This is a genomic window from Pedobacter sp. KACC 23697 (genome assembly GCF_045348445.1).
GTDB lineage: Bacteria > Bacteroidota > Bacteroidia > Sphingobacteriales > Sphingobacteriaceae > Pedobacter.
Window position 1 is genome coordinate 5305628 of sequence record NZ_CP157485.1, and the last position, 57671, is coordinate 5363298.

Here is a 57671-nt window from a genome sequence, read left to right on the forward strand (position 1 = left end):
ACATCAATTCTTTAGCACTTATTGATTTTCCGTTTACCACAGCAACGTTTTGTGCAAACGAAATGCTGTAAATAAAGCTGAAAATGAATAGGGAGTAAGCTTTCTTCACGCAGAGCACTCTATAAATTTTAAGGGATAAAAGTAACAATTAGCGGCGCTATTATAAGATATTTAACTAATTTTAACACAAATTATTATCCGACAAAAATACGAATGGAAAACCAGGTTACCAACAATGAGAATGCTTTACGTTTATTTTTTACTGATGAGGTTTTCCTGGTGAAGGATGAAAGCGTAGAAATTCTGCCTGTACGTAATGCTGAGCCCGTTTTTATGGCCGAAAGTGTTTCTGTTAAAGTAATGGAAGAGCCTGTTTTAAAGCCAGAAATAGCGCCAATTCCCGGAGTTAATCCTACAAATTCTCCTAAAGTTTATCCGCAAGGTACTGAAATTCCGCATTTAGTGGCCGAATCTGCACCTGAAAAAACGTTTAAATTTTTAGGTGGAAACAAAAAATCAGTACTTATCTTAGTTAATGATAGTGAGCATGATGTAAGTACCGAACAGGGCAGGGAACTGTTGCGGAAAATTGTTAAAGCTGTAGATTTGGGTACGCCCGATTTCGCCCTGCTCAATTATTCAAATTATAAAGGGACAGATTTCCTAGCGTTGCACCGATTTTTCAAACCTGCCATTATGTTATCTTTCGGAGTAGCGTTTTCCGATTTGAGATTGAACCTTACCTGGCAGAATGAAATCATCGTTCACGAAACCACCAGAATTATCTTTGCTCCAAACCTCCATCATCTCGATAGTGATTTAACCGCTAAAAAGATACTTTGGGGGCATTTGCAGAAAATTAAATAGCCTTGTCGAGTATAAAGTAGTTGGTATCAAGTATTAAGATTTGATAGCACAGAATTTATATAGAAACCCTAATTTTTCAACATTCCAACTTTTTTATCTTTCAACTTTTTCCAATGAGAAAACTTGTATTTGCCACCAATAACCAACATAAAACTGAAGAAATACGTGCAGCACTTGAAGGTAAATATGAAGTGTTAAACCTGGAAGACATCGGTTGTTTGGTTGATATCCCTGAAACTGCCGATACTTTTGAAGGCAATGCAACATTAAAGAGCAGTTATGTGGTTAAACATTTTCATTTGGATTGTTTTGCCGATGATAGCGGTTTAGAAGTAGAAGCCTTAAATAATGAACCTGGCATTTATTCTGCCCGTTATGCTGGCAGCAGGGATAGCTTAGAAAATATTCAAATGGTTTTAGCCAGGCTTGAGGGGAATCCCAACAGAAAAGCAAGGTTTAAAACGGTAATCTCCTTAATGTTGAATAGTCAAAACCATATTTTTGAGGGGATAATAGAAGGAACCATCAGAACGGCTTTGTCAGGTTCGAAAGGGTTTGGTTATGATCCTATATTCCAGCCAGCTGGTTATGAGATTACATTCGCTGAAATGGATATGGCAGAGAAAAATAAAATCAGCCACAGGGCTATTGCATTAAAAAAGATGTTGGAGTTTTTGAAGGGGATTTGAGGCATCGTCATGCTGAATTTATTTCAGCATCTTACGGGCCACGTAGACCTGAAATAAATTCAGGGTGACGACTATAGGAATAAAAGTACATTTTACTAACCGTCTTTTTTATCTGAAGTGAATCTTTTTTTGGCAGAATAGGTTTGATGCCAAAGTTTGTAGTGTCTGCCGGTTTAGTTTGAGGCGATTTCTGATCAACTTTTAAGCTGTCTTTCCCCAGGGTAATTTTGGGTTTAACAGCTGGTGCCGTTGTTGAAGGTTTGCTAGTTGAGGTTGTTGCTGTTTTTCTAACCGTTCCAGTTTTAGCCACAACTGTTTTGGCCTTTGCTTTGGTCCTGGGTTTTCCTGATGAGCCTATCGCATCTTTCTTTGATTTCGGACGTTCGGTAGGTTTCCATGAAAATCCTTTTAACACATGGTCTTTTGCAATGGTGTTTTCAGGGTTCAGCGCCCCCTCTATTCCTTTGATATACACAATCTCCTCAATGGCATTTTCCTTATCCTTAAAGATGAACTTTATCCTGCTGCTTAGGGTTTGGTTCATTTCTTTATAAACTTTTGTGCTATCATCCTGGGTATAATAAATGCTTTCGGCATTGCCATCCACATATAAGGTTTTGAACTTTCCGTTGGTAAAGAACCCCGTCATCAATCTTCCTTTTATTTGATTGAACCTTAACGAATCTTTTGGCGTATTTACTAAAAATGCATTTCTAAATGCCTGTAAGTTATTCAGTTTCTTATTCTTGAACTGGACAAATATGGTATCGCCAACCTGTTGAGAACCTTCTGACCAGATGATCGGGTTGCTGTAACAACGTAAGGTAGAATCGGCACTGGTGTAAAACAGGCTATCTGTTTTAGCCTGTATATTCGTTTTAAAAATCTTAACACCATGGTAAGCCTTAATAATACGCGTTTGCACGGTATCAGCGGGGTTAAATTTTGTTGTATCCGTTTTTAATGCGCCCGCTTTTAAATTTCCGAGGACTTTTGTTAAATTATCCTTACTTCCAGGTTTTGTGATGTTCTTTTGCACGCTATCAACATTGGTTTTGGAAATATCCTTTATCAATGGGGAAGCTTTGTCGGTAATCTTTTTTTGTAAACTATCGGTTTTGGTTTTCGATACGTTTTTTGCAATCGAATTGGTTTTATCAGCCAGTTTTTTCAGGCTATCTGTTTTGAGTTTAGGTAGATTTTTTATGATTGAATCGGCTTTTGCCTTTAAAATATTATTTTTTTGTAAACTGTCTAAATGAACCTTAGGGAGTCCTTTGCCAAGTGAATCTACTTTTGATTTTAAACTATCAATGCTTTTATCTTTCAGGTTAAGCTTATCTTCTGTTTCAGCATCACCTTGGTTTTTTTTCTTTTTGTCAGCCTTGCTATTTTTAGTATTACGCTTATTCCTATCTTCTTTTTGGCTCAATTCGGCTTCAGGTTTATATTTTGGTTCACTTTTTTCCTTTTTACCACCATCTTCATCATCTTCCCCAACCTGGTTGTCGGCTTTGATGGAGATTTTAGGGACTAATTTTAATGTTTTTTGCAACACCATCTGCGTTTCCAGTGTATCTGCACCCATCCATAAACTATCAGGCCTTTTTTTATTCTTCACCATGACTGAATCTTCAGTACCTAGTCCCAGGTAAGCATTCCGGGTAACCAGGGTTCGTTGATCTATTTTGTAGTAATAGCCTAAATCGCCAAACATTTTCATTTTATCTTTCGTATCAGAAAAGACAATGTTTTTAACCGCTTTACCAACTCCCTGTTTACCATAATAATATAAACTATCTCCTTTTAAAGATCGTGTACCCTGTGTATATAGATTTTTCTTTCCAAAAAAAGCATCTTCCGTTAAAGTATTGTATTGGCCATTTTCGGTATACAGGTTGTCATCTTTACCCTTAATGTTGGTTGGGCCGTAAAAATAGGTCCATTTATCCTGGGTATTATAACTCATGGTATCGGATTTGATGGTAGATTGTGGCGTAACCACCACCACATCATACTTAAAATACGCTACATTTCTCTGACTAAAATAATAACCATTTTTACTGGTGAGCGTTACGTCTTTGTTTACAATTTTGCCACCACTGGTATAAGTTCCGATTTTAGTGAGTGTATTGTAATCGAGTATATTAGTGGTTAAAACCGAAGTAGGATCAACCATTCTTACGTTTCCGGTTAAATGCGCCTGTTTTTTATTTCCATCATATTCGAGCTGATCGGAATAGATATCGGTAGTAAGCTGGTTGATATGTACATTTTTAAAGGCTTCGAAATAGTTGCGCTCGCTATAAAATACAGCACTATCGCAAGTTAATGTGGCGTTGTCCTGCTGGAAGACAGGGTTACGCAGGTAACTGATTTTTTTCTTGGTATCTCCGGTTATTTTGGAAAATGAAACGATCTTAATCTTCGAAGCGGGCTGCTGACCGAATAAAAATACGGGACTGATTAAAAGAAATAAAAAGACAAATAATTTTTGCACACTACAAAGTTAGTTTTTTGTTCCGAACGTTCGGAATACCAGTTAAAATTAAATATTTTTGATGGATGTTACCCCTAAGCCAATTTCAGGATTTTATTGAAAAGCAAAAATTATTTGTTCAGGATAATCGTATTCTTTTGGCTGTAAGTGGGGGGAAGGATTCAGTATTAATGCTGTATTTGTTTAAAGCAATAGGCGTTGATGTTGGTGTGGCACATTGTAATTTCAATTTACGGGGTAATGAAGCGCAACGCGATGAAAGTTTTGTTGCATTATTGGCCAAAAAATTTGGATTACCTTTTTATGTAACGCATTTTGACACCAAAAAATATGCGGCCGAAAATAAAATTTCTACCCAGATGGCAGCACGCGATCTGCGTTATAACTGGTTTGAAGAAATCAGGCGCACAGCAGGATACGATTACGTGGCACTGGCACAACACCAGAACGATGCGGTAGAAACCGTGCTCATTAACCTTACACGTGGAACAGGCATAAGCGGATTACATGGCATTTTACCCAAACGTAATTTGTTGATCAGGCCTTTACTTTTTCTAAACCGTAAACAGATTGATGAAATTGTAAGGGATAATAATATCGATTTTGTAGAAGATAGTTCGAATGTAAGTACAACCTATACCAGGAATAAAATCAGGTTGCAGGTAATACCACATTTGCAGGAAATCAACCCTAATCTCGAAAAAACATTTGCTGAAAATATCGCGCGCTTTGCCGAATTAGAGACTTTGTTAAATATTCAGGTTCAGCAACTTGCTGCTGAAATTCTAAATAAAAGAAATGATGGCATTTATATTTCCCTTGATGAGATTTCTAAATTAAAGCCCCAAAAGCTATTGCTTTACGAGTTGCTTAAACCGTTTAATTATGGTGAAAATGTTGTACAGGAAATTTTAGACAGCTTAAAGGCCATGAGTGGTACACATTTTTTTAGCACTACACACCAGGCGATTATCAACAGAAACGACCTGGTTATTGTTGAAAAGAGTGCATCTGTTACCGCTAATCAGTTTATTCATCCAGCAACAACAAACATTGTTTTTGGCAACGCAGAAATTTCATTGGTGTTTACAGCGGAGGTGAAATTTGAAGTGAATCTGAACAAAGCTTTTGTAAATGCAGATAAATTAATTTTTCCGTTAGTACTCCGGAACTGGCAAAATGGAGATAAATTTATTCCATTGGGTATGCGCAACCCTAAAAAGGTAAGTGATTATTTTATCGATGCGAAAGTTCCCCTACACTTGAAAAGCGTCACCCCAATTCTGGTTAACGGTAACGGTGAAATTATCTGGATTGCTGGTATGCGGCAGGATAACCGATATAAATTAACTGCAGCAACAAAAAAAGTTGCTATATTCGAACTCAAAATTAAATAAGTGGAAAGCAAATACGCCTATATCGAAAAACAATACATCGGCCGTGATTATGTTCGCATTTTCATCAGGCTCATTATGGCTGCTTTCTGTTTTGGTGCTTATGTTTACGAACGCGATCGTGACAATACGCAAGATCTTTTCCTGGTCGTAGGCTTCGGAATCATAGGTGTTTCTATGCTTTTGCTTTTTCTGATCCAGTACAAAATCGTGGTAGATAATGGTAGTATGATCTTAGATGGCCTTTGGACGACCAAACGTGTGAAGATTGACCTGAAAAGTATTGTTGATGTGCGTAAAGCTACTTATAGCCGTTATTTTTTCAATAATCCGGTTTACAACCTCCACACCAAAGGTACCATCCGCTTTTACTCATCAGGTAAGGATGCGGTGGTATTAACCGATCGGGATGGCTTGGAGTATTTTATTGGTACCCAAAGGCCTAATGAACTTTTTCTGGTGATAAAAGAAGAAATGCGCAACCTTAAATAATCCCATTTTTTTATTGCCTGTTTCTTCAATTTCCTGGCATTGTTTTGTTAGTTAGCCCTGATCCGATAGCTATCTGTATTTGATGGAGTGGCAGCCCCTGAGGTACAAAAGGCTGTAGCATAAAGCAGGAACCAGCTTTAAAAAGAGCAAATGACCTTGCGCGCCCAAAATAAAAAATGTTTCAAGTTTGAATTGGCCAATACCTGACAATTATCCTTATTGTTATTCTTTATTCTTTGCGAGATGAAAAGTGATCACAGCATGTTATTACTTTTATTGCAATAAACCGACATGCATTATAGATTAAAATCGGCTACATTTGCGTTAACAACAATACATTTACGATGAAGATAGGAATTGTTTGCTACCCCACTTTTGGCGGTAGTGGAGTGGTTGCAACAGAACTAGGTAAAGCCTTGGCTAATGAGGGACACCAGGTTCACTTTATTACTTACAGTCAGCCCGCCAGGCTCGATTTCTTTTCTTCCAATCTCTTTTATCATGAGGTGTCGGTAAGGGATTATCCGCTTTTCGATTACGCTCCATACGAATCGGCGCTGGCCAGCAAATTGGTAGATGTTGTTCGATTTGAACAATTGGATGTGTTACACGTTCACTATGCCATTCCGCATGCATCTGCTGCTTTTATGGCGAAACAGATTTTGGCAAGTTATGGTCTTCATATCCCAGTGGTTACTACTTTGCACGGTACTGATATTACTTTAGTGGGTAAAGATCCAACATATAAACCTGTGGTTACTTTTTCTATTAACCAAAGCGATGGTGTAACCACCGTATCGGAAGATTTGAAAGAAGATACCTATAACCATTTCGAGATTACAAAAGAAATTAAGGTAATACCAAATTTTATAGATTTTTCGCGATTCAGTTTACAGGCAAAAGGGCACTTTAAAAAAGCGATCGCACCAAATAATGAACGCATTTTAATCCACACCAGTAATTTCAGAAAAGTGAAACGTACGGCTGATGTGATCAGGATTTTCGAAAAAGTACAGGCCGTTATTCCATCGAAACTATTAATGGTAGGGGATGGACCTGAACGCGCTTATGATGAGCAGCTTTGCAGATCGTTGAATATTTGTGAAAATGTAAGGTTTTTGGGTAAACAAGATGCCGTAGAAGAAATTTTATCAGTTTCCGATCTTTTTTTAATGCCTTCAGAATCTGAAAGTTTTGGCTTGGCCGCTTTAGAGGCAATGGCTTGTAAAGTACCGGCAATTACCACCAATGCTGGCGGTTTACCCGAGCTTAATGTGAATGGCTTTTGCGGTTATATGAGCAATGTTGGTGATGTAGAATCAATGGCGGCTCATGCCATTGAAATTTTAAAAGATGATGAAACGCTTAACCGTTTTAAAGAAAATGCATTTAAAAGGGCACAGGATTTTGATCTGAAAAAGATCCTGCCGGTTTATGTCAGCTATTATAAAGAAGTAATTGAAAACTCTTTGCAAGCTAAATATTAACGGATTAAGTTTTCCCCATATTTCATCACAGCCCAAAAAGATGTATACGTTTGATGAGTCTGTATTTATCTGTACATATCTGTTGTTAAAAATTTAATTATAGTATAGGAGATCCCTCGGCTGATTAGTCGTGTCGGCAATATTTAACAAATTAAACTTTCTCAAAATCAAATGATTATAAATTGTATCTTTGCAGCCGGAAACGGTTTGGAGGGTAAAGATTCCTAAGTCATTTCGAGAAAATTAAAAAGAGGTTATCCCAAATGAAGAAAATAGTTGATTACAGAAAGCTTTTGAACGTAGATAAAAATGCTGAATTAAAAGAGCTTAAATCTGTGTACCGTACATTGATGAAAGATTGTCACCCTGATAAATTTCAGCAGGAAGAAGAGAAGTTGGATGCAGAAGCGAGAAGTAAAGAAATTATCGAGGCTTATCATTTCCTGGTTAGTATTGCGCCCGAAACACGCGAACAGAACATCGAAACATACACGCAAACGACTACTTTGTCGAATATTCAGGATTTTGAATACAAACAGCAGGTTTTGAATATCCAGTTTTTTGATGGAAGTGTTTACGAATATTTCGATGTGCCAAAGGCAATCTATGTGAAATTGGTTAATGCTGATTCTCCAGGCCGTTTTGCCCGCAGACATATTTTTAATGAATTCCCTTATCGTAATGTGGCCAGGGTTGCAGAAACGGCATAATAAACGATATTTATAATATTTAAGTGGTCCCAATGAAAATCGGGGCCATTTTTTATTTCATTACGGTAGTGTGGAGTACTTCGTTACTTTATAGGCCCTGGAAAGAGTTCAGGGTGACGATCGCTCGTGAATTCCGTCATACTGAACTTGTTTCAGTATCTATTATGCTATTAGGATCCTGAGATGAACTCAGGATGACGATCGTGTGGAATGTGCGTCATCTTGCTTTATTCGAGGGTTTTAAACAAATCGTTCCAATTTGGGTTATTTTGATTAATCAGATTTATCTTCCAATCTCTCTTCCAGTTTTTGAGTTGTTTTTCTTTCGCAATGGCTTCCTCGATAGAATCGAACTGCTCATAATAAACGAGTTTACGACAATTGTATTTTGCTGTAAATGAATCTGGGTATTTCTTCTCTTTATGTTCGATAATCCTAAAATACAATTCCGAAGTAACACCGATGTATAAGACGGTGTGGGTATGATTAGATAAAATGTAAACACAGCCACCTCGTTCCATAATTTTGTTATAATAATTTTTCTAAAATAGACCCTGAAATAAATTCAGGGTGACGATCATGTCAGAGTTTTGTCTAAGAACTTATTCTTACAGTCCGTCATACTGAACTTGTTTCAGTATCTATCATGCAATTTAACTAGTTCATAACCAAAAAAACACTGCTTTCTAATTATTCAACATAGGGTTAAAGCGGTTATCTTTATTTCTTAAGTCTAATCCGCCTTCATAAACCGATTTTAGATTAACCAGGTAAAAACTCCAGCCGTTGTGACAACCCAGCCGGATGTTCCGCTTTGAATAATCATCTTCAGGGATATTCTTTTGGGTCAATTCTACAACGGTGTATTCAAATTCTCCATGGAGTTTGATCTCAACCAGGCTATCTCCTGCAAAAGTAAACTGAAAATAATCTTTGCCATTTGCTTCAGTTACCATTCCGTTTTCGATATCATCGTACAGGTGCCAGATCCATTTATACCGATCGCCTTTAAGTGCGTTCTGCGTTTTATCGAGCATTACCTCATTTTCATCCGTGAATAAGACATCACTTAAAAACCATTTTTCAATTTCGCTGGCCTTTGTCCAGGCATTGTAGATGTCTTCAGGTTTTGCTTTAATGGCGATCCTGATGGTGAACTTGGTCCAATCGAAATTTTCCATGAATAAGTTTATTTAAAAACCAGGCAAACCGGAGCGCCAACATCAATTCTTTTGCCGCTATCAGTTAGTTTTCCAGTGGTTTTACTCCGGTTAAAAATAACGATGTTATTGGTGTACTGATGCCCGATCAAAAGAAACTTTCCAGTCGGGTCGATGGTGAAATTTCGCGGCCCTTTGCCCAGTGTACTTATGGTTTCAACAAATTTTAATTTTCCGGTCGGCAGGATTGAAAAGGTGGTAATGCTATTGGCGTCTCCACGATTAGTTTCGTAAAGGAATTTGCCGTCAGCAGAAATATGGATATCTGCACCATCAATTTTTCCGGTAAAATCTTTTGGCGTAGTGCCAATTTCCTGGATTTTGGTGAGCGTTCCGTTTGCGTAAGCAAAAGCAGTAATGCTGCCATTAAATTCGTGGGCTAAATAGGCAAACTTACCATTCGGACTAAAAGTAATATGCCTCGGGCCAGTGCCTGCATTGGTTTTTAGCACTGATTTTATGGTGAGTATTTTTTCTTTTGCAGTTGGGTTATAGTTGTAAATATAAGTTTGGTCTTCGCCCAGATCATTAACAATTAAATATTGATGATCGGGTGTAAATTTAACCATATGTACGTGTGCGCTTTCCTGTCTGCCTTTTGGATCAATGCTTTTCCCGGTATGTTTAATGATCTGTAAAGCTTCCGTTAAAGACCCATCCGCTTTTCGTGAAAATACCGCTAAACTGCCGCCGCTATAATTAGCCACAATTACATTTTTGGCATCAACGGTAATGTAACATGGATCGGCACCATGGCTATCAACCTTATTCAGAAAAATTAAGTTTCCGCTTGCTGCATCATATTTAAACGCGCTAACCGTGCTTGCTGCTCCGGTTTCGTTAACCGCATAAATAAATTGATTATCTGGTGAAAGGGCCACATAGCTTGGGTTTGCTGTGTTTTTTGTAATGCTTTTTATGGATGTGGCTGCTGTTGTTGCGTTAAAATTATAGATATAAATCCCTTCACTTTTTCCTGGCGCGGTGTAAGTACCCACAATCAGGTTGTAATCACTTTTTTGGGCAAATGTTAGGGTAGATAATATGGTGAGTGTAAGCAATGAACTAATTTTTTTCATGAAACGATGATGTTGATTTGAACAAATATGGCGAAAATTTTAATTTAAAAGGAATATCGTCATTCTGAACGCGGTGAAGAACCTTTTAGGAATTAGCACATCCTGACAGGATAATTTTTTTTGCCTGGCATCTTCGATGCAAGCGAGTGGTGGCAATAGTTTGGCCACCGAGGCGCAGATTAACACGCAGATTGTATCGAAGAAGGATTTGCGATCTGACGATCCATTTGTCTTTCTCCTGCATCTTCGTTACAAACGATGACGATAGTTTAAACAACAAAAAAAAAGGCAGCCGACTGGCTGCCTTTTTGCTATCTAATTAAATGTTTAATCTGGATCAATTCATGTTCTTCAAGGTAGCGCCATCTGCCGCGAGGTAGATCTTTCTTGGTTAAATTACCATAAACCACGCGGTCTAATTTTTCTACATTATACCCTAAGTGTTCAAAAATACGACGAACAATCCTGTTTTTACCACTGTGAATCTGGATGCCGATTTCTTTTTTGGTTCCACCTGCAACATAAGAAATGTTATCAGGTTTAATCAGGCCATCTTCCAGCTCTAAACCAAAAGCAATTTTGTTTAAATCGCCTTGTGATAAAGATTTATCCAGTTCAACATTGTAAATTTTGGTGATACCGTTTTTAGGGTGTGATAATTTATCGGCTAAATCACCATCATTTGTCATTAATAACAAACCTGTTGTATTGCGGTCTAAACGGCCAACCGGGTAAATACGCTCACGGCTCGCTTTATCAACCAGTTGCATTACGGTACGACGTTCCTGAGGATCGTCGGTAGTAGTGATGTAATCCTTTGGTTTGTTCAATAAAACGTAAACTTTTTTCTCACGTTTTAATAATTCCCCGTTGTAACGAACCAAATCCTTTGCAGGGTCTACTTTATGCCCCAGTTCGGTAACCGCTTCGCCATTTACGGTAATAATGCCGGCAATAATTAACTCATCTGCTTTACGACGAGAGCAAATGCCTGCATTTGAAATATATCTGTTTAGGCGGATTAGGCCTTTATCTTCGTTTGTTTTACGGCCCTGGGTAATTACAGTGCGCTCCGGGCGGTTAAATTCTGTATCTCTCGGCTGTGCCTCCTCGCGTTTTCTAAACGGACGGGTATCACCTTCCCTTGGTTCTCTTGGCTTTACATCTCTCGAGCTTCCCGCACTTGGCTTGAAGTCATCAGATTTGCCTCTTGATTTGTAATCTTTATAGCCGCCCTCTCTTGGTTTATAATCTCTCGATCCACCATCTCTCGATTTAAAGTCGCGGTCGCCAGTTCTCGGTTTAAAATCTCTCGAATCTCCATCCTTAGATTTGAAGTCACGCTCTCCTGTTCTTGGCTTATAATCTCTTGTACCACCTTCTCTTGATTTAAAATCCCTGTCTCCTGTTCTTGGTTTGTAGTCTCTCGATCCGCCATCTTTAAATTTGAAGTCACGGTCGCCCGTTCTTGGCTTGTAATCTCTTGATTTAGCGCCACGATCTTCTGAACTTGAATCTTTAGATTTAAACTCACGATCGCCAAATCTGAAACTTTGCGGTTCTGCATCTTTTGATTTAAAATCACGTCCGCCTGATCTTGGTTTGAAATCTTTTTTGTCTCCGAAAGATTTTGATTTGAAATCTTTACTGTCTGCGCTTCTGGGTCTGAAGCCATCTTTCGAATCGGATGATTTTTTGAATTTGCTATCTTTGTCGTCTGACCTTCTTCTGTCAGATCCGGCCGAACTGCTTCTGCCTTCTGTTTTCCGACTGCCTGATTTGGACTTGTCATCCCGACTGTTCCTGTTGTTTTTATTTATCATGATACGCTTTTAACGCATTAAAAATGCGGGCTACAAATTTATGTAAAAATGGTGAATATAACAATTATCTGGAGGGAAAAAGCAGATAAAAAAATAGCCTCTAAAATAGGTAAAATTGCTTTAAAAACAAAATTAAAAATCGGTGTTTAAAGTGCTTTAAAGGCTGTTTTTTGCGCTTATTTCTGTAACTATTTGATAGTGTGGCTATTATTTTTTACCTTTGCCAGCGTTTTTATATAAGTTTCACCAAAAAAAGGAGGAGAATGTTAAAGAAACACATCGTACCATTTTCAGTAGTGGCAACACTATTTATCTTGGCAAAAGTGTTCACTTACCAAATGCCCTTAGCAAAAAAAAGTCTTTTTAAGGAAGAAAAATTAAGCTCTACAATAACCAAAACTGATAGCCTAAAAGTGGAAGATGTTGTGAAACCTCTTTCTTTAATGGCCCAGTTAAATTTCGCGGATGAAACCCTGCCTTTGGGCGATAAAAGGGTGGAAAGAAAAATGAAAAAAATTCTAGCCGCGCACAGTTACAAGAACACGCACACTAATCTTTTGCACCAGAAAGCAGCAAAATGGTTTCCGATTATCGAGCCGATACTTGCCGCGTACGGTATCCCGAATGATTTTAAGTATTTGGCTTTGGTCGAATCTGGAATGACTGAAGGAACTTCGCCTAAAGGTGCAGCCGGAATCTGGCAGTTTATGCCGGGTACTGCCCGTAACTATGGATTAAGAGTGAACGGGAATGTTGATGAGCGCTATAACCTGCGCAAATCTACTATTGCAGCCTGCAAATACATTAAGGAAATGTATAAGGGTTTAGAAAGCTGGACATTAGTGGCTGCGGCCTACAATGTTGGCGACGGGCGCTTGCGAAAGCAGATCAATAATCAAAATCAGGATAATTACTACAAAATGAGGCTTAACCGCGAAACCGGTGGCTATGTTTATAAAGTAATTTCTATGAAACAGATTATGGAACACCCGAAACGTTACGGTTACAAAAAACCGAGGGTATTATTGGCCTATAACGGCGGATAATATAATTAAGATAAAGACAAGCATTTGGTAAGGCGTCCCGGTTTCAGAATCGGGACGCTTTTTTTTGGAAGGTGATTACAGGGACTATGGGATTACACAGATTCGTTTTGCATCATGCTAACCAATGAGCTTTTTTGCCATGGGAGCACGGATTAACACAGAAAATCTTACTCCGTTACGTCATCCTGAATTTATTTCAGGATCCTTAACGAGAGGGAAATCAATATCTAAATATAGGAAATAACATATGTTGGATAGACCCTAAGGCAAGTTTAGGACGACGTTCGCGTGTGGCGGAGAATTAGATAGTATTCGATTGACTATTTTAAGTGGCTAATCAATTAACCAACAAATGATCATTGAATTTACGCCAACCGCTTTTCGCTTTACGTTCAAAACGCTTTCTTTGCGTTATGTTCAAACTGCGGATCAATAAAATCATCAATCAACCCGGCGATAATATTACTTTTCAATTTGAAGAGGTAGATGAATACCCGGCATATTTAGCGGGACAGTTTTTGTCGTTGGTTTTTCAGGGGAAACATGGAGAGGTGAGGAGATCATATTCTTTTAACAGTTCGCCTGATGTGGATGAGCCTTTGGCGATTACAGTTAAACGGGTAGAGAATGGAGAGATTTCCAGGTTTTTGCATCATAAAACTTCTGTAGATGATATTCTTTTGGCACAAGAACCACAAGGCCTGTTCAGTTACATTCCGGATGAAAATCTGGAACGCGATTTATTTCTTTTTGCTGCAGGAGTCGGCATTACGCCTTTATTCTCGATTATGAAAACGGCATTGGTGCGCGAAAAAAAATCGTTGATCACACTAGTGTACAGTAACAGATCGAAAGAAGAAACTTTATTTTATGATGAACTGGTCGAATGGCAGCAGAAATACCCCGATAGGTTAAAAATTGTCTGGATTTTTAGCAATAGCAAAAACTTAATGACAGCCAGGCTGAACAAGTTCTACATCGAGAAATTAATTAAAGAACATGTACATTTCGATCGGGATCAAGCGCTGTTTTACAGTTGCGGACCTGTAATCTATATGGATTTATGCAGGATTACCTTATTGGGTATGGGCTTCGATATTGAACAGATCAAAAGAGAGACTTTTGTGCTGCCTGAAGATGAGGTTGATGAGGACGATAGTTCTGAAAAAATCGTTGACAAAAATACCTATTCAGTTGTATTAAATTTTAATGGTGAAACTTATCACCTCGATATTCCCTGGCCGAAAAGGATTTTAGATGTAGCCCTCGAAAATAAAATTAAATTACCGTACAGTTGCCGTGGGGGGGTATGCAGCACCTGTGTAGCCAATTGTACCAGGGGCGGGGTAAGGATGGATTACAACGAAGTGCTTACCGATGATGAATTGGAAAGAGGAAGGGTGCTGGTTTGTACGGGCCATCCGACGGAGAACGGAACAACGATAGCGTGGTAGGTTAGTTCAATCGTTAATTGGTCATTTGTCATTGGTTTAATCGTTCACAGGTTCATTGGTTAGCGTGGTGTTCATAGTAGCATCGTCATCTCGAGCGGAGAGTAACGGAGCCGAGAGATCTTTTAAATATGCTTATGGTAACAACCAAAACCGCCATCCGTTCCAGTATCGGTTGTAATGGTCATCAAAAGTTTGGTATGGAGATTCCTGATCTAGATTTTTTGAAGTTAAAAAGTATTTAAAGGATGTTGCCTGATCAAAAAGCTGAATAGCGTTTGATTTAAGGTCATAAACAAAATAATTTTGATTTAGGTCTATATTGTATTTATCCAATTTACCGTAAACATAATCATCAGTGATGATGAATTCATTTATATATATGACGCCTTTATTCTTTGGTTCGATATGTGACATGATATCGGTTTGACCAATTTCCCTGTGATGACCAATTGGGATCCTGGCGCTATCTCCCAGTCCATGGTCTCCGTAGTACGAAAACATGAAAAAAAGTAATCCTAAAAAGATAATTCCCCAGCCCGATACCCATGTTAACGTTTTTTCTTTCCTGAAAAAATACAAAAAGCTGGCCGGTTTTGGTTTTACGATGCCTGTTATGCTAAAAAATATGATGGAAGAATAGATCGCACTTAGTATTAATATCTTAAATAATTCGAATATAAAATGTATCAATGCCATTTTTTGAGGTTGAGTGCGTTAGAAATAGAATAAATATGCAGTTTTTGATCAAATGCCCTTCAATTCGGGTTTAGTTTTTATAAATTTTATCGAAAAATAAATCATGTTTAGCAATATGCCCATCAGTAAGGTCATTCCCCAGGTTCGTGGATGGCTGAAAGGGTTGATAAAGCGGTCTATAATATCGCCAGCTAATCCGAGCGGGTTTTGGATAATGTCCCAGCTGTTCCATCGCAGGTAGCGACCAAGGTAAATACCAAAACCGGCCAAAAACAGAAATGAAACAGTTATTGCATTAATCCATTTTTGGTTTAAATAGTTTGATAGTAATTTTTCGATATCCATCAGGCTGGTTAAGCCGTACACCAATCCTGTCCAGGCGAATGATAGGATCAGAACAAGATCAAACCATACCGGTGCCGATCCATTAAGGCGGAGGTGGAAAAGATCAGTGAGGATATATGGCGAGTTCGGGAAAAACAAAATCCACGATATAATCAATAAAACCAATGGCAGTTTTTTGTTTAGGTTATAGATTAACATTAAAGAACTGATCATCCAGGGGATAAGTGCCAAAAATAAATTCCAGTTCAGGAACAGGAATACTTTGGTATCGGTAATTATACATCTGGTTACCGATATTGCAAAGCAGAATAAAGTCATTGCAATTAAAAGAATGGTAATATTTAACCTTCCCAGTGTTTTGAGTTTGTTTATCATTTGATTAGCGATCGTTATTTTCTATAAAAATACAAAACCGTCGCCTCATTAACAGCGTTTATGAGGTATGATAAAAACTTTTTTTACGCTTATTATCTGCCTCATCTGTTTGCAATCCTTTGCTCAAGATTCAATAGCGGTAAAAAGAGAGTTTGCGAATAAAGAATATATTCATCTATACAAAGAAAATGCTGATTTAGCTTATACGGCACCTGGTGGAGAATTGGGCGCGCCTTCAAAATATGTAATCAACGGTCGGCTTACCACTACATATATGCTTTTGGGTAGTTATCAATCGCCAATTGCCTTTGCCATTATTCCTGATTTTACAGTACGGGTGCGGAACGAATTTTCAGCGGCTGTGCGGACGCCGAGTTACCGTTTGGGCGGAGCGCTTTATGCGAGGTTAAATCCTGATCCCGAACATTATAAATATGCTGAACTGGCTTTTACACACCATTCAAATGGTCAGGATCAGAGTGCATTTAATCCGGATGGCACAATTAATACGCGCACAGGGAATTTTAACGCGAATTATTTAACGCTTTCTTACCGCTTTGGAGATTTTACACCAATTAAAGCTAATGAAAGTTATTATTCCTTCAATCATCGGCTTGGTTTGCAATGGTACAAGTTTTTTAGGTACGAGCCTGCGCTTAATGAAGGTTTCGGATTTACTAGGTTGCTGTATGGTTTCTCCTGGCGGAAGTATGATGAAATTGAAAAAAACTCAAGGAATAAACAAAAAGTAAAAACCGAAAAAGAAACCTGGCGTTTAAATACAGAGCTATCTTATGCCATAAATAAAATTCCATCGAAAAATTTCGCCAATATTCAGAAAAGGCTTAATGCTGAAATCAATTTCAATTATAGCTTCCCGTTTATGAACAATGTATTTTTGATGGCGGCGGTAGGCTATTATGGCGAAGATAATTACAATATCTATTTTCAGGATCATTACAGTTATGTGCGCTTTGGCTTATCCTCTGGTTTCCTTAGAAATAGAAGCCGGCATTATGACAATTAACAGGTAATACAGATTGGTTTTGACTTTCTTTTTGATAAAATTTTTAGCATTTTTGCGGATTGAAATCCGGTCTTTTTTAAGACCCGGTTTTGCCCCAACTTTAAATAAAATATGAGCAATAAATCTATCGACCTCGGTGAGCAAAAAGATGTAGAAGTATATGGTGCGAGGGTACATAATTTAAAAAATATAGATGTTAGTTTTCCACGCAACCAGCTGGTTGTAATCACTGGTTTAAGTGGCAGCGGTAAATCTTCGTTGGCTTTTGATACCATTTATGCTGAAGGACAGCGCCGCTACATGGAAACATTCAGCGCCTACAGCCGCCAGTTTATGGGGGGGATGGAGCGCCCTGATGTAGATAAGGTTTCGGGATTGAGTCCGGTTATTGCCATTGAACAAAAAACCACCAGCAAAAATCCGCGCTCTACCGTGGGTACCATTACCGAAATTTACGATTTTATGCGTTTGCTTTATGCACGTGTGGCTGATGCCTATTCGTACAATACCGGTGAGAAAATGGAGCGCATGAGCGAAGACCAGATTTTGCAGAATATCTTTAATAAATTTGATGGTTTGGCCGTAAATATCCTTGCTCCGGTGGTTAAAGGTAGAAAGGGTCATTACCGTGAGCTTTTTGAACAGATCCGTAAACAGGGTTACGTAAAAGTGAGGGTAGATGGGGAAATAAAGGATATCACTGCTAAAATGCAGGTAGACCGCTATAAAATCCACGATATTGAAGTGGTGATCGATCGACTCATTATTGATGTAAAAGATAAAAAACGCCTGCTCGATTCCTTGCAAACTGCGATGAAAATGGGTAAGGGGGTAATCAAAATCAGCGATAAAGATAATAACGTTGCACATTTTAGTAAATTTTTGATGTGCCCAACCACGGGTATCTCTTATGACGAACCTCAACCCAATAGTTTCTCGTTCAACTCACCTTATGGTGCCTGCGAGCGTTGCGATGGTTTAGGTTATATTTTTGTAGTCGATAAAGATTCGGTTATCCCGAATCCAAAGTTGAGTATTTTAAATGGTGGTTTGGCCCCATTAGGCGAATACCGCGATATCTGGATGTTCCAGGTGTTAAAGGCTTTGTCCAAAAAATACAGTTTCTCACTTTCTACGCCCATTGAAAAATTGAGCGATGAAGTCATCAATATTATTTTAAACGGTTCGCCCGACCTGATCAAGGTTGAGGTAGAATACAATAAATGGAACGTTCAGAATTATAATATCACATTTGACGGGATAATTAAAATGCTCGAAGAGCAGAACGAAAAGAGGAGCGAATCAGCATCCGACGATATGGACGAGTTCAGGAAACTGAAAACCTGTCCGGAGTGCCATGGTGCCCGTTTGAAAAAAGAAAGCCTGCATTTTAAAGTTGATGGCAAAAACATTTTCGAACTTTCATCGATGGATATCAATAATCTTCATCAATGGTTCGAAAAAGTTGATGAACGTTTATCCGATCGTCAGAATATCATTGCCAAAGAAATTTTAAAAGAGATTAAAGCCAGGATTGGTTTTTTAACTGATGTGGGTTTAACTTATTTAACTTTAGACCGGACGGCCCGTACACTTTCGGGTGGTGAGGCACAACGCATCCGCCTGGCTACGCAGATCGGTTCGCAGCTGATGAACGTCATGTACATCCTCGATGAGCCAAGCATTGGTTTGCACCAGCGAGATAATGAACGGTTGATCAATGCGCTTAAAAATCTTCGCGATCTTGGAAATACCGTTTTGGTGGTAGAACATGATAAGGATATGATTCTGGAAGCCGACTGGGTAATCGATGTGGGCCCTGGTGCCGGTATTCATGGCGGAACAGTGGTTGCGGAAGGAACAGCCGCACAGATCCTTAAATCAGATACTTTAACTGCTGATTACCTGAACGGTAAAAGGAGCATTCAAACACCAAAAGTCCGCAGAAAAGGCAATGGGCATAAATTGTCACTAATCAAAGCAACGGGCCATAATTTAAAAGAGGTTTCTGTAGATTTTCCTTTGGGTAAATTTATTGCCGTAACTGGTGTTTCAGGAAGTGGTAAATCGAGTTTAATTACCGAAACTTTATATCCGATTTTAAACCACCATTTCTTTAGGGCCAAAAAAACACCTTTACCTTACGAGAAAATCAATGGCTTAAAAGAAATTGATAAGGTGATCGAGATTGATCAGGCGCCGATTGGCAGAACGCCACGCTCCAATCCTTCAACCTACACCGGGGTTTTCTCTGATATCAGGAATTTATTTGTGCAGTTGCCTGAAGCAAAAATCCGTGGTTACAAACCCGGCCGTTTTTCTTTCAATGTTAAAGGTGGCCGTTGCGAAACCTGTCAGGGAGCGGGTTTAAAAGTAATCGAAATGAACTTTTTGCCAGATGTGCAGGTGCCGTGCGAAGAATGTGGCGGAAGGAGATACAACAGGGAAACTTTGGAGGTCCGTTTCAGAGGAAAATCGATCAGTGATGTATTGGATATGAGTATTGAAGATGCCTGTACTTTCTTCGAAAATATTCCGATCATTTATAGAAAGATCAAAACCTTAAAAGATGTAGGCTTAGGTTATATCACTTTGGGACAATCGTCTGTTACTTTATCGGGAGGGGAAGCACAGCGCGTTAAACTGGCCACCGAACTCTTGAAAAAAGATACCGGGAAAACGTTCTATATTTTAGACGAGCCTACAACCGGACTTCACTTTGAAGATATAAATGTGCTTTTAGGGGTATTGCAGGAGCTGGTTGATAAAGGAAATACCATTTTGGTGATCGAACATAATTTAGATGTAGTTAAAGTTGCCGATTGGGTAATTGATTTAGGCGAAGAAGGAGGTGCTGGCGGTGGAAGAATTTTGTTTGAAGGTACACCTGAAGGTTTGATTCAGAATCCGATCAGTTTAACCGGAAAATTTTTGAAAAAGGAGATGGAATATAGTCCGGAGACGGAAAAGTCCGAAGTCAGAAGTCCGGAGTCCAAAGTCAAAGCGCCGAAGAAAAGCAAGGCTGGAAATAAAAAGTAGTCCGAAGTCGGAGGTCGGAGGTCGGAAAGACCGAAGTTGTAGAAAATTGATTTGTCATCCTGAGCTTGTCGAAGGACCTGTTTCAAATTTACCGTAAAGTGTTTCGACAGGCTCAATATGACATCTCGAACTGAAATTGACTTCTAAAATACATTTAATAAACTCCTAACCCATCATCCATTTTACATTACCCATTTTACATTATAAAACATGATCTTCACCGATACCCATACCCATTTATATTACGAGCAGGATGCCGAGAAACAAGTGCAGCTAATGGAGCGTTGTTTTGAAAGCGATGTGAACCGTTTGTTTTTGCCCAATGTCGACGTGAAATCGATCGCGATGATTGATGACCTGGTGGCGAAATATCCGGCAAATTGTTTTGCGATGGCCGGTTTGCACCCCTGTGATGTAAAGGAAGATTATCAGGTGCTATTGGATGAAATATATACAAGTATTGCCGGGCGGAAGATTTATGCTATTGGTGAAATCGGGATTGATTTGTATTGGGATAAAACCACTTTAGAGATTCAGCAAGATGCTTTCCGTAAACAGATTGGCTGGGCAAAAGAGTTAGGGCTGCCGATTGTGATTCACTGCAGAGAAGCTTTTGATGAAGTGTTTGAAGTATTGGAAAGTGAAAGAGATGAAAAATTACGGGGTATATTTCATTGTTTCACCGGGAATTTGGCCCAGGCAAAACAGGCTATTGACCTTAATTTTTATTTAGGCATTGGTGGAGTGGTCACTTATAAAAAAGCAGGTTTGGATCTGGTATTGGCAGATATCCCATTAACTGACCTGGTTTTAGAGACTGATTCTCCTTATTTAGCCCCTGTTCCGTTCCGCGGTAAACCCAATGAAAGCAGTTATCTGGTTTACATCGCACAAAAACTGGCAGATATTTATGGCGTTTCTATTGAAAAAATAGCGGACGTAACTACAGAAAATTCGAAAAAGATTTTTGGAGTGTAATTAGCTCATCATTGCGAGAAGGCTTTTTCAGCCGGCGAAGCAATCTATTCAGTGGTTTTAAACATAACAGTTTCGAATGTAGTGCAATGCAGTCGGGAACCCGAAGGTTCTGCGAAGCAAAAGATATGGAGGCAGATTCCTCTTTCAACCTAAAGTCGGTCATCATTTCAATAGCTATCGGATGGAGCCTAGCGTAACGGAGAAATCTGCTGGGGTATCTTTAATTCAGGATAATCATATTATTGATTTCTTATATTGTAAAATATAGACTATAATTTTATTGTTTTGTTAAAATATTAACTGTTTTTAGCTTTTTTATTGCTAATTTAAAAATATCAACCGATCATTTGTAAATTTTTAGTTTCTTTGCGCTGAGCAACCTTCACTAAACCAAATGACCAAAATACTTATAATTTATACCGGTGGTACCATTGGTATGGTTAACGACCCTACAAACGGAATGCTGGTTCCGTTTGATTTCGAGCAGATCAAAGAAAACGTTCCTGAATTAAGTCGTTTAGATTATCACTTAGATGTACACTCTTTCAATCCGGTTTTGGATTCATCAAATATGGATCCTGAAATATGGAAAACTTTAGCAGAACTTGTTTTTAACAAATATGATCAGTACGATGGCTTTGTGATTCTGCACGGATCAGATACCATGGCTTTTACCGCTTCGGCATTAAGTTTTATGCTCGAAAACCTGGATAAACCTGTTGTTTTAACCGGATCGCAATTGCCTATCGGCGAAATCAGAACTGATGCAAAAGAGAATTTAATTACTGCGTTAGAAATAGCTGCAACCAAAGAAGACGGTAAAGCACTTTTTCCTGAAGTTTGTATTTATTTTGATGCACAATTATTCAGGGGCAACCGCTCTATTAAATACAATAGCGAGAAGTTTGAAGCTTTCCGTTCGCCAAATTACCCCGTACTTGCAGAAGCAGGTGTACATTTACAGTTTCACAGAAATTACATTTTAAAAGCAACCGGCGGTGAATTAAAATTGCATACCAATTTTAATTCGAATATTGGTGTGCTTAAATTATATCCCGGAATTACACCACAAGCCGTTCAGGCCATTACCGATTCTAAAGTAGACGCTATTATTTTAGAAACTTTTGGTTCAGGTAATACCTCTACTGCGCAATGGTTTTTAGATAGTTTGCGCCAGGCCATATTGAACGGAAAAATCATTATCGATATTTCACAATGTAAAAAAGGCTCGGTGCAGCTTGGTCGCTACGAAACCAGTAGGGAATTGCTAAAAATGGGCATTGTAAGTGGCTACGATTTAACTTTCGAAGCTACGGTAACCAAACTGATGTTCGTAATGGGCTTGGGTTTATCTGTTGAAGAAAGCCGTAAACTGATGGATGAATCGTTGCGGGGAGAGCTAACAAAGGATTAATGTTTCCAGCGTGTATAATATTTTTTTAAGGAAATGAGCAGTTCCGCTCTTTTGGAGGTTTTCGGTCCCGCTCACGCTTCTGCCGATGAAGAATCGGCATCCCGCTTCGATCGGGTTTAGAGACAAAGGATAAGTACAGTTGGCTAAATCCAGCAAAGTGCAGTATTTGGCATGCCGTAAGGAACAGGCCTTTCGGTTATAAACAGTAGCGGCAGCTCCCGATTTTGTTATCAGGACTAAAGTGAATGGCAGGGCTTCATTGGCCAAGATCGACAAAAACGTTCGTTTTCAAATAAAAAGGATTAAGATTTAGCATTACTAAATTTAATATCTAGAGAAGCTGTTCCATGCATTACAATAAGTAAAACTTCTGCAATTATGACCGACATCATTTCGGTTATCAGTATTTAGCCCTATTTTTGCTATGATAAATCGTCATGCTGAACTTGTTTCAGCATCTTTCTTTAAGACCCTGAAATGAATTCAGGGTGACGTTACAAAGAAACATGAAAATAGAACAGATATATACAGGTTGCCTGGCAGAAGCCGCTTATTACATAGAGAGTGATGGCGAAGCTGCTATAATAGATCCTTTAAGAGAAGTTGCGACCTATTTAAAGAAGGCAGAAAAAGCTGGAGCTTCCATTAAATATATTTTCGAAACGCATTTTCATGCTGATTTTGTTTCTGGTCACGTAGATTTAGCCGAAAAATCGGGTGCCGAAATTATCTACGGACCTACGGCCAAAACCGAATTTAAATCACATGTAGCCAAAGATGGTGAGCAATTTAAAATCGGTAAGCTGACTATAACAGCATTACATACACCCGGACATACTTTAGAATCGACCACCTATTTGTTGACAGACGAAAATGGTAAAGACCATTGTATTTTTAGTGGTGATACTTTGTTTATTGGAGATGTAGGCCGTCCGGATTTAGCGCAGAAGGGTAATTTAACAATGGATGATTTGGCCGGCATGCTTTACGACTCGTTAAATGAAAAGATAAAACCTTTGGCCGATGATGTAATTGTTTACCCGGCTCACGGCGCTGGTTCGGCCTGTGGCAAAAGCATGAGTAAAGAAACTTTTGATACCTTAGGACATCAGAAACAGGTTAATTATGCTTTAAAGGCGGAAACGAAAGAACAGTTTATTGCCGAAGTAACGGATGGCATTATGCCTCCGCCACAATATTTTGCTAAAAATGCAGCCATTAATAAAGGCGGGGTAGAAAGTATTGATGACGTTTACGAAAAAGGGCTAAATGCTTTAACACCGCAACAATTCGAGGATTTGGCCAACCAAACAGGTGCCATTATGCTCGATACCCGCGATCCGCAGGTTTTTGCAAAAGGTTTTATCCCTAATTCGATCAATATTGGTTTAAACGGACAGTTTGCACCATGGGTTGGTGCTTTGATTAACGATTTACAGCAACCGATTTTATTGATTACCGAACAGGGGAAAGAAGAAGAAACCATTACCCGTTTAACCCGTGTGGGTTATGATAATACCATTGGTTATTTGGATGGCGGTTTCGAAAACTGGACCGCAACAGGCAAAGAAATCGACACCATTGAGTCTATATCGGCAGAGGCTTTTGAGCAGTTGGCATCAAATGGTGAAATTACGGCACTTGATGTGCGTAAACCAGGCGAGTACGAATCGGAACATTTGGAATTTACATTGAGCCGTCCGTTGGATTTTATTAACGACTGGACTGGAGAGCTCAATCTGAAAGCTCCTTATTACATTCACTGTGCAGGTGGTTACCGCTCTATGATTGCAGCCTCTATTTTAAAATCGCGTGGGGTAGAAAATGTAATTGATGTAGCTGGTGGTTATGGTGCCATAAAAAATACCGGTTTAAAAAGAACTGATTTCGCCTGCCCAAGTAAAGCAATGAAAGTATAAAATTAAAAGAGATCGTCATTTCGAGCGGAACGCCGTGCAGCCGAGAAATCTATTTAAACGGATCTCTCCATTCTGCGATGCTCGATCCGGTAGCTATCGGTTCGGGATGATGCCCACTCTTAAAAGCGAATTAAAAAATTTGGATGTCTGAAAATCAAAATCATTACGATATATTAATTATAGGTGCCGGCCCGATAGGCATGGCCTGTGCAATTGAAGCCCAAAAAGCAAACCTAAGCTATGTCATTATAGAAAAAGGTGCTTTGGTGAACAGTTTGTTCAACTACCCGGTATTTATGACGTTCTTTTCTACTTCGCAAAAGTTAGAAATAGGGGGCGTGCCTTTTGTAACCATCAGCCCCAAGCCAAATCGTAACGAAGCCGTAGAGTATTATCGCCGTGTTGCCGAAAAATTTGATTTAAAGATCAATCTTTTTGAACGGGTGCAACAGGTGGTTAAAAACGAATCTGATGTTTTTGAAATCAAGACTTCTAAAAGAGGTTATACTGCAAAGAATGTAATTGTTGCCACAGGTTTTTACGACGTGCCTTTATTGATGAATGTTCCTGGAGAAAATTTGCCAAAAGTAACACATTATTATAAAGATCCGCATTTATATGCCTTCCAGAATGTAGTGGTGGTCGGGGCCAATAACTCTGGGGTTGATGCTGCCTTAGAAACCTACCGCAAAGGTGCCAATGTAACTATGGTGGTGAGGAGTGGTGAACTTGGTCCGCATGTTAAATATTGGGTTCGCCCCGATATACAAAACAGGATTAAAGAGCGAGAAATCACTGCTCATTTCCATTCAGAACTGGTTGAAATAAGGGAAGGTGAAGTGGATATTAAAACGCCTGATGGAGTAAAAACCATTCCGAATGATTTTGTAATTGCGATGACGGGCTACCAGCCAGATTTTTCGATGTTAAGAAAATTCGGAATCGACCTGCCCGAAAGCCTTTGCCCGGCCTACAACGAAGAAACCATGGAAACCAACGTAAAGGGTTTATACCTGGCCGGTGTAGTTTGCGGAGGTTTAGATACGCACAAACTGTTTATCGAAAATTCAAGGGTGCATGCCGAAATGATTGTAAAGAATATTTTGGGCTAGTGTCTTGCGAAGTTTAAACAGGGTATTATCGATCGAATACTTGCATAGTAGGTAACCTATGTTCCTGTCGCAATCGTCATGCTGAACTTGTTTCAGCATCTATTTGGAAGTAAATATTTGATCTAAGTCTGCTGTTACTCGATTACTGTTCTAAATATTTTTGCAACTCATATTTGTTTCCAGCATATACCTCCATCAATTTTTGAACATTTTGAAATATTTTTTTTACTGGTTCTTCATGATCATGGATTAATCTGAATACATTTCCCCTTTTGTTAACGGCAATATAATTTCCATCCTCCATATCTATAATAGTATAATAATATTTTTCTTCCAACTCAATCTCAATAGTATTTTCAGTTTCTAATAAGTTTTTTTGTTCATCACTAATATTAGAAAGGATTGTTTTTAGTTTTATTTCATCAGTATTTTTAAGGAAGAAATTCTCTTTATGTAAGTTGTTAATCCTCAGATGTGATAATTCATAATCACGTCTTAATGTTTTGTTAAGTGGCAGGGAAATATTTTGAATGAGATTATTTGAAACTGTTAATTTTATTGGGGTATAAATTCCTGTATGTTTGTCTAACACTTCAACCCCGGTTAAAAAGAAATGCTGTTTGTGTTTTATTCTATTTCGCTCATAGGACAAATTATCTGTGCTTTGATGTAAAATATATATTGTTTTATCTGCTAGCTGCCCTGCTGTACTGAAAATCCAATGCAGATAATTTTCTGCCATCTCAGGAAAATCATTTGCTAATAATAAAACAATATTCTCTTCCAGTTTTTGTATATCTTTCTTTAAGCGACTTGTATTTATGAAGTTAAATATCATTTTATTTTTTGTTAAAATTATTAATTAACTCTTCGATTTGCCCCATTTATAAGCTACGGATAACATCATGATCACGGTTGCGATCTGCAATATAAGCACAGCTTTAGATACGATTGTCAAAATGATAAAGTTTTGTTTTATCTGTTCTAGTTCGGGCCGTAAAGACAATGGTGGATAAACCTTCCAACCGTTATGTTGATATGGGTTAAAGAAAGGTAATAGCTGTACAACCAACGATGCAAACAGGATTAAAATAAAGCCTAAAAAGAAAATAAATGAGCGTTGAATTTTTCTGGAAAATGAATACTTAAACTCTTTAAAATAGTAAACGAAAAAAGAAATAATGATAAAAAAGGATATCAATAAGTGCTGTTTTTTAATCACGAAGTAGGTGTCGTGAAGATTAACATCCACTGAATTAATAAAAAGCGTTTTTCCAAATATGCTTAGGGCCGTAATTACGCTAATTGCAACGCATCCTGTAAACCATAGCGTTTCTTGCAATATTGGTTTGATTTTCATGATGAGTTTAATTTAGATTAATATTTAGTAGTCATTGCAGCGTATCGTCATTTTGAGCGGAGTGCAACGCTGTAGAGAACCCGAAGGCTCTGCGAAGCAAAATCTGTTTGGATCGATCTATCTTCCTACTTAACGTCGGGACTGAGTTTCAGTCGAGATGACAACCGCTCTCATTAAACTGTAATTAGTTTGTTTTTCATAACGGATTTATTAGCTTAAAACAGCTAAAGTCTTCACCCTTTTTCGGTTTTCAAGACTTCTAAATTTAATTAACAGCATTCGCGAAGCCTTCTTTTACGGTCAATCTAATAATCCAAATTAAAGATTTATTCGGATTAAATTCTATTTTATCTAATATTCCTCCACAACGTACAAACGAGCCGGCAAATTCTGTGGGACTTACTGGATGTTTAAAAACGATTTTTTCAAAACATAAAATGTTAATGCCTCGTTTATTTGTGGCTGTGATAAAAGCACTTGTTGCCAGTTTCGGTCCTGAAAATTGAACACAGTTTAAAGAACCTTCTTTTTCTGTGATTGGATGAGAGGAGAAAATGATTTTCTGTCCCTTATATTTTATTAGGTTTTTCTCTATTTCTTTGTAGGACATAGAATTTTCGGTTACCATGCCTGCCGCAGATAAAATGTTAGCATATAATATAATTGCTCTAAAATTTGAAGTATCCTTTTTTGAAGAAGCTAACAATTTTTCAGATTGATTGTAAGCGTTTTTCCAATCCTCTTTTTCTAGCAAAGGAATTAATTTTTTAAAGTCTTCATAGCTTAAGTTCTGAGCCATAGCGCCTAAAAAAGACAGAATTAAGATAATACTTGAGAGACATTTTTTCATGTTAGATTAATTTATTTTTGACTTATTTGATGGGTTCAAATGATACTTTTAAAACATTTTCAATATATTTATTAATAGCTGCCTCCACACCCGGCAAATCTTTTGAAGTAATATATGAACCCATTACATGATTCCCTGCATTGGGTATAGCTACTTTTCTTTTTAAGTGATTTGGCGTACCCAGTTCATCGAACATTTTCAGCATGGCATCAACCCTTACTACAGGATCCTGTTCCAGTTCGTTTTTATAATAATAAAGGAGTAAAACAGGTTGCTTTACCTTTTGGAACGTTCTTTTTACCATACTGCTCTCGATAAATTCTTCCAGTTCTACCAGCGATTCTAGCCGGTAATTGGTGTACCAGTATTTTTTATATTCGTCGGTGCGGTCGTCTACTTTACGTTCATCGCCACCCACTACTTTTCTGGCAATTTGTAAACCCCAGGGGTTATTTAAAAGCCAGGCATTTTTATCATTAATGGCCACGTTTGGCGACATCAAAATCAAACTGTTGATTTCCGGGTAGGTTGCCGCTAATTTTAAAGCTACCGTTCCGCCGGTAGAAGTGCCGACTAAAATTACTTTTTTGCCCAGTTTTTTACCAATGGCATAAGCCTGTTTGCTGGATTCCCAAAGACGGTCGGCCGTAAAATATTGCATGGGTGCCAGGGTATCGATACCATGATCGGCCAGGCGGGCAAGGTATAAATTGGCATGTAAAGCTTTAGCTAAATTTAAATGTACCGGATTGCCTTCCGTTTTTGAAGCTGAAAAGCCGTGTAAATACACAACGGCATATTCGGTTTGTTGGTGGGGTTTATCGGCCCAAACAATTTCAGCTTCGTTGCCAGGTTTTATTTTGTGCATGGATTCGATGCTGGCTACGTAATTGTCCAGATCAGCAAGATCGGGCACTTTTGTCAACTCCTCGCTGAATAAAGGTTTTTTGGGTTTTGGACCTGACAAATAAGCTGCGATAATAAATGCCGAAAGACCAATAATTACTTTGTAGCGTTTTTTCATGCCATTAAATATTGGTTTAAATGTAAAATATGAATTTAAATAAAGCTAATTTTTAGCTGAATTAATTGTCGCTTTGAGGTGGTTTTTTTACCTGCACTTTACCCATCATGTTAAACCTGATAGCGCCAGATAGCCCACAGCCCGAAGCATGAGGGCGAGCACTATAGGCAATAGCAGGAGTGAAGGTATTAAAGATCACTGTCCTTCGTTTTCCAAATCCTTAATAATAAGACTACGGATTACCTTTTTATGGGAAATTAGCTTAAGTTTGCAATCAAAATTTTTCGACTTAATGCCGGGAATCGAACAGATAAAAACACCTATAGCTGCTGATATTAAAGCGTTTGAAAAAACCTTTAAGGAATCGATGCATAGCGACGCACCGTTGCTGGATAGGATCACCCATTATATTGTAAAGCAAAAAGGCAAACAAATGCGGCCGATGTTCGTATTTTTTGCAGCTAAATTATGTGGCGGAATTACCGAGTCAACCCACCGTGGGGCGGCTTTGGTTGAGCTATTACACACGGCCACTTTGGTACACGACGATGTGGTAGACAATGCTTACGAACGACGTGGCTTTTTCTCTATCAACGCGTTATGGAAAAATAAAATTGCTGTTTTGGTTGGCGATTACCTGCTGGCCAAGGGATTACTACTTTCGGTAAACAATAACGAGCACCGTTTGTTACAGATTGTATCAGAAGCGGTAAAACAGATGAGTGAGGGCGAGTTGTTGCAGGTAGAAAAGGTACGGAGAATGGACATCTCGGAAGATTTATATTTTGATGTGATCCGCCAGAAAACAGCTTCATTAATTGCTTCCTGTTGTGCTGCGGGTGCAGCTTCGGCAGGTGCTGATGATGTTACGATAGAAAAAATGCGCCTGTTTGGCGAAAAAGTAGGCATTGCTTTTCAGATTAAAGACGATACATTCGATTTTGGAACCGATGATGTAGGCAAGCCTTTGGGTATTGACATTAAAGAAAAAAAAGTAACACTGCCTTTAATTTATGCCTTAAATAAAGCAGAAAAAACAGCGCGTAAAAAAATGATCAACCTGGTGAAAAACCATCAGGACGATCCGGTTAAAATACAACAGATTATCGATTTTGTAAATGCTCATCAAGGTGTTTATTATGCAAACCAGAAAATGTTGGATTACCAAAATGAAGCATTTGAGATTCTGCACAGCTTTGATGCAGGCGAAGCCAGAACAGGTTTAGAACAACTTGTACTGTATACCACTGAACGTAAAAAATGATGGGTAACGAATTACTTTTCAGCTTAGGCTTTTTGCTTTTTATTGTACTTATCCTGGCTTTAGACCTTGGTCTTTTTAGCAGGAAAGAACATGTGGTGAGCTTAAAACAAGCAGGGATCATGAGTGTGATTATGGTGGCACTGGCCATAGGATTTTATTTTATCCTGCTGGTTGAGGGGCATCAGTTGCATGGGATAAAAGATTTTGCCCATCTGCAGGAAATTGTAACCAAACATCAGCATCATATTAAATTAATTCCCGGCGATTTTGAAGGGAGTTTGGCCGTCTATAAACAAAACCTCGGACTGGAGTTTTTAACGGGTTACGTGATTGAGTACGCACTTTCTGTAGATAATATCTTTGTAATTGTTCTCATTTTCTCCGCATTTGCTGTTGAGGAAAAATATTATCACCGCGTATTGTTCTGGGGGATATTGGGTGCCATCATTATGCGTTTCATCTTCATTTTTGTGGGGGCGGCACTGATTACCAAATTTGCATGGATCCTGTATGTTTTTGGCGCATTCCTGGTATTTACCGGCGTGAAGATGTTTTTCAGCAAGGATGAAGACGATAAAATTGATCCCGAAAACCATCCTGTAGTAAAATGGGCCTCAAAAATATTTTCTATTCATCCAAAATACGAGGGCAAAAACTTCTTTGTTAAAATAAACCATAAAAGAATGGTTACGCCATTGTTTTTAGTATTGTTAATTGTAGAATTCACCGATCTTTTATTTGCCGTTGATTCTATTCCGGCAATTTTTGCCGTAACCAAAGACCCTTATATTGTATTTTTCTCTAATATTTTTGCCATCATGGGCTTGCGGTCTATGTTTTTTTTACTGGTCAATATTATTCACAAATTCCATTATTTAAAAACGGGTTTAGCTTTTTTACTGGCTTTTATCGGCGTAAAAATGCTAGGGCATACCTATCTGGAAAAATGGGGTTTCACCACGGAGCATTCACTGATAGTGATTTTAAGCATTCTGGTGATCAGTATTGTGGCTTCCTTGGTTTTCCCGAAGAAAAAGGCACATATACAATCATAGTTTATCGTTTGTCATGCTGAGCGTAGTGAAGAATCTTTTTTATTGCGGTAAGCAAGAAGATTCGTCATTGCGAGAGTGCTTTTTCAGCCGTCGAAGCAATCTTTATAGCAAGGATCACTAGCATGAAAGATTGCTTTGTCGTTCCTCCTCGCAATGACGATTTTTCTATAAGAATCTATCAATGGTCGCAGATGCTTCGTGCCTCAGCATGACAGCACGGTGTAGGTTACTAAAGCAAAATAAACGTTACAGCTCGCAATCTGTACTGAAAATTTGTACTTTCAGCAGATATAACTAAACCTAATGAAATACCTTTTCTCCACAGCGCTTCTTTGCACCACATTATTTGCCCATGCACAAGATAAATTTGGTGATGTTTTTGCTAAAATCAATACGGATGTACAGCAAAACTCAAAAGCTTATCAAACCCTTCAATACGAAACCGAAACCATCGGTCACCGTTTAACAGGTTCTGCAAATGGGGCAAAGGCAGAGCAGTATGCCTTCGATTTATTACAATCATACGGTTGCGAAGTAAAATTTCAGCCTTTTGAGGTCGAAAGCTGGGCACGAAAAACCATTAGCCTGGAAGTTGGAGCAGATAAAAATAACCTGACCAAAATGAAAGCCGTTACGCTGGCGCATTCGCCGGTGAGTGCGGATATTACAGGTGAAATTGCAGATGCAGGTAATGGACTGGAAGCAGATTATCAGACTAACCCGGAAAAGTTTAAAGGTAAAATCGCACTGATTTATCTGGGTGTTTTACCGGGATCAGCGGCAGGAACCAAATCATTACATCGCTCAGAAAAAACCGCTATTGCTACCAAATATGGCGCAATTGGGGTAATCATCATCAATACGGTAAAAGATGGCGTACTTTTAACCGGTACCGCTTCAGTAACGGGTAAATTAATTCCTATCCCTGCCATTTGTATTGGTTTGGAAGATGGAATTGCTTTAAAGGAGAAAATCAAAACGCAGCCGCAAACTGCGCATATTGCCATGACCAATTTCTCGGGTATGATCAAAGCCCGAAACGTAGTCGCTACTTTTAAAGGAACAGCATTGCCGAAAGATAAAATTGTTGTCGGCGGACATTTGGACAGCTGGGATTTGGCCACGGGCGCTATTGACAATGGAATCGGATCTTTCGCTATTATGGATATGGCACGGACATTTAAAAAACTGAATTTAAAAACCAAACGTACTGTAGAATTTGTCCTATTTATGGGCGAGGAGCAAGGTTTGCTGGGTTCTAAAGCTTATATCGACCAGGCTAAAAAAGATAAAACTTTAAACCAGGTGAAGTTTATGCTAAACTACGATATGACCAACGATCCGAAAGGTTTTTCTACCTCACGCGCTGAAATGAAAGATCTTTTTACATCCTGGGGAGCGGATATCATGAAAATAGATACCGGTTTTAAAAATCTGTTTAATGCGGGCGCAGGTTTGCATAGCGATCATCAGCCATTTATGCTAGCAGGTATTCCTACCGGAGGTGGTTTCGGGGGTAAATTGCCAAATAATTCCGGCCCCTTTTACCATTCTGATGGCGATAGCTTTAAACTGGTTGATGAACAGGAACTTAAAAATACGGTACGCTACAGTGCCATGTTAACTTATGCATTAGCCAATACACCGAAAATACCGGTAGGTGTTCAGGGCGAAGAAGAATTGAGGGCTTTCTTAGAATCGCAGAACTTGAAAGAACCTTTAAGCATTGCGGGCGAATGGAGATGGAAATAACCTACGGTTTGATGTGTTGCTTTTTTCGCTTCGCGGGTGATTACACGGATGACGGGATTGCACCGATTTTTATATAGTTAATCTGCTTAACGTAATTCGTCATATCGACCGTAGTGGAGAAATCTTTGGAGAACTGCCTTAAAAGATTTAGCTTCGCTGAGCCTTCGGGTTCTCGACTCCGCTGTGCTCCGCTCGAAATGACGGAAATAAATTTATTCACAGAATTGTTCCGACTGAAGCCCAACGTAAAAGACCTAATACAAGAGCATACCTAAATCAGCACTATCCGCTAATATAACTTTCCAATTGCGAAATGGTCTGTTTTTGGTCGGCAATGATAAACTTTACCACATCGCCGATAGATACCATTCCTTTTACCTCATCGTTTTCTACAACCGGTAAATGGCGGATGTGTTTATCGGTCATCAGTTCCATACAATGATCAATACTGTCACTCAATTTGATGGCAATGGGGTTAGCGGTCATGGCTTCTTTAATCAGGGTATCTTTTGATGATTTCCCTTGCAGGACGATTTTTCGGGCATAATCGCGTTCCGTAAAAATTCCCTGGAGCTTTTCGTTTTCCATCACCAATACCGCGCTGATGTTTTTTTCTGTCATTACTTTTAAGGCATACAGAACAGAAGTGTCTTCTGATACGGAGATAATGATGGCTCGTTTGGTATCCAGTAAATGTTTTACGCTTTTCATAATGGTTAATTTGGTTATAACAATTTAAGAAATAATTAGCTGGATATCAAAGTTTTGTTTTTAAATCTTCGAAAGAATTCAAGTTTTTGAATTGAGCAAAAAGTTTAAAAAAATTAGTGTGTTAATGCGTAGAAGGTTGAAAATGCTGTAAATGTAATAATGACTAGCCAAAACCATTGATGATTTTAGTTGTAATACTGAAATGACCATCTTCTTTGCTATTTATTGGTCATTGATCGCCTTTGATATTTCAATAAATCAATTCCTTCGCGGAATAATTCAAACTTTGACGGAATTGCATTTGTTGATGTTTAATACTAAAACCTCAATGACATGAATAACGATCAAGAAAATGCCAACGGCTTAAAAGGAGATAATACGGTTAAAAATCCAGATGACTGGACTACAGGTGATGAGCCGATGACTGGAGCACAGGGTTCATATCTTAAAACACTATCAGATGAAGCAGGTGAGGAATTCGACGGCAGTTTGAGCAAATCCGAAGCATCTAAACGTATTGATGAATTACAACACAAAACAGGGCGGGGCTTGGATAACAATTAATTTAGCAGAGCTGGAGTGAGAGGATATTTCATTTCGGCTCTTTTTACACGTCAGACTTTTAAAGCTGAATTTCAGCTTCCACGCAGTCGTTTAAGGCAAAAAATTACCATCTCAACGCAATACAAGGTTCCAATACGGTCAATTAAAGGTGTAAATGCTAATATGATTTCATGATAGCCAACATTTGACCCTATCAAAAAAGTTGACATTTCTGACATAAAAGTGATTTTTGGCTGGCTGACACCTATCCCATAGTTTTATGAAACAATGTAAAGATAAACGTGATTTTTTGTTAGTCACTTGGATGTGGGATATTAATATTACTTTCAAGTGAGCGATTAATTTTCAGGACATTGGTAATGGCCAAACTATTATGTAATTTTGTGCCAGAAATAAAGGGAATTTAAAAAGGTGTGCAAATGGCATACAAAACAAAAATTCATTGCCTGTAACTTCTTGATTAAAAACAATTAAATAAATATATTATGTCATCAGTAGAGACAACTTACATTCCTTACAAAGTTAAGGACATTTCACTGGCAGAATGGGGCCGTAAAGAAATCGAATTAGCCGAAGCAGAAATGCCAGGTTTAATGAGTTTACGTAAAGAATTCGGTCCAACACAACCGTTAAAAGGTGCGCGTATTGCAGGCTGTCTGCACATGACCATCCAAACGGCTGTATTAATCGAAACATTGGTGGCCCTGGGTGCTGAAGTGACCTGGTCATCTTGCAATATTTTCTCAACACAAGATCACGCTGCTGCTGCAATTGCTGCTGCGGGTATCCAGGTTTATGCCTGGAAAGGTTTAAACGAAGAAGAATTCGACTGGTGTATTGAGCAAACTTTACACTTCGGTCCGGAGCAACAGCCATTAAACATGATTTTGGATGATGGTGGCGATTTAACCAATATGGTTTTCGATAAATACCCTGAGCTGATTGCTGGTATTAAAGGATTATCAGAAGAAACCACAACTGGTGTTCACCGTTTATACGAAAGAATGAAAAACGGAACGTTGCATTTACCTGCAATCAACGTTAATGATTCAGTTACCAAATCTAAATTCGATAACAAATACGGTTGCCGCGAATCATTGGTTGATGCGATCCGTCGCGCTACTGATGTCATGATGGCTGGTAAAGTAGCTGTTGTTTGCGGTTATGGCGATGTGGGTAAAGGTTCTGCAGAATCTTTAAGCTCACAAGGTGTACGTGTTATTGTAACTGAAATTGATCCAATCTGTGCTTTACAGGCTGCAATGGAAGGTTACGAAGTGAAAAAACTGGCTAACGCCATTAAAGAAGCAGATATTGTAGTAACTACAACCGGTAACTGTGATATCGTTCGTGAGCAGCATTTCAGGGCATTAAAAGATAAAGCGATTGTTTGTAACATCGGTCACTTCGATAACGAAATCGATATGGCCTGGTTAAACGGTGCTTATGGCGATACCAAAGTGGAAATTAAGCCTCAGGTTGATAAATATACCATTGATGGTAAAGACGTAATCGTTCTGGCTGAAGGTCGTTTGGTTAACTTAGGTTGTGCAACTGGTCACCCAAGTTTTGTAATGAGTAATTCATTTACCAACCAAACTTTGGCTCAATTAGAGCTTTGGACGAACACTGCAGCTTACGAAAACAAAGTTTATACTTTGCCTAAACATTTAGATGAAAAAGTTGCCCGTTTACACTTAGAAAAAATTGGTGTAGAGTTAGATGTTTTGGATCAACACCAGGCTGATTATATCGGCGTACCGGTTGAAGGTCCTTTTAAAGCAGATACATACAGGTACTAATTCAGTTTACAGTTTTTAGTTAGCAGTTAACATAAAACAAATAGTATTAAAGGGATGTGCAACTTGCATGTCCCTTTTTTATTCCCCCCTTCAAGAGGAGCGGCGCAGGACCGGGTGTCGATAACTGTAAGTCGCTGTGCCATAAAAGGTTAAAGGAGTCTCTATTTTTTTGAAAACGTACGTTCAGTGCTTTTAGGATGTTTCAGCCCTGCTATTCATTCCAATCTTTTTGTTTTTCTTCGACTACGCTCAGAATGACACAAAAAGGATTTCCATTTCTATCAGGTTTATTTTATTACAGATTGTGATTCTTTTGCTACTGAAAACTTACATTTGAAAAAATAAAAATGATGAAAAAGTTAATTTTTGCCCTTTCACTTTGTGTGTTTTCTGTTGCTGCAAATGCACAGAATAGTTCTCAAAAACCTGCGACTTCAAAAGTAATTGCCAAACAGGTGGTCGATATTGCCTGTGGCGAATGTCAGTTTAAGATGAAAGGTAAAGATTGCGAATTGGCAGTGAAAATTGATGGCAAACCCTATTTTGTAGATGGAAAAGGCATTGATGATTTTGGCGATGCACATGGCGAACATGGTTTTTGCAATGCGGTAAGTAAAGCAGAGGTTACCGGCGAAATTGTAAACAACCGCTTTAAAGCAAAAGAAATAAAGTTATTGCCAGCTAAGAAGTAGTTTTACCGCAAAGATTGCAAAGCTTTTCGCAAAGGCCCGCTAAGTCTGATTTAAAGACGGTCTGAACCCAACTTTGTCTTTTTTGTGCTTTTGTAGTCAATTTATTGTGCGATTTTTGTGAACTCTGCGCCTTTCTTAGTGTCCTCTGCGGTTAAAAACGTTATAAATTATTCAAATTCTTTCTCCAAACCCTGTCTTAAATCGAAAAGTAGCCACTGCTTATTTTTCACATCAGCTTGTTTCGTTTTTAGCAACTGGATAAAATCTTTAACGCCTATTTCTTCATTTCCATTACCATGGATCAGTACAATGCTGCCTTCATTTGGTTGCTGTCCTTTGGCTAACCAGGCATCGCTTCCAACAGGAATTAATCCGTAAGCTTCAATTTTTTCAACAATTGCCTTATCGGATACCAATCCCGGGAAACGAAAAAATACCGAAGGTATTAGACCGTTTTTTAACATCAGTTTTTCGTTTTCCAGTACTTCCGCATCTAAATTTGTTCCAGGGGCCAACAGGAAATTTTCGGCCAGTGGCAGTTTATTTACTTCGTGGTTGTAGGTATGGTTTACCCAGGTAATATTGAGGTCCTTTTTATCTACTAAACTTTTTAACCAATTTAAATCACCCTGGTGTTTTAGCATCCACTTACCCGAAACGGATACTGCGAGTGGCGCAGGCTGTTCTATCTTTTTAAATTCATCAAAAACCGATTGGAAAATAATCCGGTCCAAAGCCTTATGCGATGGACAAAGATCTATGGTTAAGGTAATGCCTTTTTCATTCGGGATGGCGTGATCAATTCCTGCATTTTGAAGTTGCAAATCTTTAGCTGCAGCGGCTTCTATTGATCTGATGTAAGCCGTGTTTTTAAAAATTGCAAATACATTTTGAAGCTGCAGGCCTTTTGTTGAATAATTATTGGCCAAATCTACTTTGGTATCTAAAGTTTCAGGGTTTACCAGCAACAAATATTTTTGATTATTTGCAGAAAAGCTTCTCAGCGCAATCAACCGTTCATTGGTATGTGTCGCCAGTGCAAAATTTACCTTATAACGTTTAATATCTTCAAAGTTTTGCGCAAAAATTTGAATGCTAAAAAAGCAGCTGCAAAAAATACTGAGCAGTATAGATTTAGATAACTTCATGCTTCCTTATTTAAAATCTTTCTAATTTAAGCCAAATCCATTATCTTTACAAACATTGCCATGAACAAAGAAAAATTAAAATTATGGTTTAAGCGGGTAGGGCTGGTAGGATTTTTATTCTTCCTGATTAAAGGATTAATATGGCTTGTGGTATTCTATTTTATTGGCAAAAACGTTAGTTAGTTTATTAGTTCATTGGTCATTAGTCCGTGCCAATTCCAAAGATGCTTTGTTAATTAGTTGGTTCTTCTTGATATCCTTAATCCCTTAATGGGTTAATTGCCTACCTAAAAGTAAACAACATATTCGCCAAAAAATTCCAAACAAAAACAATTACAATCGCAAAAAACTTCGCCACGTAAAAGTTGGTTCCGTTTTTTCTTTGATGGAATAAGTAAATGATAAAGGTGTTTAATCCTAAGCCAATCAAACTCACGACCAAAAATTTGGTAAATTCCGTTCCCCAGTGACTATTGGTACTCTGGAATGTCCATACCCTGTTAATCAGGTAATTATTGGTTACGGCTAAAGTAAACCCAATGGCATTGGCGATGTATTTATTGATTTTGATTTTCTCTTTGCACAGCCAGGTTGCTCCAAAATCGATGGCCATTCCGAGCAGGCCCGTCAATCCAAATTTTATAATGCGGAAGAATAAATCCATGTCAATGTATTTTAACCAGATAAAAGTGTTCTAATAGCTGCGGACGCGTTTTGGCATTGATAAATTTTGGGCTGAGCTTGGTAATATGGTAGTATTCGAAGGATTTTAGCACTTCGGCTCTATAATCTTTTTTCAATTTTGCCAATTCCGATTCTGGTGTATAAATCACAAGATTTTTTTCATCTTTCAATTTATTCAGTTCCTCATAACTCCATAAATATTTTGGTTCGCCATTCGCATAAAAATCGAATGAATATGCATCCGGGTACATTAAAACCGAAGCTTTGGCCTCCGGATAATGCTTTTTTAGCCAATTTGCAGCTTCCATGCCCGATTCATATTTGAGCACCGATGGATAGAAAAATACCGATAGAAATATCATTAAGCCAACTGAAATCATAGCACTTCTGGCCAGTAAATTTTCGGTTTTTAATCCTTTGAAAATTATAAATGAAACTGCCAATAAAATAACTAAAACTGCAATGGCTATATAATGATTTGTAAACCCAAAAAAGATAGCAACAGCAGATAAAATCAAAACGATTAAAACTGCCAGCGCATTTTGGAGGGTAAAAAACACTTTCAAGCTTTTGCCTTCCTGTATATATAAAGCTGTAATAATAGCGAACTGCGGCAAGATGATCAAAATATAATGTGGCAGCTGGAATTTCGAAAGTGAAAACAATAAAAAGGTAATGGCTGCACTTGTCCAGATCATGATGCTTTCTGCAGGTAAATTTACCCTGTTTTTCTTTTTGAAAAGATTAACCACAGCAGTGTAAAACAATATCGACCAAGGTAAAAAAGCCCAGAGGGTAGTGTGCAAAAAGAATGAAACATCACCTTTGCCTTTTATTGGTCCGTTATTAAAGAACCGGCCAAACTGGCTGTCCCAAAAGAAGAACTTTAAACCAGAAACTCCGGTTTTCCCAAATACTAGCTTTTCAGGGTGCAAGTCGAACTGTATATATAAAGCATATAACTCTGGAATAATAAAAATAAAAATCAATGCAATGGCCACCCACCATTTTAGCTTTAGCAACTGTTTCCATTGCCTGGTGAGCAACCAGTAAATGATAAAGCCACCAAAAACAGGGATTAATACAAATATACCTTTAATCATGATGGCACATGCAGCGAAAAAAGAACCTGCAACAATATGCCAGAAAGAACCTTGATGAGCTTTATAATAATGATAAATGGCGGCTAAGGTAAATGTGGTAATATAGACCTCAGCACGAACATCAAAAGTAGAAATGAGGATGTGCAGTGAGCTCAAAAAGATCAATGCACTAATCAATCCTGTTTTTTCAATATAAATATCTTTTGCCAGTTTATAAAGATACCATGCCCCCAGTAATCCGAATAAAAAAGAAGGCAGTTTATAGGCAAAAGCCGAAATCCCGAAAATTTTAAATGAGGCGGCAGCAAGCCAAAAAGTTAAATGCGGTTTGTCCAACCAATCTATGCCGCGAACATAAATATTCACCCAATCGTTCCGCAGTACCATATTTTTGGCTATAGATGCGTAAAGTGCAGAATCGGGTTCCATTATGCCGCCAAAAAGAGCCGGCACACTAACCAGTGCAACCAGAGCGATTAAAATTTTATACAGTGTGGTCTCTTTTAAGTTCATTTACAGGAAGCAAATATGAGCAAAAAAAAGTCAAATTTTTTTAAGGTTTAAGATAAACAGGAGCAAAGCCCTATCTTTGCTTTATGACAAAGTTATCAGTTAACATCAATAAAATTGCTACACTTCGCAACAGCCGTGGAGGAAATAATCCTGATCTGGTTAAGGTTGCATTAGACTGTGAACGTTTTGGCGCGCAGGGAATTACGGTACACCCACGCCCTGATGAACGCCATATCCGTTACCAGGATGTTTACGATTTAAAGGCCGTTATTGCTACCGAGTTCAATATTGAAGGAAATTGTAAGGAAGATAAATTTGTTGACCTGGTTTTGGCTAATAAACCTGCCCAGGTTACTTTAGTGCCCGATGCCGAAGGTCAGATTACCTCTAACCATGGTTGGGATACCATCAAACATCAAGATTACCTGAAAGAAATGGTTGCTGTTTTTCAAAAGGAAGGCATCCGCGTTTCTATTTTTGTTGATCCGGTTGTAGAAATGGTTGAAGGTGCGGCTGAAACCGGAACAGACCGTATCGAATTATATACTGAAGCCTATGCGCACAATTATTTTGCCGATCGGGAAAAGGCAATTGTAAATTATATCGCGGCTGCCCATCATGCCAATACGCTAGGTTTGGGCATTAATGCCGGTCACGATCTGGATCTGCACAACCTGCATTATTTTGCACAGAGCATCCCAGGTTTGCTGGAAGTTTCTATCGGTCACGCTTTAATTAGCGATGCCCTTTATTTAGGTTTGGAAACCACCGTTCAGAAATATTTACAACAGCTCGCTTAGGGTTTAACCACAAAGCGTACAAAGATGTCACAGCGCAAACAGAGTCTCTGTGAACTCGGTGTAAAGCTCTTTTTCCTCTGTGGTTGAAATAAAAAATATATAATGCTTAAAGGAATTCTCCTTGTTTTTTTGGGTGCCTGTAGTTTTGGTATCCTCTCTACTTTTGTTAAACTGGCTTATCACGAAGGTTACACCTTGGGCGATGTTACCGGTGCCCAGGCTTTTTTCGGCGCCTTAATTTTATGGGTGTTATTTTTCTTTCAAAGTCGAACAGCAGCTTATAAAGCTAAAGTGGTTCCTGCTAAGACACCTTGGTGGCAAATGATAATCGCAGGTACCTGCACAGGTTTGGTCAGTATTTTTTACTATCAATGTGTAAAGCTGGTGCCCAATTCGGTTGCCATTATTTTATTGATGCAGTTTATCTGGATGAGTATTTTAATGGAATACCTAATTTTTAAAAAGAAACCTACCACCTTACAGTTCGCGGCTATTTTATTGGTTTTAGGGGGGACAGTTTTGGCCAGTGGAATGGTAGAAACCAGCATAGGAAGCATGGATTTAAAAGGGATTGGTTTTGGTTTGCTGGCTGCACTTTGTTATGCCGGCTTTTTGTTATTGAGCGGTCGAATCGGAAATGAATATGCTCCGCTAAAGAAAAGTGCACTGATGATTACCGGTGCCTGTATCCTGATCTTCATCATCTTCCCGCCAGCATTTTTGTTTAATGGTGCTTTGAGTGGAAGTTTATTAAAATGGGGTTTAATTATTTCTGTTTTTGGTACCGTGATCCCACCGCTGTTTTATGCCGAAGGCGTACCGAGAATTGGCACTGCCATTAGTTCTATTTTAAGCGCTGCAGAATTACCCGTTGCCGTTATGATGGCTGGTTTTGTGCTGCAAGAGCAGGTGTCGTTTTTGAGATGGCTTGGCGTTGTGGTCATTTTATCAGCAATGGTTTTACCAAATCTAAAGTACCTTAAAAAAGGTAGAGGGCAGGAAGGTTGAAGGTCTAAGGTTAAAATACTCGATAAATAATTCTTTAGACTTTCGGATCTCTGACACCCGACTTATTGAAAAAATAAATACCTTTAAAGAGCATAAATCATTTATACATGAAAAAACTTACTATTTATATTTTATCTTTTATTTTCATTGGTTTCGTAGGATGTAAAACCAAAGCCACCATCAACCAGGATGAGGCTGCTGAGGTAATTACTGATTATTTAAAAGCCAATCCGGAATATAAAACCACCCGATTTAATTTTGGGGAGATAAAATTCAACAGTACAAACGAGATGTTCGAACTGGGGAAATATAAATCTTTGGCCAGCAAAGGTTTGGTTACCCTGAGCTTAAAAGAAGCGAAAAAGAAATTCCTTTCAAAAGACAGCAGTTTTGTTTATCAGATTACCTTAACCGATAAAGCGAGTCCGCTGGTATTGAAACAGGATCGCGACAGGGCCACGGTAAAAGTAGTAGAATATGTGTTATCTGACGAAAAACCAGTTGATTTTGCTCAGGTAAGCTCAAGCACAGCAAAGGTTACCGTATCACTTAAAATGACCACTACTGATTTCGAACCTTTCGATAAGGACGCAAACAAAAACAGCAATTTCATTACCAAAACTTATAAATTAAAGCTGAGTAAAGATGAGGGCTGGAAAGTGCAGAAGTAAGCAGATTAGTCTGTATTAAACTAACCTGCTGTACAACGTGCAATCAATTTATTCTTTTGTAAACTTAAAATCTTTGTTGCCCTGTTTCAGGGTCATTTGGTTTTCTGTGGGGTTGAAAGATAGCACTATGCCTGCCTCTTCAAATTTAAACTCGTGATTACCTTTGGACGTTAATCTTATGGCAGATTGACCTGTGGCCTGTGCGATCAAAGTTGTATTGTCTTTGGTAACTGTGATTTTTATCGGGATTGCTGCTGATGCATAGGTGCCTAGATATTTATTTAAGTCTGCAGCACTCTGCTCAACTGTTTTAAAATCGGGAATTTGATAATCCTTATTGAAAGCAGCACTTAATACGGCCAGTGAAATCGAATTATTGTTGAAATTTGTACCATTACTGGTTAAAGCATAGGTTATATTTCCATCTTTAAAATAAGAAAATGTAGCGCTGAAGCCATCTATGCTGCCCGAATGTCCAAAACCCGCCTTATCATAAAATGGAATAGCCGAAATGCCCATGCCATATTTGCCATTAATGGTTTTCATCTGCGCTAAACTTTTTTGAGAAATCACTTTTCCTCCAAATAATGCTGCACTGAATTTTACCAGATCAATCGGAGTGGAAACAATCCCGCCAGCACCGAGTGGAATGGAAATGTCAGTTTCGTCCTCAATTTTCCAATCTCCTTCAAAACGATAGGAGCTGGCTTCGTTGTTTTTTGAATTTATCTTTTGGCCCAAAAAAGTGTTTTTTAAGGCAAGTGGTTTAGCAATGTATTTGTCCAGTATTTGGGCATAAGGCATTTTGAACGTTTTTTCCAGAAGGTATGATAACAATAAATAGTTCGAATTGCTGTAATCAGACTGAGTATCCGGCTCAAAATCAACCCCGCCCTTAGCGATCATGGCAAGCATTTCTTTTTCGGTTTTGGGTTGTGTGTGCCACTTCAAGAATTCCTCCTGATCATCTGTAAAATCATGTATTCCGCTGCGGTGGTAAAGCAAATTGGATATGGTGATCTTATTTGCATTTTTAATCTCAGGGAAAAATTTCTGGATAGTTTGATCGGGGCTAATTCTCTTTTCGTCAATGGCTTTAAAAATTAAAGTAGCTGTAAAGGTTTTAGAAATAGATCCGATCCTGTATTTAGTGTTTTCATTTGCTTTTTGCTGTTCTTTAATGTTTGCGAAACCTAATGTACGGTTATAAATCAGATGGCCATTTTGAGCTATCGCTACACTTCCCATAAACTTGTTGTATTGGCTAAGGGTATCGAAATAGGCATCCAGCCTGGTTTTATCAAAAGATTGTGAAAAGCTGAAATGGGCCAGGGTTATCAGAAAGGTAAGGAGTGTTAATTTTTTGCTCATGATGTTATTTGTTGATTGTTCTTTTTAATTTGAGGAGTAAGGTGATGATAAAGTAGAGTGCGATTGCTGAAACAACCATTGTGGGTATAAACCAGTTACCCAGAAGTTCATCTGAAGGATGTACCAATCCTTTTGATAGACCAAGTACAAAAACTTCATCTGGTTTATAAAAAAAGCCTACCTGTGATGGATTCCATATTTTAGCACCGATCAAAAACACAAAACCAAACAGAAACAGGTACAGTATAAAAAATATGATGTATGATATGCCGTTGGTTAAATTGAGCAATAAAGCTTTAAAAACATGTATAGGGTTAAATGTGTTAGTGGCTTCTGTTAATTTTTTATCGGCCACCAACGGTTTGAGTATTTCCTCAGGTCTTCCTAATTTCTCTAAGATATTAAGAAGATTTTCTACTTCATTTCCGTTTGGATGTGCCTGCAGGTTTTCATAAATATGACTGTTCAGCTCCATCAATATTTCATCCTGGTTCTGCTGATTAAGGCCTTTAACCTCCTTTCTTATTCTGTACAGGTAATCTCTGTAAATCCGCTCAGCCGATTGATCGTTAAATGGTATTTCTTTTAATTTCATTTCGTAATTTTTAAAACTGAATTGTTCAGGTTGTGCCAGTATTCTTCCATTTTGCTTACCGTGTTTTTCCCTTCTGGCGTAATGCTGTAATATTTTCTGGGAATGCCCGATTCTTGTTCCACCCATTCTGATATAATCAGTTTTTCATCTTTGAGGCGGTTCATGAGCGGATACAGGGTTCCTTCGGCAATTTCGATTTCCGTAATCTTTTTTATTTCATTGATCAGATCGTAACCGTAATAGGCCTTTCCGTTTTTCAAAACATTGAGTACAATAAAAGATAGGGTTCCCTTTTTAACCTGCGATATCCATTTATGAATAAAATCTTCGTTCATGCTGTAAAGGTATAACAAAATACATAGTATAACAATGTATATGTTTATAAATTTATTTTTTAGCATAAATAATTGAAAATGAGGTAAATGATTTTATATCCTACAGGTAATTTGAAATTTGAGCGTTGCATCTTGGGTTTATTAAAGTTCCTTTGTTTATAAACCCGACAGCAGTGGAAATCCTTTTTGCTACACCAGATAGAAAAGATTGCTTCGTTATTCCCGCCCAGCAATGACGATCAGGGGATCAAAAACAGCAAAAAGATTGTAGCGGATGGCGGGAACAAACTTAAATTTTAGCACAGCCCCTGCTTTCCAAATAATCAAAAAAACAGCTTAAAACCAAACATGCTTTTGCCAGGTTTTTTTTGCTAATAAAATCTATCTGTTTTGTCGCTTTTAAGCGTAAATAAGACTCCTTTTTTACACTGATTGATAGTGAAATACAGCTTCATTTTTGCTACCTTTGCACGCAAATTTATTATTCATACCGCATGAGCTTAAATATCCACTACAAGGAAGATTTTCAAAATCGTCATATTGCTCCTAATGAGGCTGATACAGCCGAAATGTTGCAAACTGTTGGCGTAAATTCTATTGACGGGCTAATTGAACAGACTGTTCCCACGGCAATCAGGTTAAAACAACCTTTAAACCTGCCGGCAGCGAAATCAGAAACTGAATATCTTAGTGCTTTAAAACAAACTTCATTGTTGAATAAAGTTTTCAAAAGCTTTATCGGTCAAGGTTATTACGATACCATTACCCCAGGTGTAATTTTACGTAACGTATTCGAAAACCCGGGATGGTACACACAATATACACCATACCAGGCTGAAATTGCACAGGGCCGTTTGCAGGCTTTGTTAAATTTCCAAACCATGGTTATCGATTTAACCGGAATGGAAATTGCCAATGCATCTTTATTGGATGAAGGTACTGCAGCAGCCGAGGCCATGTTTATGCAATACAGCTTGCGCAAAAACCAGGCAGCTAAAAAGTTTTTCGTTTCAGAATTACTTTTCCCTCAAACCATCGATATTTTAAAAACACGTGCTAATCCTTATGGTATCGAGCTCGTGATCGGAAGCCATTTAGATTTTGCTGCTACGGAAGAATTTTTTGGTGCAATTGTTCAATATCCCGCAGGAAATGGTGAAGTTTTCGATTATGCAGCTTTTGCATCAGCTTTACACAGCCAAAATATTAAATTAACCGTAGTTGCCGATATTTTAAGCTTAACCTTATTAACGCCTCCGGGCGAGTGGGGTGCTGATGTAGTAGTAGGTACTACGCAGCGTTTAGGTATCCCAATGGGCTTCGGCGGACCACACGCAGCTTTCTTTGCTACAAAAGAAGAATACAAACGTAATATCCCAGGCCGTATTATCGGCGTAACCATCGATAGCCATGGTGATTATGCTTTACGTATGGCTTTACAGACCCGCGAGCAGCACATCCGTAGAGATAAAGCAACTTCAAACATCTGTACTGCACAGGCATTACTGGCCATCATGGCTGGTTTTTATGCCGCTTACCACGGTCCGAAAGGATTAAAAGCCATTGCGGAACGTACACACGGTCTGGCCATCAGTTTGGCATCAACCCTTAAAAATTTAGGTTATGAGCAATTAAATTCGGCTTATTTCGATACCATCCGTTTCGATTTGGGCGATTTAAAAGGCGGTATTCATGCTTATTGTCTGGATAACGAAATCAACTTAAATTATGTAGGTAATACTGTTACTATTTCTGTTGATGAAACCACAACTTTTGAAGACATTACTTTGATCGCTAAAATCTTTGCGAGAGCAAAAGGTATTGCGGGCGATCAGGTAGAGGTGGTAGAAAATGTCGAAACCGTTATTCCTGAATCTTTACAACGTACTTCTGCTTATTTGACACACCCCATTTTTAATTCGCATCATTCGGAACACGAAATGTTGCGTTATATCAAATCATTAGAGGCAAAAGATTTATCACTTTGCCACTCGATGATTGCCCTGGGCAGCTGTACTATGAAATTAAATGCTACCGCGGAGATGATTCCGGTTACCTGGTCTCACTTTGGTCGCATCCATCCATTTGCGCCGGCCGACCAGGTATTGGGTTACTATTCGGTTTTCAATGAACTTGATAAATGGTTAAGCGAAATTACCGGTTTTGCGGCCATGAGCTTACAGCCAAATGCAGGTGCCCAGGGTGAATATGCTGGTTTAATGGTCATCCGTGCTTATCACCACGATAGAGGCGATTTTCACCGTAATGTAGCCTTGATTCCTGCTTCGGCGCACGGAACCAACCCTGCTTCTGCGGCAATGGCCGATATGAAAATTGTGGTGGTTAAATCTTTAGAAAACGGTAACATCGACGTGGAAGATTTAAAAGCTAAAGCAGAATTACACAAAGAGAACCTTTCGTGTTTAATGGTCACTTATCCATCTACACACGGGGTGTTCGAAGAAAGCATTATCGAAATCTGCGAAACCATCCACGCTAACGGCGGACAGGTTTACATGGATGGCGCAAACATGAACGCGCAGGTTGGTTTAACCAGCCCGGCCAATATTGGTGCCGATGTTTGTCACTTAAACTTACACAAAACGTTCTGTATCCCTCACGGTGGTGGTGGTCCTGGTATGGGCCCGATTGGTGTGGCTAAACACCTGGTTCCTTATCTTCCGGGTCATGCGGTGGTTGATATCGACAAAGGAAAATCTATTTCTGCAGTTTCATCTGCGCCATGGGGTTCGGCTTCGATTTTGATCATTTCTCACGCATATATTGCGATGATGGGCGCTGAAGGTTTAACCAATGCCACCAAATATGCCATTTTAAACGCAAACTACATGAAAGCGCGTTTAGAGCAACATTATCCGGTGCTTTACTCTGGAGCTCAGGGTCGTTGCGCACACGAGATGATTTTAGATTGCCGTTCTTTTAAAGCTTTTGGAATTGAAGTAACTGACATTGCAAAACGTTTAATGGATTATGGTTTCCACGCACCAACAGTTTCGTTCCCGGTTGCAGGTACTTTAATGGTTGAACCTACAGAATCTGAACCTAAGCATGAACTGGATCGCTTTTGTGATGCTTTAATCGCCATCAAAAAAGAGATAGATCAGGTAGAGAATTTAACTTTCGATAAAACGGATAACCCGCTAAAAAATGCACCTCACACGGTTTCAGTAATTACGGCGGACGAATGGGAGCATGCTTATAGCCGTCAAACCGCTGCGTTCCCGCTTCCTTACGTGTTAGAGCGCAAGTTCTGGCCATCGGTTGGTCGTGTGAATGATAGTCATGGTGATCGATCATTGATCTGTGCATGCCCTCCGGTTGAGAGTTATTTGGAAGAGATCGTTCCTTAGTAAGGTAGAAGGTGGAAAGTTAGAGGGTTTAAGGTTTTTTGCAGGGTGCGTAAAGCATGCAGCAGAAAATCTTAGACCTTTTTTTGTGATTGTTTTGTTGAAGTTGAGAAGAGATCTTCTATCGCGATATCGTCATTTCGAGCGGAGTGCAGCGAAGTCGAGAAATCTATCTCAAGATAGATCTCTCCATTCCACTGCGTTTCAGTCGAGATGACGATTTTTCTTATGAATATATCAATGGAAGATACGAAGCATTTTTTGGAAATGAATGCCAGCTTTCCATCGGAGACAGCAGCCCTGCCATTCGCTTCAATCTTTTTGTGGGTGCCTCAGCATGACAGCATATTCAAGGTTGCTGCAAACAAAAAGGATTTCCGCTGCTGTCAGGTTTAGGATGAATGTTTAGAGTCTAAATCATCTATATCCCATTTTTTTTCTTCTATAGATTAAACTCTAATAGATTGTCGAAGTCAATAGAATGATTTTAAATAAATCGATTATTTTTGAAAAACTTAACATAGGTCAACAACAGTAAATCGGGAGTTAATCTATATTTGTATCAAATTTTAAAAAACCAGAAAATGAAATTAAAAATCTCTTCAATTTTTTTATTAGTTGCAGTTGTTTCTTTATCAGCTTTTACAACTATTAAACCAGTAACTTATACTGTAGATGCAGCAAAATCAACCATTACCTGGATTGGTAAAAAAGTAACCGGTTCTCACAACGGAACAGTGGCTTTACAATCAGGTACATTAGCCGTTAACGGTAAAAGCGTAACAGGCGGTACTTTTGTGATCGATATGACTTCAATTAAAGATGCTGATGGCAGTGCTAAATTAGAAGGTCACTTAAAAGCAGATGATTTCTTTGGTACAACTAAATTCCCAACTTCAACTTTCGTCATTACTAAAGTTGCGGGTTCAGGTGCTAATGTAACAGTAACCGGTAATTTAACCATCAAAGGTATCACTAAACCATTAAGCTTCCCTGCAACTGTAACTGTTAATGCAGATGGTACAGCTTCAGCTTTAGCTGGTAAAATTGTTGTAGACAGAACTAAATATGACATCAAATACGGTTCAAAATCATTCTTCGATAGCATTGGCGACAAAGCAATTGATGATAACTTCGAATTGTCTGTTAAATTGGTAGCTAAAAAATAATTTTTCCGGTCTCGGAAAAAGGAAAGCCTCGACATTTGTCGGGGCTTTCTCATTTAACCGCGAAGAGCGCCAAGTGGTGTCAGTCTGAGCGGAGTCGAAGACTAACCACAGACAACACCGAGTTTTATACAGAGAAGCACAGAGTTTTAGTTGTTTCAATATTACACCCAGCTTTGTGCATTTTCTCTGTAACCTTTGTGGTAAAAAAGATGCTATTTTTTGTTTAACCACGAAGGGGCGCAGAGTTTTTAACTACCGAGTGCATTGAGTTTTACACAGAGGGGCACAGAGTTTTTAATTGTTTGAATATTACACCCAGCTCTGTGAACTTTGTGCCTTTCTCTGTCGCCTTTGTGGTAAAAAAAAGGATGCTATTTTTTGTTTAACCGCGAAGAGTGGTTAAGTGAAGTCAGTCTGAGCGGAGTCTAAGACTAACCACAGCGTGCATTGAGTTTTACACAGAGAAGCACGGAGACTCTATAGCTATAAGCACCCGGCTTTGTGTACTTTGTGCATTTTCTCTGTGGCCTTTGTGGTAAAAAAAGGATGCTATTTTTTGTTTAACCGCGAAGAGCGTTAAGTTTTTACCACAGCGTGCATTGAGTTTTACACAGAGAGCACGGAGACTCTATAGCTATAAGCACCCGGCTTTGTGTACTTTGTGCATTTTCTCTGTGACCTTTGTGGTAAAAAAGCGAGTGAATTTACCTAATCTTAAACCCACCTTCAACTTCATCCACAAAACCGGTAGCAGCGCTTTTACCGTGGTAGAACAAACATTCCCAATTCTCATCGGCTGCTCTTTTGCCAAATTCTTTCCGTAATTCCATTGCCTTGCGACCGTCAAAGTCGTATTTAGCGATAAAATTTTTAACCAGCTCCTCAGGCTCGGGCAATACATCGCCACCAAAAAATACTTTTTGATTTCCTTCTGTTAAAAGAAAAACCTGGTGGTTCGGACAGTGTGCCCCGGTAAATTCGTAAGCTATGGTTTCATCAAGCGCTCCATCTCCCTCCACAAACTTCAATTGTGCATTACGCTGCAAAAAATCGAAAATATCGGTATGGTAAGACGAGGAAGTACTGCTAAAGGCGGTTTCCCATTCGCCCCGGTTAATTACATATTCTGCATCAGGGAAACTCAGTTCCACCTTGTCATTACCTTGTTTGTGGATCATCCCACCAGAATGGTCATAATGTAAGTGCGACATTAAAACCTTGGTCACGTCAGTTGGATCGAAACCTGCATTGCGGATATTTTTGTGTAAAATCAGTTCGCCGTGGTCATCACTAAAGCCTAAACCCGTATCAAAAAGTATGAGATCGTTTTTCAGCTCTACCAAAAAAGGCTGAACATTGATGAATAATGAAGCAGGCCTGTCTTTAAAATGGTGTATAGCGGGGTCAAAAGGCACAAATTTCTTTGAGGCGTCAACAGAGTAGGTTCCTTCGAATAGCGTGTGAACTTGCAAAATATGAATCTTTTAATGTTTGTACAAAGGTAACAATCTAAACATGAGTATTTGTTTGTGTAAAAGCCTGATCATTCCTTTTTTTGTAAAATATCAGGTTTAAACCTCAGTTTTAAATCTCTGAAATATCTTTTTCATTCGTTATTCTTACTTACAGAAAGGTGTTGCAACAGCGAGGGGCTACCTTGCCAATTGGTCCGGATGATAAACAATAAGTACTCGATTTGGAAAATTCAAACTAAAAATTAACTTTTTGTTTTTAAATGCCTTGTGCCAAATTCAGCTAAAGTTTACCACCAGCATATCCAATTAAAATGTATATTTACTGTTCGGAGACAGAATAAATGGAAAAAAGATGGGTGCTGGCATCAGATTGTAATGATGATACAGTAGCAAAATTAGCAGAAGAACTTAACATAGACCGCTCATTGGCACAAATACTTGTGCAGCGCAATATCTGTGATTTTGATCAGGCGAAAGACTTCTTCAGACCAGACCTTGATCATCTTCATGATCCTTTTTTAATGAAGGATATGGATGTTGCTATCGCCCGTATCGAAACCGCACTGGCCAACCACGAAAAGATATTGATTTATGGCGATTACGATGTGGATGGTACCACTTCGGTTGCACTCGCCTTCAGTTTCTTTTCTCAGCTCACTAAAAATATAGAATATTACATCCCAGACCGTTATCTGGAAGGTTATGGCATTTCAACTGCCGGGATTGATTATGCCAATGAAAATGGATTCTCCCTAATTATTGCGTTAGATTGTGGGATAAAATCGACCGATAAAATTGATTATGCAAATCAACTGGGGATCGATTTCATTATCTGCGATCACCATTTACCCGGAGATGAACTTCCACAGGCCATAGCGGTTCTGGATCCTAAACGCTCCGACTGTGCATATCCTTTTAAAGAATTGGCCGGCTGCGGGATTGGTTTTAAACTGGCGCAGGCTTATGCACAAAAACATCAGCTTCCTAAAGAAAGCTACCTGCAATATTTAGATCTGGTGATGGTCAGTATTGCTGCGGATATCGTGCCTGTAGTAGGCGAGAACCGAATTTTAGCTTACTATGGACTGAAAAAATTGAACTCCAATCCCTGCGAAGGTTTACGGGCTTTGATGGAGGTATCGGGCAAAACCGAAAATTATACCATTACCGATGTGGTTTTTACGTTAGGTCCGCGGATTAATGCGGCTGGCAGAATAGACCATGCCAAACATGCCGTTGCTATGCTGCTTTGCCAGGTAGATGGTAACGCATTGGAGCAGAGCGAACTCATCAACCTTAAAAATACGGAGCGTAAAACCTACGATCAGGATATTACCCGCGAAGCTTTGGCGCTGATCGGCGAAAGTGAAATCCTCATCAACAGGAAAACCACCGTGGTGTTTAACGAAAACTGGCATAAGGGGGTAATTGGCATTGTAGCTTCACGTTTAACAGAGAAATATTACCGGCCTACCATTGTACTCACTAAGTCTAACGGACATATAGCCGGTTCCTGTCGCTCAGTAGTGGGCTTTGATTTATATGAGGCTTTAAGCGGCTGCGCCCATTTATTGGATCAGTATGGCGGGCATAAATTTGCAGCAGGTTTAACCATGCAGCAACATAATATAGATGCCTTTGCGGATAAATTTGAAGAAATTGTATCGGCTAGTATTACGGATGAATTGCTTACACCCATGATCAGGATTGACGCTGAAATTGAACTGGCGCAGATTGACGGTAAATTCTTCCGGGTTTTATCACAGATGGGCCCATTTGGGCCAGAAAATATGGCGCCGATATTTGTTACCCATAACGTGTATCTGGCACAGCATACCATGGCTGTTGGTCAAAATCATTTAAAAATAAACATAAAACAACAAAATTCGCCTATTTTTGAGGGCATTGCCTTCGGATTGGCAGAATTTCAAAATCTTTTACAACCCAGGGTGCCGTTTTCCGTTTGTTATACGTTAGAAGAGAACGTATGGCGTGATAAGAAACGCTTGCAGTTAAATATTAAAGGAATAAAAGTTAAATAGTAATAAAAATAAACCGTCATGCTGAACTTGGTTCAGCATCTATTTTAGAAGATCCTGAAATAAATTCAGGATGACGGATCCATAGATATATGATATTAAGAGCCGAAAATCTCGTTAAAAAATATAAGCAACGTACCGTTGTAAACAACGTTTCCTTTAACGTAAGTCAGGGAGAAATTGTTGGGCTTTTAGGGCCTAATGGGGCGGGAAAAACAACTTCTTTTTACATGATCGTAGGTTTGATCAAACCAAATGAAGGGCGCATCTTTTTAGAGGAAGAAGATATTACAGAAGATCCGATGTACCGCAGGGCGCAAAAAGGAATTGGTTATTTAGCCCAGGAAGCATCTGTTTTTAGAAAACTTACCGTAGAAGATAATATCCTGGCCATTTTGGAAATGAGCAAATTGACAAAGGAAGAGCAACGCGATAAACTTGAAGAACTGATTAACGAATTTAGCTTGCACAAAGTACGTAAAAACCGTGGCGATCTATTGTCAGGAGGTGAGCGCCGCCGTACTGAAATTGCACGCGCTTTGGCCGCTAATCCTAATTTTATTTTATTGGATGAGCCATTTGCCGGGGTAGACCCCATTGCGGTAGAGGAAATCCAAAGCATTGTAGCTAAATTAAAACATAAAAATATAGGGATCTTAATTACCGATCATAACGTGCAGGAAACACTGTCCATTACCGATAGGGCTTATTTGCTTTTTGAGGGGAAAATCCTGGAGCAGGGCGTTCCTGAAGTGCTTGCTGAAAATGAAATGGTGAGAAAAGTATATTTGGGATCGAATTTTGTATTGAAACGTAAGAAATTTGATGTTTAATAAGATTCAGCAAACAAAATTTAAATTAACATGTTGCATAATCGCAACGTTAAACCAAAAACTATAAAGCTTACTGTGTATAAAAATCTCCGTGTATCCCCATTTAACCAAGGGGCAGGTGTGCAAATCTGTGGCAGCTTCGTGCCCGTTAATTTTAGCATTTAAAAATGGCAATTGTAAATTCAATTTTTACCTGGTTAATGAAAAAGCGGATTCACCAGATCGAGCTTTTTATGAAATATCCGCACGATGTTCAGGAAGAGTGGTTCCACAGTTTGATTGACAGTGCTGAAAATACGGAATGGGGCAAACTGTACGATTATAAATCAATACTAACCCCGCAACAATACCAGGAGCGAGTTCCGATCCAGAACTACGATACCTTAAAACCTTACATTGAGCGCATGCTTAATGGCGAACAGAACATTCTTTGGCCATCCGATATTAAATGGTTCGCAAAATCATCGGGTACCACCAGCGATAGAAGTAAATTTATCCCGGTTTCTCAGGAATCTTTGGAAGAATGCCATTTTAAAGGTGGTAAAGACATGCTTTCCATTTATTGTAATAACCGGCCTGATAACCAGATGTTTACCGGTAAAGGGTTGGTTTTGGGAGGCAGCCACCAGGTTAATCAATTAAACGAAGATTGTTTTTATGGTGATTTATCGGCTGTGCTGATCAAAAATCTGCCTATATGGGCAGAATATTACCGCACGCCCGACATGTCTATCGCTTTGATGGACAATTACGAAATCAAGATGGATAGAATGGCAGAAGCCACCATTAATGAAAACGTAACCAGCATTTCAGGCGTTCCCACCTGGACCATCGTACTGGCTAAAAAAGTGCTTGAACTTACCGGAAAGCAGAATTTACTGGAGGTTTGGCCAAATCTAGAATTATATATACACGGTGCGGTAAACTTCGCACCATATCGCGAACAGTTTAAACAGCTTATACCATCGGCTGAGATGTATTATCTGGAAACTTACAATGCATCCGAAGGATTTTTTGGTATTCAGGATCAGGATCACTCGGAAGAAATGTTGCTCATGCTGGATTATGGCATCTTCTATGAATTTGTGCCGATGGAAGATATCGGAAACGAAAATCCTAAGGCGCTGTTGCTGGGTGAGGTAGAACTGCATAAAAATTACGCAATAGTTATTTCTACAAACGGTGGTTTATGGCGCTATATGATCGGCGATACCATTCAGTTTACCTCACTTTCTCCTTACCGCATTAAAATTACAGGGCGGACCAAACATTTTATCAATGCTTTTGGTGAAGAAGTAATTATTGACAATGCAGAACAGGCCTTAACCAAAGCCTGCCAGCAAACGGGTGCTGAAATAAAAGATTATACCGCAGGGCCGATTTACTTTAAAGGAGAAAAAGCAGGGGGGCACGAGTGGATCATCGAATTTGATAAACAGCCAAATGATTTCGAAAAGTTTGTGGATGTGATGGACCAAACCTTGCGCGAGGTGAACTCAGATTACGATGCCAAAAGGTTTAAAGATATGGCGCTGGCCCGTCCTAAAGTACATAATGTGCCAGCAAATACTTTCTATAATTGGTTAAAAGCGAAGGATAAATTGGGTGGGCAACATAAGGTACCCCGTTTAGCCAATGAGCGAAAATATGTAGATGATATTTTGGAAATGATGAAATCTTCTTAAATTTTAAGTTGAACGGACAGATAGATAAAAAAGGGGAATAGTATCGAAATATTGTCTTTTCGACGACGACTATTCTATTGAAGTTGGTCACTGATAGCCTGTATGGGGCTTAAGGCAATTTGCAAGACCGGTTTGGCATTTTTTAAATTTAATAACGCTACTCAAACATGAAAAAAATGCTATTTCTTTTTTTTATTTTAGGATCAACAATATACCAATCAAAAGCGCAGGTAAAAGAAAGCTACAAAGCACAGATTGCCTATAAAATTGTGGAAACTTCTCCGCGTTGTAAACAGCTGACCAAAGGACTTTATGAAAGAGTTGTTAAAAATGGTGGTACCTCTTATGGTGTTATGCTGGAGAGCAGCCCCAATCCTAAAACCGATCCATCACAGGAATATTCAAAAACCTATAATTTTAACCTGCACGAAAGTTATACAGATAGGATGCCTGTTATCGCCAGGTTCGTGTTCGATCCGAAGAAACAGCAACTTTACGAAGACGACGTGGTAAACGCAAAATTGGTCGCCATTCCATTCGATAAAAAATTACTTCTGCTTTTTAATCAAAAGTAGGTGAAAGCACCAAGCATTTTATCAGATACATGAAAACAATTATGATTTTTTGGCCGTTAATTTGTAATATGCTTAAACTATGAAACTGAACAGGGAAAAAATACTTGGTTTTTTTAAAAAATCGCAAAGCAAAGCTTCGGTCATCTTAAATGATAAAACTAAAGCTGGCAATACCATAAAAGATGCTCTGGGGAAAGCCGTAACTAATAAAAGTGATCTGGAAGGCATTTGGTCAAAATTGGTTTTGCTTTTTGCGGTATCTAAAGATTATGTAAATGGCGATTACACCGAAATCCCTAAAAGATCTATCATCGCCATTTTAGGAGGACTGATTTATTTCTTATCTCCAATTGATGTCATTCCAGATTTTGTGCCTGTTTTGGGTTTTATTGATGATATATACATCTTAAACCTGGTATACAGGCAGGTGCTTAAAGATTTGGAAAAATATAAGGACTGGAAAGATGCCCAGGGAAAAGTAATCGAAATAAATGCCTCAACCACATAATAGTTTTTTAGCATGGTTGGGCGAACACCTTTTTAGCTGTCCGTTTAAAACCCATTTCGGCATCGACTGTCCCGGATGTGGCCTGCAACGCTCAGTTTTGGCTTTATTTCGGGGCGATTTAATTGCATCATTTAAGTTTTACCCTGCAACAATTCCCCTCATTTTTATCCTGTTATTCACTATTGTTCATCTTAAGGTTGATTTTAAATTTGGTGCACAGCTGATAAAAATCGTTTTTGCAGGAGTTGCAGTAATTATTTTAATCAATTACATTTACAAAATATACACTCATCAATTGATCTAAATATATCTATGTCAGAAGAACAGGAAAACCCTCAGGAAAATAAACCTATTGATCTTTCTAAAGGTCAACAGCCAGAACCCGCACCATTTCAGCCCTTTGGTAATGGGCCGGTAACTCCACCACCTTTTCAACAGCCGCCACCTTTTGGTCAGTTTGGAGGAGGAGGTTTCGGTCAACAAAATTTGCCAAACGCAACCGCTTCTCTTGTATTGGGCATTTTAGCCATCCCAGCCTGTTGTTTTTACGGTATATTTGGATTGATATTTGGCGTAATTGCCTGGATATTAGGTGCAGGTGATATGAAAAAATATCAACTCAACCCGGGTTTATATACAGAGTCATCATATAAAAATGCAAAAGCAGGGAAGATCTGTGGAATGATCGCGACCATTTTAAGTGCACTATTTATCGTAATGGTTATATTAGTTATAGCCGGAGCAATCGCTAATCCTCAGATGTTTGATGATTTCATCAAAGGGATGAAATAGATTATTAATTTTACCTTAAAAATATAAATCGGATGGTGCATGCCATTCGATTTTCTTATTTTTGTAGCATTGATATTGTAAATAAAAAACTAAGATAATGTATCCAGAATATTTAGTGGAGCCAATGCGTAAGGAATTGACCAACGTTGGTTTTCAAGAGTTAAAAAATGCAGCAGACGTAGATCAGGCCATTAAAGGCGAAGGGACTGTATTGGTGGTTGTAAATTCAGTTTGTGGTTGTGCAGCAGCAAACGCACGT

55 protein-coding genes (2 of these 55 running past the window's edge) are annotated in these 57671 nt (G+C 38.7%); 35 read left to right on the forward strand and 20 right to left on the reverse strand.

Going from position 1 to position 57671, the window contains the following annotated elements; genetic code table 11:
* Positions 1-109, reverse strand: partial view of a hypothetical protein gene (locus ABEG20_RS21730; RefSeq protein WP_406825298.1) — the 5' end (the start) only. The gene continues 479 nt to the left of window position 1, outside the view; the window shows 109 of its 588 coding nt (coding positions 1-109); it begins with the start codon at positions 107-109; its stop codon lies off the left edge, out of view.
* 104 nt (positions 110-213) lie between these two features.
* On the opposite strand from ABEG20_RS21730, the gene ABEG20_RS21735 reads away from it, so the two are divergent.
* Together ABEG20_RS21735 and ABEG20_RS21740 are read left to right on the forward strand one after the other, a co-directional pair.
* Entirely contained in the window at positions 214-867 is a 654-nt protein-coding gene (locus ABEG20_RS21735; protein ID WP_406825299.1) for a hypothetical protein, read from the forward strand.
* Between the two features lie 113 nt (positions 868-980).
* Complete coding sequence (locus tag ABEG20_RS21740) at positions 981-1556, forward strand: non-canonical purine NTP diphosphatase (RefSeq protein ID WP_406825300.1); 576 nt, start codon at positions 981-983, stop codon at positions 1554-1556.
* Positions 1557-1587: 31 nt separating this feature from the next.
* On the opposite strand, the gene ABEG20_RS21745 is transcribed toward ABEG20_RS21740, so the two are convergent.
* A complete protein-coding gene (locus ABEG20_RS21745; protein ID WP_406825301.1) occupies positions 1588-4056 on the reverse strand; it encodes an OstA-like protein in 2469 nt (822 codons plus the stop codon).
* A gap of 65 nt (positions 4057-4121) precedes the next feature.
* Between ABEG20_RS21745 and tilS the strand changes: the two genes are divergently transcribed.
* From tilS to ABEG20_RS21765, 4 genes are all read left to right on the forward strand, one after another.
* Positions 4122-5453: a tRNA lysidine(34) synthetase TilS gene (tilS, locus tag ABEG20_RS21750; RefSeq protein ID WP_406825302.1), complete on the forward strand. Its 1332-nt coding sequence runs from the start codon at positions 4122-4124 to the stop codon at positions 5451-5453.
* Positions 5454-5942 carry a hypothetical protein gene (locus ABEG20_RS21755; RefSeq protein WP_406825303.1) on the forward strand — a complete coding sequence of 163 codons (489 nt, stop codon included), beginning with the start codon at positions 5454-5456 and terminating at the stop codon, positions 5940-5942.
* A gap of 344 nt (positions 5943-6286) precedes the next feature.
* Positions 6287-7429, forward strand: a complete 1143-nt coding sequence (bshA, locus tag ABEG20_RS21760) for an N-acetyl-alpha-D-glucosaminyl L-malate synthase BshA (protein WP_406825304.1) — start codon at positions 6287-6289, stop codon at positions 7427-7429.
* A gap of 263 nt (positions 7430-7692) precedes the next feature.
* A complete protein-coding gene (locus ABEG20_RS21765) occupies positions 7693-8139 on the forward strand; it encodes a KTSC domain-containing protein (protein WP_406825305.1) in 447 nt (148 codons plus the stop codon).
* 227 nt (positions 8140-8366) lie between these two features.
* Here the strand turns inward: ABEG20_RS21765 and ABEG20_RS21770 are convergent, their stop codons facing one another.
* From ABEG20_RS21770 to ABEG20_RS21785, 4 genes are all read right to left on the reverse strand, one after another.
* Entirely contained in the window at positions 8367-8660 is a 294-nt protein-coding gene (locus ABEG20_RS21770) for a GIY-YIG nuclease family protein (RefSeq protein WP_406825306.1), read from the reverse strand.
* A gap of 165 nt (positions 8661-8825) precedes the next feature.
* The gene (locus tag ABEG20_RS21775; protein WP_406825307.1) at positions 8826-9320 is read right to left on the reverse strand and encodes an SRPBCC domain-containing protein; all 495 of its coding nucleotides are present in this window, start codon (positions 9318-9320) and stop codon (positions 8826-8828) included.
* Between the two features lie 8 nt (positions 9321-9328).
* Positions 9329-10438 carry a lactonase family protein gene (locus tag ABEG20_RS21780; RefSeq protein ID WP_406825308.1) on the reverse strand — a complete coding sequence of 370 codons (1110 nt, stop codon included), beginning with the start codon at positions 10436-10438 and terminating at the stop codon, positions 9329-9331.
* A 311-nt stretch (positions 10439-10749) separates the two neighbouring features.
* Positions 10750-12261 carry a pseudouridine synthase gene (locus ABEG20_RS21785; RefSeq protein WP_406825309.1) on the reverse strand — a complete coding sequence of 504 codons (1512 nt, stop codon included), beginning with the start codon at positions 12259-12261 and terminating at the stop codon, positions 10750-10752.
* 263 nt (positions 12262-12524) lie between these two features.
* Here ABEG20_RS21785 and ABEG20_RS21790 point away from each other — a divergent pair, with 263 nt between their 5' ends.
* On the forward strand, positions 12525-13307 hold the full coding sequence (locus ABEG20_RS21790; RefSeq protein ID WP_406825310.1) for a lytic transglycosylase domain-containing protein: 783 nt from the start codon (positions 12525-12527) through the stop codon (positions 13305-13307).
* A 413-nt stretch (positions 13308-13720) separates the two neighbouring features.
* Positions 13721-14761 (forward strand): 2Fe-2S iron-sulfur cluster-binding protein, encoded by a 1041-nt coding sequence (locus tag ABEG20_RS21795; protein WP_406825311.1) that lies wholly within the window; start codon positions 13721-13723, stop codon positions 14759-14761.
* 132 nt (positions 14762-14893) lie between these two features.
* Here the strand turns inward: ABEG20_RS21795 and ABEG20_RS21800 are convergent, their stop codons facing one another.
* Positions 14894-15175 carry a hypothetical protein gene (locus ABEG20_RS21800; RefSeq protein WP_406825312.1) on the reverse strand — a complete coding sequence of 94 codons (282 nt, stop codon included), beginning with the start codon at positions 15173-15175 and terminating at the stop codon, positions 14894-14896.
* Between the two features lie 85 nt (positions 15176-15260).
* On the opposite strand from ABEG20_RS21800, the gene ABEG20_RS21805 reads away from it, so the two are divergent.
* Positions 15261-15401 (forward strand): hypothetical protein, encoded by a 141-nt coding sequence (locus ABEG20_RS21805; protein WP_406825313.1) that lies wholly within the window; start codon positions 15261-15263, stop codon positions 15399-15401.
* Positions 15402-15505: 104 nt separating this feature from the next.
* On the opposite strand, the gene ABEG20_RS21810 is transcribed toward ABEG20_RS21805, so the two are convergent.
* Entirely contained in the window at positions 15506-16177 is a 672-nt protein-coding gene (locus ABEG20_RS21810; RefSeq protein WP_406825314.1) for a DUF1361 domain-containing protein, read from the reverse strand.
* 67 nt (positions 16178-16244) lie between these two features.
* Between ABEG20_RS21810 and ABEG20_RS21815 the strand changes: the two genes are divergently transcribed.
* From ABEG20_RS21815 to ABEG20_RS21840, 6 genes are all read left to right on the forward strand, one after another.
* The gene (locus ABEG20_RS21815) at positions 16245-17204 is read left to right on the forward strand and encodes a hypothetical protein (RefSeq protein ID WP_406825315.1); all 960 of its coding nucleotides are present in this window, start codon (positions 16245-16247) and stop codon (positions 17202-17204) included.
* Between the two features lie 111 nt (positions 17205-17315).
* Positions 17316-20243 (forward strand): excinuclease ABC subunit UvrA, encoded by a 2928-nt coding sequence (gene uvrA / locus ABEG20_RS21820; RefSeq protein WP_406825316.1) that lies wholly within the window; start codon positions 17316-17318, stop codon positions 20241-20243.
* A gap of 210 nt (positions 20244-20453) precedes the next feature.
* Complete coding sequence (locus ABEG20_RS21825) at positions 20454-21221, forward strand: TatD family hydrolase (protein ID WP_406825317.1); 768 nt, start codon at positions 20454-20456, stop codon at positions 21219-21221.
* A 394-nt stretch (positions 21222-21615) separates the two neighbouring features.
* Entirely contained in the window at positions 21616-22635 is a 1020-nt protein-coding gene (locus ABEG20_RS21830; RefSeq protein ID WP_406825318.1) for an asparaginase, read from the forward strand.
* Between the two features lie 506 nt (positions 22636-23141).
* Positions 23142-24554: a rhodanese-like domain-containing protein gene (locus tag ABEG20_RS21835; protein ID WP_406825319.1), complete on the forward strand. Its 1413-nt coding sequence runs from the start codon at positions 23142-23144 to the stop codon at positions 24552-24554.
* 143 nt (positions 24555-24697) lie between these two features.
* On the forward strand, positions 24698-25666 hold the full coding sequence (locus ABEG20_RS21840) for a YpdA family putative bacillithiol disulfide reductase (protein ID WP_406825320.1): 969 nt from the start codon (positions 24698-24700) through the stop codon (positions 25664-25666).
* Between the two features lie 142 nt (positions 25667-25808).
* Here the strand turns inward: ABEG20_RS21840 and ABEG20_RS21845 are convergent, their stop codons facing one another.
* From ABEG20_RS21845 to ABEG20_RS21860, 4 genes are all read right to left on the reverse strand, one after another.
* Positions 25809-26504 (reverse strand): hypothetical protein, encoded by a 696-nt coding sequence (locus ABEG20_RS21845; RefSeq protein ID WP_406825321.1) that lies wholly within the window; start codon positions 26502-26504, stop codon positions 25809-25811.
* 24 nt (positions 26505-26528) lie between these two features.
* Positions 26529-27026 carry a hypothetical protein gene (locus ABEG20_RS21850; RefSeq protein WP_406825322.1) on the reverse strand — a complete coding sequence of 166 codons (498 nt, stop codon included), beginning with the start codon at positions 27024-27026 and terminating at the stop codon, positions 26529-26531.
* A 265-nt stretch (positions 27027-27291) separates the two neighbouring features.
* Complete coding sequence (locus tag ABEG20_RS21855; protein WP_406825323.1) at positions 27292-27876, reverse strand: hypothetical protein; 585 nt, start codon at positions 27874-27876, stop codon at positions 27292-27294.
* Between the two features lie 22 nt (positions 27877-27898).
* Positions 27899-28900: an alpha/beta hydrolase gene (locus ABEG20_RS21860; protein ID WP_406825324.1), complete on the reverse strand. Its 1002-nt coding sequence runs from the start codon at positions 28898-28900 to the stop codon at positions 27899-27901.
* Positions 28901-29192: 292 nt separating this feature from the next.
* Here ABEG20_RS21860 and ABEG20_RS21865 point away from each other — a divergent pair, with 292 nt between their 5' ends.
* From ABEG20_RS21865 to ABEG20_RS21875, 3 genes are all read left to right on the forward strand, one after another.
* Positions 29193-30164, forward strand: coding sequence for a polyprenyl synthetase family protein (locus tag ABEG20_RS21865; protein WP_406825325.1), 972 nt, complete (start codon positions 29193-29195; stop codon positions 30162-30164).
* Positions 30164-31219 (forward strand): TerC family protein, encoded by a 1056-nt coding sequence (locus ABEG20_RS21870; protein WP_406827411.1) that lies wholly within the window; start codon positions 30164-30166, stop codon positions 31217-31219. Before ABEG20_RS21865 ends, ABEG20_RS21870 begins: the two co-directional genes overlap by 1 nt.
* Before the next feature lie 303 nt (positions 31220-31522).
* Positions 31523-32971 (forward strand): M20/M25/M40 family metallo-hydrolase, encoded by a 1449-nt coding sequence (locus ABEG20_RS21875; RefSeq protein WP_406825326.1) that lies wholly within the window; start codon positions 31523-31525, stop codon positions 32969-32971.
* Between the two features lie 282 nt (positions 32972-33253).
* On the opposite strand, the gene ABEG20_RS21880 is transcribed toward ABEG20_RS21875, so the two are convergent.
* On the reverse strand, positions 33254-33682 hold the full coding sequence (locus tag ABEG20_RS21880; RefSeq protein ID WP_406825327.1) for a CBS domain-containing protein: 429 nt from the start codon (positions 33680-33682) through the stop codon (positions 33254-33256).
* Between the two features lie 333 nt (positions 33683-34015).
* Between ABEG20_RS21880 and ABEG20_RS21885 the strand changes: the two genes are divergently transcribed.
* The 3 genes from ABEG20_RS21885 (at position 34016) to ABEG20_RS21895 (ending at position 36740) form a co-directional block, all read left to right on the forward strand.
* Positions 34016-34246 carry a DUF3072 domain-containing protein gene (locus tag ABEG20_RS21885; protein ID WP_406825328.1) on the forward strand — a complete coding sequence of 77 codons (231 nt, stop codon included), beginning with the start codon at positions 34016-34018 and terminating at the stop codon, positions 34244-34246.
* 485 nt (positions 34247-34731) lie between these two features.
* Positions 34732-36048 (forward strand): adenosylhomocysteinase, encoded by a 1317-nt coding sequence (gene ahcY / locus ABEG20_RS21890; RefSeq protein ID WP_406825329.1) that lies wholly within the window; start codon positions 34732-34734, stop codon positions 36046-36048.
* A 347-nt stretch (positions 36049-36395) separates the two neighbouring features.
* Positions 36396-36740 (forward strand): DUF6370 family protein, encoded by a 345-nt coding sequence (locus ABEG20_RS21895; RefSeq protein WP_406825330.1) that lies wholly within the window; start codon positions 36396-36398, stop codon positions 36738-36740.
* Positions 36741-36907: 167 nt separating this feature from the next.
* On the opposite strand, the gene ABEG20_RS21900 is transcribed toward ABEG20_RS21895, so the two are convergent.
* A complete protein-coding gene (locus ABEG20_RS21900; RefSeq protein ID WP_406825331.1) occupies positions 36908-37888 on the reverse strand; it encodes a polysaccharide deacetylase in 981 nt (326 codons plus the stop codon).
* Positions 37889-37948: 60 nt separating this feature from the next.
* Between ABEG20_RS21900 and ABEG20_RS21905 the strand changes: the two genes are divergently transcribed.
* On the forward strand, positions 37949-38071 hold the full coding sequence (locus tag ABEG20_RS21905) for a hypothetical protein (RefSeq protein ID WP_262987388.1): 123 nt from the start codon (positions 37949-37951) through the stop codon (positions 38069-38071).
* A 100-nt stretch (positions 38072-38171) separates the two neighbouring features.
* On the opposite strand, the gene ABEG20_RS21910 is transcribed toward ABEG20_RS21905, so the two are convergent.
* The gene (locus ABEG20_RS21910) at positions 38172-38552 is read right to left on the reverse strand and encodes a GtrA family protein (RefSeq protein ID WP_406825332.1); all 381 of its coding nucleotides are present in this window, start codon (positions 38550-38552) and stop codon (positions 38172-38174) included.
* Between the two features lies 1 nt (position 38553).
* Positions 38554-40188, reverse strand: a complete 1635-nt coding sequence (locus ABEG20_RS21915; protein ID WP_406825333.1) for an ArnT family glycosyltransferase — start codon at positions 40186-40188, stop codon at positions 38554-38556.
* An 83-nt stretch (positions 40189-40271) separates the two neighbouring features.
* Here ABEG20_RS21915 and ABEG20_RS21920 point away from each other — a divergent pair, with 83 nt between their 5' ends.
* The 3 genes from ABEG20_RS21920 (at position 40272) to ABEG20_RS21930 (ending at position 42667) form a co-directional block, all read left to right on the forward strand.
* Positions 40272-40988, forward strand: coding sequence for a pyridoxine 5'-phosphate synthase (locus ABEG20_RS21920; protein ID WP_406825334.1), 717 nt, complete (start codon positions 40272-40274; stop codon positions 40986-40988).
* Between the two features lie 102 nt (positions 40989-41090).
* Positions 41091-41996 carry an EamA family transporter gene (locus ABEG20_RS21925; protein WP_406825335.1) on the forward strand — a complete coding sequence of 302 codons (906 nt, stop codon included), beginning with the start codon at positions 41091-41093 and terminating at the stop codon, positions 41994-41996.
* 107 nt (positions 41997-42103) lie between these two features.
* Positions 42104-42667, forward strand: coding sequence for a hypothetical protein (locus ABEG20_RS21930; RefSeq protein ID WP_406825336.1), 564 nt, complete (start codon positions 42104-42106; stop codon positions 42665-42667).
* A gap of 48 nt (positions 42668-42715) precedes the next feature.
* On the opposite strand, the gene ABEG20_RS21935 is transcribed toward ABEG20_RS21930, so the two are convergent.
* Genes ABEG20_RS21935 through ABEG20_RS21945 form a run of 3 tightly spaced genes read right to left on the reverse strand, consistent with a single transcriptional unit; the run spans position 42716 to position 44968 of the window.
* Positions 42716-44038 (reverse strand): serine hydrolase domain-containing protein, encoded by a 1323-nt coding sequence (locus tag ABEG20_RS21935; RefSeq protein WP_406825337.1) that lies wholly within the window; start codon positions 44036-44038, stop codon positions 42716-42718.
* Between the two features lie 4 nt (positions 44039-44042).
* Complete coding sequence (locus ABEG20_RS21940) at positions 44043-44633, reverse strand: HAAS signaling domain-containing protein (RefSeq protein ID WP_406825338.1); 591 nt, start codon at positions 44631-44633, stop codon at positions 44043-44045.
* Positions 44630-44968, reverse strand: coding sequence for a PadR family transcriptional regulator (locus ABEG20_RS21945; RefSeq protein WP_406825339.1), 339 nt, complete (start codon positions 44966-44968; stop codon positions 44630-44632). The genes ABEG20_RS21940 and ABEG20_RS21945 overlap by 4 nt, the downstream gene beginning before the upstream one ends.
* Before the next feature lie 494 nt (positions 44969-45462).
* Here ABEG20_RS21945 and gcvP point away from each other — a divergent pair, with 494 nt between their 5' ends.
* Positions 45463-48339, forward strand: coding sequence for an aminomethyl-transferring glycine dehydrogenase (gene gcvP, locus ABEG20_RS21950; protein WP_406825340.1), 2877 nt, complete (start codon positions 45463-45465; stop codon positions 48337-48339).
* Between the two features lie 581 nt (positions 48340-48920).
* Entirely contained in the window at positions 48921-49505 is a 585-nt protein-coding gene (locus tag ABEG20_RS21955; RefSeq protein WP_406825341.1) for a YceI family protein, read from the forward strand.
* Between the two features lie 704 nt (positions 49506-50209).
* Here the strand turns inward: ABEG20_RS21955 and ABEG20_RS21960 are convergent.
* Positions 50210-50977 (reverse strand): MBL fold metallo-hydrolase, encoded by a 768-nt coding sequence (locus tag ABEG20_RS21960; RefSeq protein ID WP_406825342.1) that lies wholly within the window; start codon positions 50975-50977, stop codon positions 50210-50212.
* Positions 50978-51321: 344 nt separating this feature from the next.
* Here ABEG20_RS21960 and recJ point away from each other — a divergent pair, with 344 nt between their 5' ends.
* The 8 genes from recJ to ABEG20_RS22000 all read left to right on the forward strand — a co-directional run.
* Positions 51322-53022 carry a single-stranded-DNA-specific exonuclease RecJ gene (gene recJ / locus ABEG20_RS21965; RefSeq protein ID WP_406825343.1) on the forward strand — a complete coding sequence of 567 codons (1701 nt, stop codon included), beginning with the start codon at positions 51322-51324 and terminating at the stop codon, positions 53020-53022.
* A gap of 89 nt (positions 53023-53111) precedes the next feature.
* Positions 53112-53852, forward strand: a complete 741-nt coding sequence (lptB, locus tag ABEG20_RS21970; protein WP_057931148.1) for an LPS export ABC transporter ATP-binding protein — start codon at positions 53112-53114, stop codon at positions 53850-53852.
* Positions 53853-54019: 167 nt separating this feature from the next.
* Positions 54020-55537, forward strand: a complete 1518-nt coding sequence (locus ABEG20_RS21975; RefSeq protein WP_406825344.1) for a GH3 auxin-responsive promoter family protein — start codon at positions 54020-54022, stop codon at positions 55535-55537.
* 167 nt (positions 55538-55704) lie between these two features.
* Positions 55705-56112, forward strand: a complete 408-nt coding sequence (locus ABEG20_RS21980) for a hypothetical protein (RefSeq protein ID WP_406825345.1) — start codon at positions 55705-55707, stop codon at positions 56110-56112.
* 79 nt (positions 56113-56191) lie between these two features.
* Positions 56192-56620, forward strand: a complete 429-nt coding sequence (locus tag ABEG20_RS21985; protein WP_406825346.1) for a YkvA family protein — start codon at positions 56192-56194, stop codon at positions 56618-56620.
* Positions 56604-56924 (forward strand): DUF2752 domain-containing protein, encoded by a 321-nt coding sequence (locus tag ABEG20_RS21990; protein WP_406825347.1) that lies wholly within the window; start codon positions 56604-56606, stop codon positions 56922-56924. The genes ABEG20_RS21985 and ABEG20_RS21990 overlap by 17 nt, the downstream gene beginning before the upstream one ends.
* Positions 56925-56932: 8 nt before the next feature.
* Complete coding sequence (locus ABEG20_RS21995) at positions 56933-57412, forward strand: CCC motif membrane protein (RefSeq protein WP_406825348.1); 480 nt, start codon at positions 56933-56935, stop codon at positions 57410-57412.
* A 97-nt stretch (positions 57413-57509) separates the two neighbouring features.
* Positions 57510-57671, forward strand: partial view of a BrxA/BrxB family bacilliredoxin gene (locus tag ABEG20_RS22000; protein ID WP_025145566.1) — the beginning only. Its footprint extends 249 nt past the window's final position; 162 of the gene's 411 nt are visible here — the first part of the coding sequence; its start codon is at positions 57510-57512; its stop codon lies off the right edge, out of view.

Coding starts and splice junctions, on each gene's coding strand:
- ABEG20_RS21880 (WP_406825327.1), bottom strand. CDS start 33,682: ATGAAAAGCGTAAAACATTTACTGGATACCAAACGAGCCATCATTATC.
- ABEG20_RS21875 (WP_406825326.1), top strand. CDS start 31,523: ATGAAATACCTTTTCTCCACAGCGCTTCTTTGCACCACATTATTTGCC.
- ABEG20_RS21830 (WP_406825318.1), top strand. CDS start 21,616: ATGACCAAAATACTTATAATTTATACCGGTGGTACCATTGGTATGGTT.
- ABEG20_RS21855 (WP_406825323.1), bottom strand. CDS start 27,876: ATGAAAAAATGTCTCTCAAGTATTATCTTAATTCTGTCTTTTTTAGGC.
- ABEG20_RS21800 (WP_406825312.1), bottom strand. CDS start 15,175: ATGTCACATATCGAACCAAAGAATAAAGGCGTCATATATATAAATGAA.
- ABEG20_RS21920 (WP_406825334.1), top strand. CDS start 40,272: ATGACAAAGTTATCAGTTAACATCAATAAAATTGCTACACTTCGCAAC.
- ABEG20_RS21735 (WP_406825299.1), top strand. CDS start 214: ATGGAAAACCAGGTTACCAACAATGAGAATGCTTTACGTTTATTTTTT.
- ABEG20_RS21905 (WP_262987388.1), top strand. CDS start 37,949: ATGAACAAAGAAAAATTAAAATTATGGTTTAAGCGGGTAGGGCTGGTA.
- ABEG20_RS21850 (WP_406825322.1), bottom strand. CDS start 27,026: ATGAAAATCAAACCAATATTGCAAGAAACGCTATGGTTTACAGGATGC.
- lptB (WP_057931148.1), top strand. CDS start 53,112: ATGATATTAAGAGCCGAAAATCTCGTTAAAAAATATAAGCAACGTACC.
- ABEG20_RS21780 (WP_406825308.1), bottom strand. CDS start 10,438: ATGAAAAAAATTAGTTCATTGCTTACACTCACCATATTATCTACCCTA.
- ABEG20_RS21775 (WP_406825307.1), bottom strand. CDS start 9,320: ATGGAAAATTTCGATTGGACCAAGTTCACCATCAGGATCGCCATTAAA.
- ABEG20_RS21935 (WP_406825337.1), bottom strand. CDS start 44,038: ATGAGCAAAAAATTAACACTCCTTACCTTTCTGATAACCCTGGCCCAT.
- ABEG20_RS21765 (WP_406825305.1), top strand. CDS start 7,693: ATGAAGAAAATAGTTGATTACAGAAAGCTTTTGAACGTAGATAAAAAT.
- ABEG20_RS21825 (WP_406825317.1), top strand. CDS start 20,454: ATGATCTTCACCGATACCCATACCCATTTATATTACGAGCAGGATGCC.
- ABEG20_RS21815 (WP_406825315.1), top strand. CDS start 16,245: ATGATAAAAACTTTTTTTACGCTTATTATCTGCCTCATCTGTTTGCAA.
- ABEG20_RS21860 (WP_406825324.1), bottom strand. CDS start 28,900: ATGAAAAAACGCTACAAAGTAATTATTGGTCTTTCGGCATTTATTATC.
- tilS (WP_406825302.1), top strand. CDS start 4,122: ATGTTACCCCTAAGCCAATTTCAGGATTTTATTGAAAAGCAAAAATTA.
- ABEG20_RS21870 (WP_406827411.1), top strand. CDS start 30,164: ATGGGTAACGAATTACTTTTCAGCTTAGGCTTTTTGCTTTTTATTGTA.
- ABEG20_RS21990 (WP_406825347.1), top strand. CDS start 56,604: ATGCCTCAACCACATAATAGTTTTTTAGCATGGTTGGGCGAACACCTT.
- ABEG20_RS21865 (WP_406825325.1), top strand. CDS start 29,193: ATGCCGGGAATCGAACAGATAAAAACACCTATAGCTGCTGATATTAAA.
- ABEG20_RS21810 (WP_406825314.1), bottom strand. CDS start 16,177: ATGATAAACAAACTCAAAACACTGGGAAGGTTAAATATTACCATTCTT.
- ABEG20_RS21790 (WP_406825310.1), top strand. CDS start 12,525: ATGTTAAAGAAACACATCGTACCATTTTCAGTAGTGGCAACACTATTT.
- ABEG20_RS21895 (WP_406825330.1), top strand. CDS start 36,396: ATGATGAAAAAGTTAATTTTTGCCCTTTCACTTTGTGTGTTTTCTGTT.
- ABEG20_RS21740 (WP_406825300.1), top strand. CDS start 981: ATGAGAAAACTTGTATTTGCCACCAATAACCAACATAAAACTGAAGAA.
- ABEG20_RS21910 (WP_406825332.1), bottom strand. CDS start 38,552: ATGGATTTATTCTTCCGCATTATAAAATTTGGATTGACGGGCCTGCTC.
- recJ (WP_406825343.1), top strand. CDS start 51,322: ATGGAAAAAAGATGGGTGCTGGCATCAGATTGTAATGATGATACAGTA.
- ABEG20_RS21900 (WP_406825331.1), bottom strand. CDS start 37,888: ATGAAGTTATCTAAATCTATACTGCTCAGTATTTTTTGCAGCTGCTTT.
- ABEG20_RS21770 (WP_406825306.1), bottom strand. CDS start 8,660: ATGGAACGAGGTGGCTGTGTTTACATTTTATCTAATCATACCCACACC.
- bshA (WP_406825304.1), top strand. CDS start 6,287: ATGAAGATAGGAATTGTTTGCTACCCCACTTTTGGCGGTAGTGGAGTG.
- gcvP (WP_406825340.1), top strand. CDS start 45,463: ATGAGCTTAAATATCCACTACAAGGAAGATTTTCAAAATCGTCATATT.
- ABEG20_RS21840 (WP_406825320.1), top strand. CDS start 24,698: ATGTCTGAAAATCAAAATCATTACGATATATTAATTATAGGTGCCGGC.
- ABEG20_RS21885 (WP_406825328.1), top strand. CDS start 34,016: ATGAATAACGATCAAGAAAATGCCAACGGCTTAAAAGGAGATAATACG.
- ABEG20_RS21975 (WP_406825344.1), top strand. CDS start 54,020: ATGGCAATTGTAAATTCAATTTTTACCTGGTTAATGAAAAAGCGGATT.
- ABEG20_RS21805 (WP_406825313.1), top strand. CDS start 15,261: ATGAAAAAAAGTAATCCTAAAAAGATAATTCCCCAGCCCGATACCCAT.
- ABEG20_RS21980 (WP_406825345.1), top strand. CDS start 55,705: ATGAAAAAAATGCTATTTCTTTTTTTTATTTTAGGATCAACAATATAC.
- ABEG20_RS21835 (WP_406825319.1), top strand. CDS start 23,142: ATGAAAATAGAACAGATATATACAGGTTGCCTGGCAGAAGCCGCTTAT.
- ABEG20_RS21945 (WP_406825339.1), bottom strand. CDS start 44,968: ATGAACGAAGATTTTATTCATAAATGGATATCGCAGGTTAAAAAGGGA.
- ABEG20_RS21915 (WP_406825333.1), bottom strand. CDS start 40,188: ATGAACTTAAAAGAGACCACACTGTATAAAATTTTAATCGCTCTGGTT.
- ABEG20_RS21940 (WP_406825338.1), bottom strand. CDS start 44,633: ATGAAATTAAAAGAAATACCATTTAACGATCAATCGGCTGAGCGGATT.
- ABEG20_RS21925 (WP_406825335.1), top strand. CDS start 41,091: ATGCTTAAAGGAATTCTCCTTGTTTTTTTGGGTGCCTGTAGTTTTGGT.
- ABEG20_RS21795 (WP_406825311.1), top strand. CDS start 13,721: ATGTTCAAACTGCGGATCAATAAAATCATCAATCAACCCGGCGATAAT.
- uvrA (WP_406825316.1), top strand. CDS start 17,316: ATGAGCAATAAATCTATCGACCTCGGTGAGCAAAAAGATGTAGAAGTA.
- ABEG20_RS21995 (WP_406825348.1), top strand. CDS start 56,933: ATGTCAGAAGAACAGGAAAACCCTCAGGAAAATAAACCTATTGATCTT.
- ABEG20_RS21985 (WP_406825346.1), top strand. CDS start 56,192: ATGAAACTGAACAGGGAAAAAATACTTGGTTTTTTTAAAAAATCGCAA.
- ABEG20_RS21955 (WP_406825341.1), top strand. CDS start 48,921: ATGAAATTAAAAATCTCTTCAATTTTTTTATTAGTTGCAGTTGTTTCT.
- ABEG20_RS21930 (WP_406825336.1), top strand. CDS start 42,104: ATGAAAAAACTTACTATTTATATTTTATCTTTTATTTTCATTGGTTTC.
- ABEG20_RS21845 (WP_406825321.1), bottom strand. CDS start 26,504: ATGATATTTAACTTCATAAATACAAGTCGCTTAAAGAAAGATATACAA.
- ahcY (WP_406825329.1), top strand. CDS start 34,732: ATGTCATCAGTAGAGACAACTTACATTCCTTACAAAGTTAAGGACATT.
- ABEG20_RS21785 (WP_406825309.1), bottom strand. CDS start 12,261: ATGATAAATAAAAACAACAGGAACAGTCGGGATGACAAGTCCAAATCA.